We start from the raw sequence: 57,671 nt of genomic DNA on the forward strand, positions 1-57,671 counted from the left end.
ACGGCGCTTGCTCAGCCCAGCGTGAATACTTCCGCGACGGTTGAACAACACCGGACGCTTAACCATCGTGACGTCGGCGGTATTGTGATCGGGCAGACCATGACGCTGGCAGGCCGAACGTTTTATGACAGTTTCGCAAACACCTGGCGTGAGAAAGATGAAGCGGAAACATTCACCGTCACTATTACCGAGCGGCCCACGGCGCGTTTAGGCAGCCAGGTATTCGTGGATTACGGCAATCGCCGGTTATTTCAAATGTTCCTGCCACCCAATCGAACGCTTATTCCGGCCATTGCCGCCGACGCGGCCGGCCAGGTGTATCAGGGCATCCTTGATTATCAATTGGCACAATTCTTTGGCGACCCGGACATGGGACGAGACGAGCTATGAAAGCACTCACTATTAACCGCAGTTTGGTGGTTGTTGCCAGCCTCGCCTTGATGGCCGGCATGGGGTCAGGCGTCCAGGCCAGCGAACTGGCGTATGTCCCGAACAACCCGTCATTTGGCGGCAATCCGTTGAACGGCCCGGTGCTGCTCAATCAGGCGCAGGCGCAAAACCATTACGTCGAAAAGTCTTCATCGTCCGGCGCCTACGCCGGGCAGACCGCGCTGACCCAGTTCAACAGCATGTTGCAGAGCGCCATCCTCAGCCGGGTGTCGTCGGCGGTCACGTCCAGCATCGTCGGTACCAACGGCCAACTGGTGCCGGGCACCGTCGAAACCACTGACTTCCGCATCGCAATCACCAACCTGCAAGGCGGCCTGCTGCAGATCGTCACCACCGACAAGAACACCGGCCAGACCACCCAGTTTCAAGTGAATCAACCGTAACACCCGTCGCACCCGCTACCCCGCAACACCCCACTACCCAACTGAATAAGGAAGATCACCATGCAAGCACGCAAATCCTTACTGTCTCTGGCCATCCTGTTTGCTGTCTCCGGTGCGGCCATGGCCGACTCCAGCACCGTCAACACCACCCAGGCAGGTTCTGACAACGGACTGAACGTCGAGCAACGCGGCGCCACCCAGTCCACTGTCACCGTTAATCAGAACGGCGGCCGTAACACCGCAGGCGCTATCAACCAGACGGCCACTTACAGCAACCTGACGATCAATCAGACCGGCTACTACAACCTCAGCAGCGCCAAACAGGCCGGGAACAACAATACCGGCTCCATCACTCAGAACGGCGGCGGCCCTCAGCCGCAGATCGCCAGCCTGGATCAGTCCGGCGGCTACAGCAAAGCCAGCATTGATCAACAGAGCAACCACAGCACCAGCGCCTCCATCACCCAGGGCGGCGGTAACAACAACACCGCCAGCACTTCGCAGATCGGCAATAGCACGCGCGTCGGCACGACTGTCTCCCAAGCCGGCAGCTACAACCTGGCGACTGTTTCGCAAGAGAGAAATAACAACACCGTCACCAGCAGCGTCACCCAGGCGGGCAACAGCAATACCGGGATTGTTTCGCAACAGCATAACGCCCAGCAGGTGTCCGCCACTCTGCAACAGAACGGCAACTACAACGTCGGCTCGATCCAGCAGAACGACACCCTCGTCACCACAGCCAAGGCTCAACAGCGCGGCGATTTCAACACGCTTTCCGTTTCGCAGAACGGCTCTCTGCTGAACGCCGACGTCCAGCAGAACGGCAACAACAACTACGCGTCCAGCACCCAGACCGGCCTTAACAACGAAGATACGCTGCTGCAGACCGGCAACAACAACCGCGCGGCTGTGAGCCAGACCGGCACCGGCACTTACCTCTCCACCAACGCCGTTCGCCTGACTCAGTCCGGCAACAACATGGTCGCCAACGTCAGCCAGACCGGCGGCAGCGGCAACGTGGCAACGATCTACCAACACTAAGATGGTGTACCCCGCCAGGTTCTGGCGGGGTTTTCTTGCGGGAAGAAAAAGAATGCGCGTCCGCCCCCTCATGTTGATCGTCACCGCCGTCATGCTGATTGCCGGCTGCACCACGTCCCGCCCTGCCGCGACCATTTCCCCGGCCACGCTGTCGCCTGCGACCCAGAGCCTGCGTGACCTGACTCACCTGCCGCCGCCCGCTGGCCCCATCAGCGTTGCGGTGTACGGCCTGCGCGACCAGACCGGGCAATACAAACCGTCCCCCGACAGCTCGTTTTCCACCTCGGTGACCCAGGGCGCCGCGTCGCTGCTGATCAGCGCCCTGCGGGACTCACGCTGGTTCAAGCCGGTGGAACGCGAAAACCTTCAGGACCTGCTGACCGAGCGCAAAATCATCCGCGCCCTGGAGCAGCCCCAGGACCAGGCCCAGGTGCAACTGCCTGCGCTGCGACCGGCGAACATGATCATCGAAGGCGCCATCGTCGCCTACGAAAGCAATGTGCGCACCGGCGGCATCGGCGTTCGCTATCTGGGTGTCGGGCCCTCGGAGCTTTACCGTCAGGATCAGGTGACCGTCAACCTGAGGGCGGTGGACATCCGCACCGGTGACATCATCCAGAGCATCACCACCACCAAGACCATATTCTCGATCCAGGTCGATTTCGGCATCTTCCGTTTTGTCTCCCTCAAGCACCTGCTGGAGGTGGAGACCGGCGTGTCACGCAACGAGCCCGTGCAGCAATGCGTTCGCGAAGCCATCGAGACGGCGTTGATCCACATGATTGCCCAAGGTGCGCGGGACGGTAGCTGGAACCTGAAAAATCCCACTGACCTGAACAAACCGCTGCTGCAGAGTTACCTGCAGAGCTACGACGAACAGATGACCACCTTGCCGCTGGCTGACGCGGACAAGGACATCGTTGCCACAGGAGAGAAAAATGGAACGCAACGCTAAAGGATTCGGCTGGGTCGCAGCGGCACTGCTGCTCACCGGCACGCTCGCCCAGGCGCAGGATCTGGTGCGCGAAGCACGCTACGCGGACATCACCGTCGGCAACAGCGTCGCCACCATCTTGCAGATCGGCGCCTATAACACTGCGCGCGTCGATCAAAGCGGGGCCCGACAGAATCAGGCCGTGAGCCAGACCGGCAGTCGCAACCAGGCGGTGGTCAACCAGAGCGGCGTCAACAACGCGCTCACCGCCCAGCAGTACGGCACAGCGAACACCGCGCAGGTCAGCCAGTCGGGCAACAACAACCAGACCGGCGTGATGCAGAACGGCACCGACAACGCCGCAAGCGTGGTGCAGACCGGCGCCTACAATCAGGCCTTCGTCGGGCAGTACGGTCAGGCCAACCAGGCCAGCGTTACCCAGGCCGGATCGGGCGGCGCCGTCTCCATCAAGCAGTTCGGCGACAACATGAACGCAAGCGCGACCCAACGGTGACCTTGATGATGGATTTCACGCAGCTGGTGGTGACGGTTGACGCCCAGCGCAGCGGCTCGACGGTGGTGATCCGCCCGCACCTCGAGAATCCTGCCCCGCTGACGCTGCAATACCGAATGACCGTCAGGCAGAACAGCGCCCAAGGCACCTCGGCCATCAACCAGCAGGGCGACCTGCAGAACGGCGTCGCGGCAAACAGCGTGAGCCTGACGCTGCCGGCTGACGCCACGTGTCAGGTGCATCTGGAGGTCTTCGACCGCACCACGCTGATCAAATCGGTGGACAGCGACTGCGGCGACACGCCCGCCCGCTGATTCAGACGGTGCGGGTTCAGAAGCACAAGCCGCATCAGCGCCCTCTCCCTCGCTCGGCCCCCGACCGTCAGCGGATAAGATGCCGGGCGCCGGGAACATCCCGGGCGGTCCGGGCTCCAACCAGTCTGGATCGAGTATCCGCCCTCCTCGGGAACCGACAGACCATGACCCCGCGCTGCCCTTTTAAAAAGCTCGCACCGCCCGGATCATGGCTGACGCGCAGGCGCGACGTTTGCGCAAACGCAGGCGTCTAAACCGGCGTGTCTGTCGCGGTTTACGCCCTTGAGTGACCGGCGGCGCTCGGGTAATGTCAGCACAACCACAGGACAGAGCACGCTCATGACTTCCAAGCTGGAACAACTCAAGCAATTCACCACCGTCGTTGCCGACACCGGCGACTTCGCTGCCATCGAAAAACTCAAACCCGTCGACGCCACCACCAACCCTTCCCTCTTGCTCAAGGCCGCTTCCAGCGACAGCAACAGCGATCGGTTGAAAGAGGCGTTCACCGGCAGCAACAACGACATCAACGTCGCCAGCGACCGTTTCGCCGTCGCCATTGGCCGCGAGATTCTGAAAGTGGTCCCGGGCCGCGTCTCCACCGAAGTGGACGCACGCCTGTCGTTCGACACCCAGGCCTGCATCGAACGCGCCGACCGCATCGTCGGTCTGTACGAAGATTTCGGCATCGGTCGCGACCGCATCCTGATCAAGCTGGCGTCAACCTGGGAAGGCATCAAGGCCGCTGAAGTGCTGGAAAAGAAAGGCATCCAGTGCAACCTGACCCTGCTGTTCTCCTTCGCCCAGGCCCAGGCCTGTGCCGATGCCGGCGTGTTCCTGATCTCGCCATTCGTAGGTCGCATCTACGACTGGTACAAGAAAGCCGAAGGCAAAGACTACGTCGGTGCAGAAGACCCGGGCGTGCAGTCGGTGACCCGCATCTACAACTACTACAAGGCCAATGATTACAAGACCGTGGTCATGGGCGCCAGCTTCCGCAACCTCAGCCAGATCGAAGAACTGGCCGGCTGCGACCGTCTGACCATCAGCCCTGACCTGCTGCAGAAACTGGCAGAAGACAACGGCACGCTGGCGCAGAAACTCAAGCCGGGCAACGGTGGCGAGGCGCGCGTGACCCTCAACGAAAGCCAGTTCCGCTGGGCTTCCAACGAAGACGCCATGGCCACCGAGAAACTGGCCGAAGGCATCCGTCAGTTCGCCCGTGACCAAGTGGCACTGGAAAAAATGCTGTCGGCCAAAGCGTAAAGCGTCAGGCATGTAAAAAGGGCGGCACCCTCACAGGTGCCGCCCTTTTTTAATGCCTCGGTTCAGGACCGAGGCGTGTTACTGGTGTTCGAGTGCGTTGACCAGATCGCGGAAGGCTTCGCGGTTCGAATCGTTCAAGCCCATGAGGATCTTGTGGGCCTCCAGCACCTTCGCCTTGACCACGTCTTCGCACTGATCCTGGCTCGGCAGATCGCTCAGCGCTTCAGGACGCGGAATCGGCCGACCGACAATGTTGAACACCTGATCGAAGCCCATCGACTGCAACAGGCGCGTGATGTCTTCGTGGGTGGTGACGACCGTCGGCAACAACCCGGCCTTCTGGCGCGAGAGGATCGATAACTTGGCCAGCAGACCGAGGGTCGTGCTGTCGATGCTGCGGGTTTCGGTCAGATCGATGACCACCGTCGAGAAGTTCATCGAGGTGAAGATCCGTTCAATTGTCGCATCCAACGCCGAGCACAGTGTCAGACGCACTTCACCCACAAACTTGAGGACGAATGTGCCGTCTTGCTCGGCGAACTGGATTCTACCGGTACTCATTAAAGGTTCCTGCTCAACACTAACAAGGCGATATCATCCGGCATCTCCCCTAGCGTGGCCAATCCAAACGTTTGGCGCAGACCATCCAGGCTGCCCCCCGCCGCCTTGACCAGTTCGGGCAAGCTGGCTTCTTTCTCTTTGAGTGTATCACCTGGCAGAAGGTCCAGAATGCCGTCGGACAGCAGCGTCAGACTAAAGGACTCCGGCAGATCGATGACGTGATCGGTGTAAGTCGCTTCGTTGAACAGCCCGACGGGCAGACCCCGGCCTTCCAGGTAATGGGTGTCGCCCGGGGTGTAGAACACCGGCAGCGGCAAATGGCCGCCGACGCTGTAGGTCAACTGCCCGGTGTCTTCGTCGATCACGCCGCCCACCATCGTCACGTGCTTGCCCAGCTTGCAGCTGATCAGTCCGCGATTGATATGGCCCAGCACGTCTGACGGCTTGAACTCCGGCAGACTGCCGCCGCGCTTTGATTCGAACAGCAGACGCGTGGTCATGAATTTCAACAGCACGGTGATGAACGCAGACGACGCGCCATGGCCGGACACGTCCGCCAGGTAGAACGCAACACGGCGCTCATCGACCCGGAAATAGTCAACGAAATCCCCCGACAGGTACAGCGACGGGATGATCTCATGTTCGAATTCGAACGCATCAATGGCCCAAGGGCTGGTAGGCAGCATGTTCATCTGCACCTGACGCCCCGCGTCCTGGTCTTCCTGCAGCAAATGCAGGCTGGCCTCGAGCTCGCGGTTGGCGGTCTCCAGCTTCTGGCGGTATTCCTGGTTTTCGTGGAGCAGGCGTGCGCGATCCAGCGCGCGTCGGACCGAGTGCTCAAGCACTGCGAGGTCTTCGAGGGGTTTGATCAGGTAGTCGGCCGCGCCAAGGCGCAGGGCTTCGACGGCATCACTCATCACGCCTGCGCCGGACACCACGATGACCGGGGTTTCCGGCGCAAGGCTGGTGACCTGACGAATCAGCTCGAGACCGCCCACCTGCGGCATGCGCAGATCGCAGATCAGCAGATCGGGCTTTTCCTGCTCGAAGGTCTGGAGACCCTGCAGGCCATTACCGGCTTGCAGAACGCTGAAACCGCTGTCTTCCAAATAGGCCGCGAGACTCGCGCGCACTACTTCGTCGTCATCGATGATCAGCAGCGTGGCACTGGTTTTTTGCATGTGGGCAAACGGCGCCAGATTAGGTTGGCGTAGGCGGCTGGTTGCAGTCAGCCCGCGTACTGGATTCGCTTCTAGCCTCTCTGGCTCAGGTAGCGGACTTTTGGTCAAACGCTTCACATGACAGAGCTGCCCTTCAAGGCGCAGACGGTACTCCCATCCGCCTGGCGTTTCAAGCGTGGCCCGGCTGCCGAGCGGCGTCTTTACATCGCAAATCACCCGGAGTTATAAGAACCGTTAAATCAGCAATCAAAACAAAGGATGTGCCATGGGTCAGCTCGATCGCGATTACGAAGAAAAACGGGATTACATTCGCATGCGGGTCGATGCGGACATCAGTCTGATCTACGCCGGCCAGATTATCCCGGCGGTGTGCGTGGATTTATCCAGCTCCGGCATGCAGATACAGGCGCCGCGCTCGTTTCAGGTGGGTGACAAGATCAGCGTGAGCATCGATTCCGAGCATGCTGCGCTCAAGGGCCTGGAGGCCGACACCGAGGTGGTGTGGATTGCCGACATCGACGGCGGCGATCAGAGACTGGGCCTGACGATCTTGAAGATCAAGTGACGGCAGCCCGGAACTCCGTCACATTTTCGAAAAATAGCGAAAATAAAAAGGCGACCCTCAGGTCGCCTTTTTTTGCATCGTTTTGCGGACCGGCTGAATCAGAAGTCGTCGACGACCTTGCCGTCTTTGACCTTGAACTCACGGTTCTGCAGGTAAGCGTTGCGGATGAAGATGTACTTGTCGCCATTGATCAGCTTTTCAGCCGACAGCAGGCTGGCGCGGGTATCGACCAGACTCACGCCCAGCGCGGTGTTGCGCGTCGGCACGTGATCAATGTACCGCCAAGGCTGGGTGTAGGTGTCAGGGTATTTGGCGAATGCGTCACGCACGGTGCTGGGACCGAACAGCGGCAGCATCACGAACGGACCGCTGGCAACACCCCAGTGACCGAGGGTCTGACCGAAGTCTTCGTCGTTGCGCTGCAGGCCCATCTTGGTGCCGACGTCGAAGAAGCCGAGCAGACCGAACGTGGTGTTGAAGATCAGGCGCGCGGTGTCGACGCCAGCGGCCTCAGGCTTGGCCTGGAGCACGTCGTTGGCAAAGTTGGTCACTTCGCCGACGTTCTTGAACATGTTGTGAATGCCGTCTTCGAGGAACTGCGGCGTGATGAACTCATAGCCTTGGGCGATGGGTTTCAGCGCATAGGTGTCGACGGTGTCGTTGAAACGGAAAATCGCACGGTTGACGCCTTCCCACGGATCTTCGTCTGCCGCGTTTGCAGCCATCGGCGCCACGGCCAGGCTGGCCCAGACGCACGTTCGAACCAGACGATTAATAAAGCCAGCACCGTTCTCGGGCATAGCTGAGACTCCCAGTCAAAGTAATGAAGCGGGCGCTACGCCCCAAACCAAAGGCGAGAGTATAAAGCCTTCTGTGACTATTTACGTCGCTGAAATGGTCAGGGTTTTGTAGGGCAATAAACATCCCGAGTCACTGTCATCGCCCAGTCATCGATTTGTCATGGCAATCCCTTAGCGTCTACGGCTTTGAGAGGGAATGCCATGCTCGCCCCGGTTGCCGTCGCTGTTCCGCCGTTCACCGCTGTGTTGTTCGGACTCAGCGGATGCCTCGTCGACTTCGGCGCCCAGACACGCACGCTGCTTGCCGCCGATGGCAAGTCCCTCGCCTCCCATGACGTCCAATCCTTTGCAGCACCGGCGCCCGGGGCGATCAACGCACTGAAGTACCTCAAGCAGCACGGCATTCCCTGCGCCTGGATCGATGAGTACCCCTCCCCGGTTACCGATCAACTGGCTGCGCCACTGAGCAACCTGATTTTGCCCACGCCCCCGCCAACCCACCGCTGGCCAGCACCTGATGCGTGCTGGCATGCGCTGATGATCCTTGGCGTCATGCAACTGGACGGCTGCGTGATGGTGAGCGGTGATCCGCGTCTGCTCATGGCCGGAATCAACGCAGGGCTGTGGACGGTCGGGCTCGCGTCCTGCGGGCCGCTGTGCGGTTTGTCACCCGAGCAATGGGAAGCGCTGAGCGACCTGGATCGCGAGCGCCGTCGCGGCCGCGCCACCCTTGAGCTGTATGCCGCCGGCGCGCATTCGGTCATCGATCACTTGGGGGAATTGGAGTCCTGCCTGGCGGATATCACGCTGCGCCGGCAGAAGTCGGAAAAGCCTTGAGCTGACAGCGGTCATGCACGGCGGCCGGGAGTGGATTAGTCTAGAGCGGTAAGGACCTTTGCCTGCGCATTGCGGTCCATCGTGAGACCCATCACATTAAGGAAGACCCCATGTCCGTCAGTGACTTGCAACTACAACTCAACACGTTGCGCGAGCAGCTTGAGCAAAATCCGCAGCTGACGCTGGAAGAGCGCGGGAACCTGACTGAGGTCATGGAGCAGATCCAGGCGCAGATCGAACTCGAAACCGTCTCCCAGGACCCGAGCATTGCCGATGGCGTCAACCTGGCGGTCGAGCGGTTTGAAGTCGATCACCCGACCATCGCTGGCACGCTGCGCAATGTGTTGGTAACCCTGGGCAGCATGGGGATCTGAATCATCCCGTCCCCTTCAGTGGGAGTGAAGGGGATGGCGTTCCACCCCGGTCACTCCCACAGTGCGTTAACGTGCAGAAAGTGGTCGAGAGGTTACTGCCGCGCGAGACGCCCGTTCTCCAGCGTCAGTGTTTCCGTGCTGCGGTACGGATTGATGTCCAGCCCGCCGCGGCGCACGTAACGCGCATACACCGTCAGCTTCTCTGGCTTCAGCAAGCGCTTCAGGTCCATGAAGATGCGTTCCACACACTGCTCGTGGAAATCCGAATGCTGGCGGAAGCTGACGATGTACGCCAGAAAACTTGCGTGATCCAGCGCCGCGCCACGGTACTCCACCGCGACGCTGCCCCAGTCTGGCTGGCTCGTCACCGGGCAGTTGGATTTGAGCAGATGACTGTGCAGCGCGTCGTCCACCACTTGCGACTCATCGCAGCGCAGCAGCTCGGGTTGAGGGCGGTCGTAGCTTGAAATGCTCACGTCCAGGTCATCGACACACACACCCGGCACCGCGACGATACCCTCGGCCTCGATGTCCTTCAGACTGCGAACGCGGACGCCAACCGGCTTGCCTGCGGCCGCCGAGAGGTCTTTCTGCAACGTGGCGATCAGCTCGGCTTCAGACGCGAACGCAGTCTGGTTGAGCGAGTTCAGGTACAGCTTGAACGACTTGGATTCGATGATATTGGCCGAGTCCGCCGGAATGCTGAACTCACCGATGGCCACCACCGGCTTGCCCGACGGAAGCAGCCAGGACAGCTCATAACAATTCCAGAAATCGACACCCTGATAAGGCAGCGTCTCGGCGGTCAGGCCCAGCTCTGCCCACTTGGCAGCGCGCGGGATCGGGAACAGCAGAGACGGGGTGTACGTGGCGATGTATTCGCTGGACTTGCCCAGCGGCGAGTGTTCGGCTGCGGGATGCATGGCGGGACCTGAACCTGAATAAAGCGGCTGTAAAAACCAAGGCCGCGAAGTTTATCGGGTTCGGCCCGGGTTTTCAGCGTTTACTGACTGATCGCCAACTTACCGACCGTGCCCCCTGGCCATGCCCGGGAATATTGCACGCGGACGCCAGACCCGTGGCGTCATTGCTCCCCGCCGCGGGTCAGCCCCTGATCCCTCTCCTACTCGTAGCGCAGGGCGTGGGCCGGCTGAATCTGCGCGGCGCGATAGGCCGGGTAGATCGTCGCCAGAAAGCTGAGGATGAAGCCGGCACTGCAGATCAGCGCCACATCGCTGCCTTCGAGCTTCGACGGAAGGTTGCTGATGAAGTACACGTCCGAGGTGAAGATGTGCTGGCCTGTCACCCGCTCGACCCAGCCGACGATCTGACTGACGTTGATCGCCGCGATCACGCCCAGCACACCGCCGATGACGGTGCCGACGATGCCGATGACGGTGCCCTGCACCATGAAGATGGCCATGATCTGCCCGGGGGTGGCGCCAATGGTGCGCAGAATCGCGATGTCGGCGCCCTTGTCGTTCACGACCATGATCAGCGTGGCGATGATGTTGAAGGCCGCCACGGCAACGATCATCAGCAGCAACAGGCCGATCATGGTCTTTTCCATCTTCATGGCGCTGAACAGGCTGCCCTGACTGTGGGTCCAGTCATCCGCTTTGTAGTCCGCTCCGAGTCCGGCGGCAATGGCCGTGGACACCTGGGGCGCGGCGTACAGATCCGTCAGCGCCAGGCGCACGCCCTGCACCTGATTGGGCTGCCAGCGCTGGATCACCGCAGCATCCGCGACGTTCACCAGGGCCATGGAACCGTCCAGTTCAGCGCCGACCTTGAACACGCCCACCACCGTCAAACGCTGCAAACGCGGGGTGATGCCACCTGGGGCGCTGCTGATTTCCGGAACGATCAGCGTCAGTTTGTCGCCGACGTTCAGGCGAAAGCGCCGGGCGGTGATTTCGCCGATCACCACACCAAACTCGCCCGCCTTCAAGTCCTGCAACCGGCCCTGCACGATGTGCTGGGTCACGATGGAGACCTTGGATTCCAGCGCCGGATCGACGCCGTTGATTTGAATCGGCTGCATCGACCCCTTGTACGACAGCATGCCGTCCATTTCAGTGAACGGCACGGCGGCGGTGACTTGCGGATCCTTGAGCGATGCCTTGGCAGCCGGCTGCCAATCGTCCAGCGGCTTCACCCCGGAGATCACCGCGTGGGGAACCATGCCGAGGATCCGCGAGCTCATTTCCTGCTGGAAACCGTTCATCACGGACAGCACCACGATCATCGCCAGCACGCCCAGCGCCAGCCCGATCATCGAGGTCATGGAAATGAACGAGATGAAGTGGTTGCGACGCTTGGCCCGCGTGTAGCGCGTACCGATAAAGATGGATAACGGTCTGAACATTCGTGGAGCACCGTAACTAAGCAGCTGAAAGTAAAAAGCCGATGCCCGAAAGGCACCGGTTGTGCGGGTCAGGCTTCGACCAGACGGCCTTCTTCAAGACGCCACACGCGGTCCATCTGCCGGGCCAGCGCCATGTCGTGGGTCACCACCAGAAACGCGGTGCGCGACGACGTGCTGAGTTCCAGCATCAGGTCCTGAATCCCTTGGGCGGTATGCGAATCGAGGTTGCCGGTGGGCTCGTCGAGCATGACCAGACCCGGCTGGTTGACCAGCGCGCGGGCAATCGCCACCCGTTGGCGTTCGCCACCCGACAACTCCGATGGCTTGTGCGCCAGTCGATGTTTGAGCCCTACCCGCTCCAGCAGGGCGGTTGCGCGCTGACGCGCTTCCGGAATCGGCGTCTTGCCGATCAGCAGCGGCATGCAGACGTTTTCCAGCGCAGTGAACTCGGCCAGCAAGTGGTGGAACTGATAGACGAAGCCAAGGGCGCGATTGCGCAGCAGGCCGCGGGCTTTCTCGTTCAGCGCCGACAGCTCTTCGCCCGCCAGCCAGACACTGCCTTCGGTCGGCGTGTCGAGGCCGCCGAGCAAGTTGAGCAAGGTACTTTTGCCCGACCCCGAACTGCCGACGATCGCCACGCGTTCGCCCGGGTGCAACTCCAGTTGCAGTCCCGACAGGACGACCACGGATTCCGGACCTTCCTCGTAGGACTTGCCCAGGTTGCGGCAGCTCAGTACAGCTTTATCACTCATGCCCGACTCACTCATAACGTAGCGCCTCCGCCGGCTGGGTGCGCGCAGCACGCCAGGCTGGATACAGGGTGGCGAGGAAACTCAGGACCAGCGCCGCGCCGCATACCAGCAGCACGTCCTGGGCCATCAATTGCGAAGGCAGATAGTCGATGAAGTAGACATCCGCATTGAGAAACTTGTGACCGATCAGGCCTTCCAGCGCCGAGATCGCCGAACTGACGTTGAGCGCCGCAAGAATGCCGACACCGGCGCCGATCAATGTTCCGACCACGCCGATAACCGTGCCCTGGACCATGAAGATCGCCATGATCTGGCCCGGGGTCGCGCCCAGGGTGCGCAAAATGGCGATGTCGCCGCGCTTGTCGTTGACCACCATGACCAGCGTGGAAATGATGTTGAACGCCGCCACCGCCACGATCAGCAACAGCAGCAGGCCGATGATGGATTTCTCCATGCCGATCGCCTGATACAGGTTGCCGTGGGTGCGGGTCCAGTCACGGGAGTAATACTGATGCTCGCCGAGATTCTGGGCGATGTCGTACGCCGTGCGCGGCGCCTTGAACAGATCGGTGAACTTCAGGCGCAAGCCCTGCACCTGATCCGGCTTCCAGCGGTGCAGCCGCGCCAGATCCTGCAGGTTGGTAACGCCCAGGTAGCCGTCCAGCTCGCCGGCGCCGACATGAAAGATGCCGACCACGGTGAAGCGCTTCATGCGCGGGAACATGCCCGCCGGGGTCACGGTGACTTCGGGTGACACGAAGGTGACTTTGTCGCCCATGCCGACCCCGAGCTTGGTCGCGGCCTTGTCGCCGATCACCACGCCGAAGCCGCCCGCGACCAGATCGTCGAGGCTGCCCTGCTTCATGAAGCCGTCGATGATCGACACCTTGCGCTCCTGCGCCGGGTCGATGGCGTTGAGCAGGATCTTCTGCACGTTGCCGTTGTTGGTCAGCAGGCCTTGCATCTGGGTAAACGGCGCAACGGCTTCGACCTGTTTATTCTGTTTGACGCGGGCGGCCAGGGCCTGCCAGTCATTGATCGGCTCGCCGGACTCGATGGTCGCGTGGGGCACCATGCCCAGCACGCGGGTGCGCATCTCGTGGTCGAAGCCGTTCATGACCGAGAGCACGACGATCATCACCACCACGCCCAGGGCGAGGCCGATCATCGACGTCAGGGAAATGAAAGAGACAAAATGATTACGACGTTTGGCACGGGTGTAGCGCGTACCGATAAATACAAAAAGAGGTCTGAACATTTAGGGGCTTGTTCGAAGGAATGGGAACGTCCTTGTGGCGGGCCTGGGCCAGCGGCTTTACACTCGAATCACCGCCGAATCATGCTCGAAAAGCCGAGCCATGATTTTGAGCAATCACTCTGACAATCGCCGCTACCATGGGTTCGCCATGCCGACACTAGATGAAGAAGAACGCCGCGAATACTACCGTATCGAGGACAGCGTCGCACTGGAAATTAACCGCATCGCCGGCCCAGAGACGGGAGATGAACCTGGCCATCACGACACTTCCACGCTGTTCGATCTGCTGAGCGAATTGCACGTCGCCGAGTTCGAATCCCAGCACCTGCTGCGTCAGCTGGATGATCGCGACCGCACCACCAACAGCTTCCTTCGGGCCATGAGCAAACGCATCGACCTGCTCGGTCAAGTGGTTGCGCACACCGCATTGGGCAAGCTGGGCGCCCCCCAGCGCGTGATCATGTCCGAGGGCGGTCTGCAATTCGTGACCCCTCAACCCTTCCCGCCCGGCACCTTGCTGTCGGTGAAAATGGTGCTGATGCCCCAGGCTTCGGGGATGATGCTGCGCGCCCGGGTGACACATTGCGATGCGTTGGCCATCGGCGATTTTGACGTCGGCAGCGAGTGGATCGACCTCACCGATGCCCAGCGCCAATTGCTTGCCCGACACATCCTGCAACGACAAGCCGCGCAGCGACGCCTGGCCCGTGAGCAAAGTGACCCAGACGTCAAGCCCAACTGATTCCAGCTCGACTTATTCCAGCGCTATGCGTACCAAGGAGTGATTGTGACCATTATTTACGGCCACCGCGGCGCCAAGGGCGAAGCACCGGAAAACACCCTCACCAGCTTTCAGGAATGCCTCAAACACGGCGTCAAACGCTGCGAACTGGACCTGCATCTGTCCCGCGACGGCGAGCTGATGGTGATCCATGACCCGACGCTCAAGCGCACCACCGACCGGCGCGGCAAGGTCGTCGAACACGATGCCGCCGATCTGGTCACCTACGACGCGCGCAAGGGCGGACCGGGCTGGGTGCAGCCCTGCCCCATTCCTCGTCTGGAAGAACTGTTCGAACAGTGTCCCTTCGACCACTGGCAGCTTGAAGTCAAAAGCGCGTCACGCACCCGCGCGGCGACGACCGTGCTGGCCATCCGCGAAATGGCTCAGCGCCACGGGTTGCTGGACAAAGTAACCATCACGTCGAGTTCTCGGGAAGTGCTGCGCGCGGCTCTGGAGCTGACGCCGGACATCTCACGCGGGCTGGTGGCGGAATACGCCTGGCTTGATCCACTCAAAGTGGCTCAGGGCTATGGCTGCGAAATACTGGCGCTGAACTGGACGCTGTGCACGCCGGAGCGCCTGAAGAAAGCACAGAATCAGGGCCTGCACGTGTCTGTCTGGACAGTCAATGAGCCCGCGCTCATGCGCAGGCTCGCTGACTTCGGCGTTGACAGCCTGATTACAGACTTTCCCGGTTTGGCCAGCGCCACCCTTGGGAAGTACTGAAATCGGTCTCCCCGGCCGGCTCAGGCCACCGGCCGGAGCCGCTCAAAAAAGCCGGTTAAGGCCGTCGTACGCCGCTACCCGATAAGCCTCGGCCATGGTCGGGTAGTTGAACGTGGTGTTGACGAAGTACTTGAGGGTGTTCGCCTCGCCCGGCTGATTCATGATCGCCTGACCGATGTGCACAATCTCCGATGCCTGGTCGCCAAAGCAGTGCACGCCCAGGATCTGAAGGGTTTCCCGGTGGAACAGGATTTTCAACATGCCGACCGGCTCGTGGGAAATCTGCGCGCGGGCCATGCTCTTGAAAAACGCCTTGCCCACTTCGTACGGCACTTTTGCGATGGTGAGGTCGTGTTCGTTCTGACCGATGGAGCTGATCTCGGGAATGGTGTAGATCCCGGTCGGCACATCGTTGACGAAGCGCCACGCGCCGTTGTCGACCGCGCTGCCCGACGCCGAACGACCCTGGTCATAAGCTGCGCTGGCCAGACTCGGCCAGCCAATCACATCGCCGGCGCCATAAATGTTCGGCTGGCTGGTGCGGTAGGCTTCGTCGACATCGATCTGTCCACGACCGTTGGCCTTGATGCCGACGTTCTCCAGACCCAGCTTGTCGGTGTTGCCGGTACGGCCGTTACACCACAGCAAAGCGTCGGCCTTGACCTTCTTGCCGGACTTGAGGTGCAGAATCACGCCGTTGTCCAGCCCTTCTACGCGCTCGTATTCTTCGTTGTGGCGAACCATCACGTTGTTGTTGCTGAAGTGATAGCTCAGGCCCCGCGAGATTTCCGAGTCGAGGAAGCTCAGCAACTGGTCACGGTTGTCGATCAGTTCGATCTCGACGCCGAGACCGCTGAAAATCGACGCGTATTCGCAGCCGATGACGCCTGCGCCGTAGATGATCAGTTTGCGTGGTGTGTGACCGAGGCTGAGGATGGTGTCGCTGTCGTAGATGCGCTTGTGGGAAAAATCGATATCTGCCGGGCGATAAGGCCGCGAGCCTGTGGCGATGATGATCTGATTGGCGACCAGCTTTTCCACGATTCCGGTGTTGCAGACCACGTCGATGCTGCGCTCGTCGGCAAAGCTGCCGGTGCCGAAGAACACGTCGACACGGTTGCGGGCGTAGTAACCGGTGCGCGACGCCACTTGCTTGCTGATGACCCTCTCGGCGTTCTTGAGAACGTCCGGGAAGGAAAACCAGCGTGGCTCACCGATGGCGCGGAACATCGGGTTGGTGTTGAACTGGATGATCTGTTTGACCGAGTGACGCAGGGCCTTCGACGGGATCGTGCCCAGGTGGGTGCAGTTGCCGCCGACCTGCCGGCGGCTGTCGACCATTGCGACCTTGCGCCCGGCCTTGGCAGCGTTCATCGCCGCGCCTTCACCCGCCGGGCCCGAACCCAGCACTACCACGTCGTAGTTGTAGACAGCCATGCGTACTCCTCAGAACTGGCCGAGACACCACTCTGGTGCCTCTGGCTGAATCATGCCGCCGCGGGCGGCATGAAGGATCGAAACTCGCGGCGCAGTCTAGTCTCAACGAGGACAAACGACCATTAACCCTTGGTCGCGTCCCCCGGCAGACTTCTCTGCGCAGTCGCGGGTCGAGTGCTGGAAACCTCACTCGACCGCCGAATTGCTGCGGATGATAAATCCCTTGCGTGACGAATCCTAAAAAAATCGCACGCCCAGGCATCTGCCTTTGCCCTGGCCTGAGGAATTACTCAGCCAGATGCAGAAACAACCGCTGCGCCAGTTCCTTGCCGATGGCGCTGCGATAAATGCTCACCACTTCCTTGTTGTCCTTGGCGGCCTTGAGCATCGCGCTGTAACCCATAAGCCGCTGTTCCGGGAGTTTAAGGTGCGCGGCAGTGAAGGCATCCGCCGCCGCGTGCTCAGTGGCGTAGTGAAAATGCGCCCACCACAGGAGGTGGTCGTCCTTGTCGCGGATCGCATACTCCTGCACAAAATCGTTGCGACGGGCCCCCGACATGTTTTTCCTCCCCTCCACCCTGGCGATGTGCACCTCGTGCTGGCGATCCAGATAACTGATGCGACTGGCCGTCGGCGGCTGGCGCTTGATCATCTCGATACGCAGCTGGCGCCCCTGCTCGCGAAACCGCGACTGGCCCGCCTGCAAATCGTCGAGCACCGCCTGCAGCGACCGAGCGCCGTCCTCTCCCGCATCGGGGTCGTCCAGATGGACCTGCAGTTTTTCCACCAGCTCGCCAAGCTTGTCGGCCTTCTGGACCAGGATGTCTTCCATGTCCTCGGGCTCGTTGGCACGGCGGGACTGACGCACCGCGCTGGCAATCTCGGGCTCCACCCGTTCCAGCAGGGCGCGGCTTCGACGCATGAGCTCCGCCAGTGGAACGATACTGTCGCGATTGACCGGCTTGCGTGGCTGCTCCTCAATTTCGACCCATTCACCCTCCGCGTGCTGGTGGTACGCCCCGACCACGCGATCACCGGTGGCCGCCTTGACCTCAACGACTTCACCCAGTGAGGGCTCTTCGCCTTCACGCAGTCGGCCGATCAATGTGCGCTGCCCTCGGGTCTTGATGACTCGCTTGCGAGTCTGCCTGACCCTCGGGACATATTCAGCAGGCGTATCGGCGGGTTCCTCGCTCTCGCGTATCAGGGCCGACAGCCGGTGCTCGGCCCGATCGGAAATCGCCGACAGGTCTTCGAAAAACCGGTGAAAGTGCGTGGGATTGACCACCTCGGGCTCACTCTCGAAGGTGGCCAGGGCGACGATCGAGGCCCGGTCATACTCCCTGAGCGAGCTCTCCAGCACGCTGATCTGTTCAGCGATCGTGTAATCGTGAGGCCTTTCCAGCTCCGCCTGAGAGGTGAGTGCGGCGTGCAGCGAGTCGTCGTCGAGCAGACGCTTGAACCTGACAGCTCTTTGGGTATCGAGGACGCTCTCGGCACTGAAACACAACTCCAGGGACGACCACATGCGACTGGCGCGCCAATCAATCAGGGAGAACATGCGGTTGTTGTAGAACTCCAGCGCCTCCGTGCGCCAGTAGGCCTCGCCCACCTTTGGCACCTCGCGCAGCCTTTGCCACAGTCCCTCTCTGACCATCGCCCAGTGCACGCCGCTCTCTTGCAGCACCAGGGACTTTTCGAACAACCCCAGATAAAGCCCCACATTCTCCGGCGAAACGGTTCTGGACACCGCGCGCATCCGGGCCAGGTCTTCTTGGGCCACGATGAGCATGTCGCTGAGCAGCACGCCCTCCAGCAAACAAATCCGCCGGGCGATGCCTTGCAGGTCCGTGGCATAGGTTTTGTCCGGGGTGCGGTCGGCAGGACGCAGCGACAGATCGAGCTCGTTTTTGCGGTCAATGATCTCCATCACGGCGCGGACGTCTGTCTCGATCAGCGCAATGACCTCGTGGTGCTGTTCGAGGGGCGTGGCATCAATGCGGTTGTCGTTCGCCACAATGCGAATGTACAGATCGTTCTGACGCTTAAGCAGCTCGGACTTCTCGGCGTTGACGCGCTTGAACCGGGCGGCATTTTCCAGGGACAACTGCCGGGCGCTGCGCTTGGGGCCTCCACCACGCAGTCGCAGCCCGAGGTCCAGACGCCACACATCACCCTCGCGCATCAGCCATGGCCCGGTGCGTTCGGGGTTGTGGGGATGAACAATCTGCACGTCACCATCATCGACCTGAACCCTGAAGACGGCGTTGTCGACGTGGGCATACCAGGCGCCGTCCTGCTCATACAGACCGTGCGTACCAGGAGCGTCCGACGGCTGCGGCAGCTCGGGCGTCGGCAGAATTTCGAACGACCGCAGCGCGAGCTTCTGCACCGTGGTCAGGCTCTGATCGGGTCGAGACCAGGTGAAGTCGAGCCGGTTTTCAAGGTTGGCCGGCATGGCAACAGGATCAGGCGCGGGGGCCGGGATGATCGGGGTCGACGGGTTTGAAGCGCTTGAACCGCTTGAAGGCGTCGACGCCGCTGTGAGCAGATCCGCCAGCGTCGGTCGCAGAACCCGGGCAGCGCGCTGGCGACCGGACGTGACGGCCTCGCCCAGCGAGCTGTGCAACAGCAGCATCGCCACCGTCAGCAGCACGTTGCCCATGGATTCCCTGTGTTCGCTGGGAGTGGCATTGCCGTCTTCAGCCAGGGCCCCCTGGGTTTCGCTCATCAGTTGAACCAGCCACAGCGCGTGGCCGACCGGCCCCGACATGAAAGGCATGAGCGATTCCAGCGCCAGCCAGCCGCCACGCTTGAGCAGCGCCCAGCGGCTTTCGGCGTTGGAGGTGGACTGCCTGTCCGCCAGCTGGATCAGTGCGGACGCGTTGGCCTTGAACAGCGCAACCAGCGGATCACCGACGACTTCGTCGACCGCCAGCTGTGCAGGCGCCGGCGTCTCCAGGGGCGCGAACTCCGACCCTTGGCCGAAGCGCACGACATGGGGCTGATCAAAGCCGCTATTGGCGTAGATCTGCCGTGCGTGATCGTCCATCCACGTCAGTACGTCGCTCTGAAGTTCGCCCGGCTCGACAATCGCGGTGCGCAGCGCAGCCCAGGACGTGAACTCAGTCAGCGACTGGCGGGAAAACGGCCGGTACAGCAACACCGGTCCTCGGGTCGTATCGCGATCACCGATCACGAACATGTTGGCGACCTCATCCGCCTGGGACCCCGCCGTTGCGTGGAAGGCCAGCGGACGCAGAGTCGTGTTGCGCATCGCTGGAGGGCGCTGCTGCGGCGGCTGCATGAGGGCGATAACGTGCTGATAGGCGCTGTCGTAGAAATGCCCTTCTCCACGCATTTTCAGCTCCAGCGCCTGCAGAGGCAGTTGAGCGCGAAGCTGGGCAATATACGCCCCCTGTCGCTTGGCGGACTCAACGGGGTCAGTCACCAACACCCGTTTCAGCAGCGCCGGATAGTGGCGCCCGATGTCCACCTGACACACCAGCAACCGCAGATAATCGCCACTGAACCAGTCCGGCGCCGGCGTGCCGTCCCTGTGCACGACGTGCAGCGCACCGGCCGGCTCGCCGGAAAGGTTTTCCAGCGCAAACTCGGCAAGGCTCATGCGTACGGGCTCGACCAGGCCTGAGGCGACCACTTGACCACCGCTGGGAATGGCAGCGGCGATCACTTTGCGGATAACCACGTCCAGATCGGCGATCAGCAGATCCGCGGCCTCCGGGTGATCGGCGAGCATTTCACGCTGCAGTTGCTGGCTGGCGTAATCCAGCAATGGCGGAAGGTCTTGGTTAAACGTGCCGGGTGCCCCCGACGGAGCGCTCGCCACGGCAATCATTCGACGGCTGAAATCCATTCGGTCGGCAATACTGGCGTTGCGCAACCAGTCCGGAAGCGTCTCGGGGCTTTGCATCCCGGGGACGGCCGCGAGCAAAAAAGGCGTGATGTCGGTGGCAGCGGCCATACGGCGATCGAGATCAGCAAAATCTTCCGCGTCGGCGGCGTCCAGCCGGGCGATCTGCTGCAGTTGATGGGCCAGTATCGACTGAGCCAGCGCGCAGAACAGATCACCCTCAACCTCGCGCAGCACCCAGGTCCGGGGATGGGCGACGGACTGAGGAGTATCGATGCTGGCTATCAGCTCGGTCAGCGAGCCATGACTGACCAGGAGGCCCGGCGACTGCCAGGTGAAGAACATCTCCGTGCCGCCCCAGACACCGGTCGCCGCCAGCACGGGCAGCACTGACGCCGGTGACGAGGCGTCCACTGCCTGGGGGATGCAGGCGCGAATGACATCGTCCGGATGGGCCTGGTCCAGACTCACCATGAAATTGCGCTGGGTCTGATCGGAAAAAGAAGCGAGGGGACGCAGGAAATCCCCCTCGTTTTCGGGCAACCCCGGGGTGTCGTCCAGCGCCTTCAGATAACCCTTCTTCAACGCATCGGCGAGGCGTGCCCAGAGGGTTTGCCCGTCTGCCGCCGACGCGCCCCAGAATTCCACCGTCGCTCGCTGAAACTGGTCGTTCAGGTCCAGAGCAACTGTATCGACCAGGATATTCAGTTCGTCAAAATCGATTGGCGTCGCAGTCACGTCCCGGACAGCGGGATCAATGACAAATGTGTTGGCGCCGGCGCGCCAGCGTGGGGTTTTCCCTGTCAGAAATGCCTGCTGAAGATTTTTGAGCAGGGTTTCCGCGCGCTGAATGCCGTCGGGGCCCGTACGGGTGATGACGGAAATCTCGGGATCGATTTCAAGGTTCGGGAATTGTTGTTGCACTGCGCAATGCAGCTGCTTGATCGCGACGTCATTCAGGGTCGGTCGCCGGGAAGCCGCAGCGATCAGGTCAAATTTCGGGCTCATTTGCCGGTTAACTCGTGCAAGGGATTGAGGATCTCTCAGGGGCCTGTCAGGCACTGAGAGAATTTGCGGGGAGTTAAACCGGGAATGAGCCCATCGATGGGATACATAAATATTGTTTTCGCGTGGGCGCAGCGGGAGGTCCGTGGTCGATGGGCGGGGCGTTCTGATTGCCAACCGCCAGCTTTACACATATCGTTACAAATCTGGGGCGCCCGAGGCCAAGCGCGGGCGCCGCAGCAGAGGACGCATAAATACAACGGATCCCCCCAGCTAGACAGCTTAAGTGAGTAATTCCAGATGGCCTCGAACACGGGCAAAGGCAAGGCGATATTTCGCGTTGTGAGCGGCAACTTCCTTGAAATGTTTGACTTCATGGTCTATGGCTTTTACGCCACGGCCATCGCCAAAACCTTCTTCCCCGCCGACAGTGAATTCGCATCGTTGATGCTGTCGCTGGCGACCTTTGGCGCCGGCTTTCTCATGCGCCCGCTGGGTGCCATTTTCCTCGGCGCCTACATCGACCATCACGGCCGGAAAAAAGGCCTGGTGATTACGCTGGCGATGATGGCCATGGGTACGGTGCTGATTGCCTGCGTGCCGGGTTACGCGACCCTGGGCGTCGCCGCACCGATCCTGGTGTTGATTGGCCGCCTGCTGCAAGGCTTCTCGGCCGGGGTTGAACTGGGCGGCGTCTCGGTTTATCTGGCGGAGATTTCCACGCCGGGCCGCAAGGGCTTCTTCGTCAGCTGGCAGTCGGCTAGCCAACAGGCCGCGGTGGTTTTCGCCGGTCTGCTGGGCGTCGGCCTGAACCACTGGCTGAGCCCGGAAGACATGGGCCAATGGGGCTGGCGCGTGCCGTTCCTGATTGGCTGCCTGATCGTTCCGGCGATCTTCGTGATCCGCCGTTCCCTCGAAGAAACCCCTGAGTTCGAAGCCCGCGCGCAACACCACCGCCCAAGCCTGGGCGAAGTGGTCAAGTCGATCGGTCAGAACTTCGGTCTGGTCATCGCCGGCATGGCGCTGGTGGTCATGACCACCGTGTCGTTTTACCTGATCACCGCCTATACCCCGACGTTCGGCAAAAACGAGCTGCACCTGTCTGATCTGGACAGCTTGCTGGTGACCGTCTGCGTCGGTATCTCGAACTTCATCTGGCTGCCGGTGATGGGTGCGCTGTCGGACCGGATCGGCCGCAAGCCCCTGCTGCTGGCGGCGACCATTCTGGCGATCATCACGGCGTACCCTGCCCTGTCCTGGCTGACCGCCAACCCGAGCTTCGGCAACCTGCTGATGGTCGAGCTGTGGCTGTCCTTCCTGTACGGCTCGTACAACGGCGCGATGGTGGTTTCCCTGACCGAAATCATGCCGGTCGAAGTACGCACCACCGGCTTCTCCCTGGCCTACAGCCTGGCGACTGCGACGTTCGGCGGCTTCACGCCGGCGGCCTGTACTTACCTGATTCACGTGCTGGACAACAAAGCCGCACCGGGCATCTGGCTGAGCGGCGCGGCGGTGCTGGGCCTGATCGCCACGCTGGTGCTGTTCCGCAAGGGTCAGACGCGGATTCAGGGCGTGACAGCGGTCGGTTGATCGCCGAGAGCTATAAGCGACAAGCGGCAAGCTTCAAGCAGCAAGTAAAAACAAAAACGCCCCGAACCAGTCGGGGCGTTTTTTTTCTTCGCAGTTCAGCTTGCAGCTTGCGGCTTAGCGCTTGCCGCTGCTTTCAACCTACTTCGGGAAGGCTGGCGGGTTGACCCCGGTCATTTCTTCCATCGCGCGGACCACCTGGCAGCTGTAGCCGAATTCGTTGTCGTACCAGACGTACAGCACAACGCGGTTATCCATGGCGATGGTCGCTTCGGCATCCACCACACCGGCGTAACGCGAGCCGACGAAGTCGGTGGAGACCACTTCCAGGGAGTTCACGAAGTCGATCTGTTTGTGCAGATCCGAATACAGCGCAGTGTGGCGCAGGTACTCGTTCATCTCTTCGCGGGTGGTCGCAGTGCCCAGATTCAGGTTGAGGATGGCCATGGACACGTTTGGCGTTGGAACGCGGATCGCGTTGCCGGTCAGCTTGCCGGCCAGCTCGGGCAGGGCCTTGGCTGCAGCGGTGGCCGCACCGGTTTCGGTGATGACCATGTTCAGCGCAGCGCTGCGGCCACGGCGATCGCCCTTGTGGAAGTTGTCGATCAGGTTCTGGTCGTTGGTGTACGAGTGAACCGTTTCGACGTGACCGTTGACGATGCCGAACTTGTCGTTGACCGCCTTGAGCACCGGCACGATGGCGTTGGTGGTGCAGGACGCCGCCGAGATAATCTTGTCATCAGCGGTGATCTGCTGATGGTTGATGCCGTGCACGATGTTCTTCAGTTTGCCCTTGCCCGGCGCGGTCAGAACCACGCGGTCGATGCCCGGGCATTGCAGGTGCTGGCCCAGGCCCTCGGCATCGCGCCACACACCGGTGTTGTCGACCAGCAGCGCGTCCTTGATACCGTACTGGGTGTAATCCACCTCGGCCGGGTTCTTGGCGTAGATCACCTGAATCAGGTTGCCGTTGGCGCAAATGGTGTTGTTGGCCTCATCAATGGTGATGGTGCCGTCGAAAGGACCGTGGACCGAGTCGCGGCGCAGCAGGCTCGCGCGCTTGACCAGATCGTTTTCAGCGCCCTTGCGGACCACGATGGCGCGCAGACGCAGGCCGTCGCCGCCACCGGTTTTTTCGATCAGGATGCGTGCCAGCAGACGACCAATGCGACCGAAGCCGTATAGTACGACGTCAGTGCCCTTGCGCTCACCGGAATTCTGCTGACCGATGACCTCGGCCATTTCTTCGCGGATGAACTCTTCAGGGGTGCGGCCATTGGCCTCGGCCTTGTACTTCACCGCCAGCTTGCCCAGGTCCACGGAAGCGGCGCCCAGCTTGAGCTCGCTCATGGCTTTGACGAGGGGGAACGTCTCGTGTACGGACAACTCGCTGGCGTCAGCCTGGCGGTGACGCGCAAAGCGGTGTGCTTTGAGAATCGCGATGACTGAACGGTTGATCAGGCTGCGGCCATAGATCGAACTCACCACATTATTATTGCGGTAGAGCTGACCGATAAGCGGGATCATCGCCTCGGCGAGGGCTTCACGATCGATCCATTCACCAAGACACTGGTCGGGCTTCTGAGTCACGGGAACCTTCCACATGTAGGGGCTGAAAAAAGGTACTACATTATGCACAGGCCTTTGTTTATGAGCAATCCAGACTTTTCACGACCTGGAGCACTACATAATTCCCGGCGCACAAAACTGACAGCGTCTCTGCGGATTAGTTACACTCCTCGGCTTTGCCGCAACGCCTGGAGCTTTAACTTCCGTGCCCGTTCTGCGCCTTCCGATTCTGCCTGCTGCAGCAGGCAAACAACATTGGGGTAACCTCCCCGGTGCCGCCCTGAGTCTCGCCATCGCCGAGGCTGCCAGCGCCGCGAAACGCTTCACCCTGCTGCTTACCGCAGACAGCCAGAGCGCCGAGCGACTGGAACAGGAACTGAAGTTTTTTGCCCCTGATCTCCCGGTCTTGCATTTCCCCGATTGGGAAACCCTGCCCTACGACCTGTTCTCGCCCCATCAGGACATCATCTCCCAGCGCATCGCCAGCCTGTACCGGCTGCCGGAGCTGGTGCACGGCGTGCTGGTGGTGCCGATCACCACCGCCCTGCACCGTCTGGCGCCGACCAGTTTCCTGCTCGGCAGCAGCCTGGTGCTCGACGTCGGCCAGAAGCTCGACGTCGACGCCATGCGCACCCGCCTTGAAGCCAGCGGCTATCGCTACGTCGACACGGTGTATGAGCACGGCGAGTTCACCGTCCGTGGCGCGCTGATCGACCTGTTCCCGATGGGCAGCAAACTGCCTTACCGCATCGACCTGTTCGATGACGAAATCGAAACACTGCGCACCTTCGAGCCGGAAACCCAGCGCTCCATCGACAAGGTCGATTCGGTGCGTCTGTTGCCGGCGAAGGAATTCCCGCTGCAGAAGGAAGCGGTGACGCGCTTCAAGGCGCGCTTCCGCGAACGCTTCGACGTCGACTTCCGCCGCAGCCCGATCTTCCAGGACTTGAACAGCGGCATCACCCCCGCCGGTATCGAGTACTACATCCCGCTGTTCTTCGAAGAGACCTCCACCCTGTTCGACTACCTGCCCCAGGACACCCAGGTGTTCTCGATGCCAGGGATCGAAGCGGCGGCGGAGACGTTCTGGAAGGACGTGCGCAATCGCTACGAAGAGCGCCGTGTCGACCCGGAGCGCCCGCTGCTGCCACCGGCCGAGCTGTTCCTGCCGGTGGACGACTGTTTTGCCCGCCTGAAAAACTGGCCCCGCGTGGTCGCCAGTCAGGACGACGTCGAAAGCGGCGTTGGCCGCGAGCGTTTTCCGGCGCAGGTGCTGCCTGATCTGGCCATCGAAGCCAAAGCAAATCAACCGCTGGCGGCGCTGTCGAAATTCCTCGGCGAGTTCCCGGGACGCGTGCTGTTTACGGCCGAATCCGCCGGTCGCCGTGAAGTGTTGCTGGAGCTGCTCGAACGCCTGAAGCTGCGCCCGAAAACCCTGGACAGCTGGCAGGAGTTCGTCGACAGCAAGGAGCGTCTGGCGATCACCATCGGGCCTTTGGACGAAGGCCTGGTGCTGGAGGAGCCGGCGCTGGCGCTGGTGGCAGAAAGCCCGTTGTTCGGTCAGCGGGTCATGCAGCGTCGTCGTCGCGACAAGCGCGCCGACAGCCACGCCAGCGACGCGGTGATCAAAAACCTCGCCGAGCTGCGTGAAGGCGCGCCGGTGGTGCACATCGATCACGGGGTCGGCCGTTATCTGGGGCTGGCCACGCTGGAGGTCGAGAATCAGGTCGCCGAGTTCCTGATGCTGGCCTACGCCGAAGAGGCCAAGCTGTACGTGCCGGTGGCCAACCTGCACCTGATCGCCCGCTACACCGGCAGCGATGACGAGCTCGCGCCTTTGCACCGTCTGGGTTCGGAAGCCTGGCAGAAAGCCAAGCGCAAGGCCGCCGAACAGGTCCGCGACGTGGCCGCCGAGCTGCTCGACATCTATGCCCGCCGCGCCGCCCGCGAAGGGTATGCCTTCGCCGATCCGAAGCTGGACTACGACACCTTCAGCGCCGGCTTCCCGTTCGAAGAAACCCCGGATCAGCAGACCACCATCGAGGCCGTGCGCGCCGACATGCTCGCGCCCAAGCCCATGGACCGTCTGGTCTGCGGTGACGTCGGCTTCGGCAAGACCGAAGTGGCCATGCGCGCGGCGTTCATCGCCGTACACGGCGGCCGCCAGGTGGCGATTCTGGTGCCCACCACCCTCCTCGCCCAGCAGCACTACAACAGTTTCCGCGACCGTTTCGCTGACTGGCCGGTGACGGTTGAAGTGATGAGCCGCTTCAAGTCGGCGAAAGAGATCAACGCCGCCGTGGCCGATCTGGCCGAGGGCAAGATCGACATCGTCATCGGCACCCACAAGTTGCTCCAGGACGACGTCAAGATCAAAAACCTCGGACTGGTGATCATCGACGAAGAGCACCGCTTCGGTGTGCGTCAGAAGGAACAGCTCAAGGCCCTGCGCAGTGAGGTCGACATTCTGACCCTCACCGCCACGCCGATCCCGCGGACCCTGAACATGGCCGTGGCCGGCATGCGCGACCTGTCGATCATCGCCACGCCGCCGGCCCGTCGTCTGTCGGTGCGCACCTTCGTGATGGAGCAGAACAAGCCGACCGTGAAAGAGGCGTTGCTGCGTGAGTTGCTGCGCGGCGGTCAGGTGTACTACCTGCACAACGATGTGAAGACCATCGAGAAATGCGCCGCAGACCTGGCCGAACTGGTGCCGGAAGCGCGCATCGGCATCGGCCACGGCCAGATGCACGAACGTGATCTCGAACAGGTGATGAGCGACTTCTACCACAAGCGCTTCAACGTGCTGATCGCCTCGACCATCATCGAGACCGGCATCGACGTGCCGAGCGCCAACACCATCATCATCGAACGTGCCGACAAATTCGGTCTGGCCCAGCTGCATCAGTTGCGCGGCCGGGTCGGGCGCAGTCACCACCAGGCCTACGCCTACCTGCTGACGCCGCCGCGCAAGCAGATCACCCCGGATGCCGAGAAGCGTCTGGAGGCGATCGCCAACACCCAAGACCTCGGCGCAGGCTTCGTGCTCGCCACCAACGACCTGGAAATCCGTGGCGCCGGCGAACTGCTCGGCGACGGCCAGAGCGGGCAGATTCAAGCGGTGGGTTTCACCCTGTACATGGAAATGCTCGAACGCGCGGTGAAGTCGATCCGCAAGGGCGAGCAGCCGAACCTCGACCAGCCGCTGGGTGGCGGTCCCGAGGTCAATCTGCGGGTGCCGGGGCTGATTCCGGAAGCCTATTTGCCGGACGTCCATACGCGCCTGATTCTGTACAAGCGCATCGCCAACGCCGCCGATGAAGAGGGCCTCAAGGACCTGCAGGTCGAGATGATCGACCGCTTCGGTCTGTTGCCGGAACCCACCAAAAACCTGGTGCGGCTGACGTCCCTCAAGCTGAAGGCAGAGCAACTGGGCATCAAGAAGGTCGACGCCGGGCCCCAGGGTGGACGCATCGAGTTCGCGGCCGAGACCCCGGTCGACCCGCTGACGCTGATCAAGCTGATCCAGAGCCAGCCCAAACGCTACAAGTTCGAAGGCGCCACGCTGTTCAAATTCATGGTACCGATGGAGCGCCCCGAAGAACGCTTTGCCACGCTGGAGGCGCTGTTCGAACGCCTGACCCCACCGCCTTCCAAAAAATCGGCTTAAGGATTCACCATGGGTTTGATCCGCTCCTTCACCCTGCTGCTGGTGCTGTTTGCCCCGGCGGCCTTCGCCGATGGCGCCTATCAGGTGGAACTGATCCTGTTCCGCCAGAACGGCGAGCCGGCGGCGACCAATCAACCCGCGCCGGAAAACTGGGCCGAAGGGGCACAGCGGCTGGGCACGGACAGCCAGACGCCGACAGCGCTGGACACCCTGGTGAACAAGCTGGAATCAAGCGACGGCTATAAAGTGCTGCTGCACACCGCCTGGCAACAGGACCTCAGCGCCACGCCGAGCAAGGTGGCGATCAGTGACGGTCAGGAGCAGTTCGGGCACTTCCCCATCGAGGGGACGGTGAGCCTGGGTCTGGCGCGCTTCACTGACATCGACGCGAATTTCTGGGTCAACCAGGTGGACAGTCATGGCGTGTTGGTGACCAGCGAACGCATGCGTCAGGCCACCCGGGTCAGAAACGGAGAACTTACTTACATGGACAACGGAAGCCTCGCCATGCTGATCAAGGTTTCTCCTGTCCAGCCACCCCGCTGACGCAGGCCTAGACGTGGCGTCCAACCTGGAAAAAGCCCTCGCCCTGCCGTGGGAACCCCTGTTCAAAACCCAGTCAGTCGAGCGGGGTCTGGAGTACGCGCGGCAGAAGCGCGTCATGCTCGACCACCTGAGCGGCGATGTCGTGCGCACAGTGTGCCGGGGTTCAAGCCTGGAGAACTACACCCAGACGCTGTTGTTCAAGGACCCGGAGCGCACGCGCAATTTCATCGTCGGCAAATGCACCTGCCCGGTCAGAAACAACTGCAAGCACTGTGCGGCGGCGCTGTTCTTTTTGCAGGCCCCGGAAAACAGCCCCGGGATTCTGGCAGCGGTCGATGGCGAAGCGGTTGCGCGCAGGCCGAACGTCGTCGAGCAAAAACCCAAGTTGCCCGAGCGCCTGGAAAAGAACATCAAGCCCGAGCCGCGGTTGATTCTCGCCAGCTTCGAGTACAGCGCCTACGAGCCGCGCAACGGCAAGATGCAGCGGCACATCCAGCACCGCGCCGCCCTGGCGTTTCGCTATCGCGAATCCTATGTGTCCGGCGTGCCTGCCCCGGGCCGTGGCGGCGACATCCTCTGGCATTTGCCGGACGAGACGCTGCGCATGCGCCGGCATCCGGAGCGTGAAGGCGTGTACCGCAAACAGCTCCAGGAGCTGGGCTTCCGCATCGCCACCCGCCAGAGCAAGGCGCTACCGGACAGTGCTGGCGAAATGTTCGAGCTGCCGAACGACAAAGCCTGGCTGAGCTTCATTCTCGACGAGTTGCCCCGGTTGCGCGCCGAAGGCTGGCAGGTCGAGATGAGCGAGGACTTCGGCTTCGACGTGACCCCGGTGGACGACTGGTATGCCGTGGTCGATGACGAGCCGGAGCGCGACTGGTTCGATCTGGAGCTGGGGATCATCGTCAACGGCGAGCGGCTGAGCCTGCTGCCGATCCTGATCAACCTGCTGCGCACCCACCCGGAATTGATGACCGCCAGCGGTATCGCCAAGCGTCGGGACGACGAGCAGTTGTTGGTTCAGCTCAACCATTTCACTCAGCGTGGGGGCGTGCCGATTCAGGTGGCGCTGCCTTATGGCCGATTGAAACCGGTGCTGGCGACCCTCGGCGATTTCTACTGGCGCGAGGATGGCAACAACGCCATTCGCCTGAATACTGCGGACGCCGCGCGGCTCCGTCAGCTCGATGACCTGCCGCTGGTGTGGCAGGGCGGCGACCGGCTGCGGCAGTTCTCCGAACGACTGGTGAACATCAAGGATGTGCGCGGCGAGGTGCCGGAAGGCCTGAATGCGACGTTGCGGCCTTATCAGCTGGAGGGCCTGAGCTGGATGCAGGCCCTGCGCGAGCTGGAAGTCGGCGGCGTGCTCGCTGATGACATGGGCCTGGGCAAGACGCTGCAAACCCTGGCGCACCTGCTGCTGGAGAAACAGGCCGGGCGTCTCGATCGCCCGGCGCTGGTGGTGATGCCCACCAGCCTGATCCCCAACTGGATGGACGAGGCGAAACACTTCACGCCGCAGCTGAAAGTACTGGCGCTGTTCGGCACCCAGCGCCATCAGGATTTCAAGCGCCTGCAGGATGTCGACCTGATCCTGACCACCTATGCCCTGCTTCCGCGCGACGTCGAAGTGCTCAGCCAGCAACTGTTTCATGTGTTGGTGCTTGATGAAGCGCAGTACATCAAGAATCCCAATAGCAAAGCGGCGCAGGCGGCGCGTGAGTTGAATGCGCGGCAGCGTCTGTGCCTGAGCGGTACGCCGCTGGAAAACCACTTGGGCGAGTTGTGGTCGCTTTTCCATTTCCTGATGCCCGGCTGGCTGGGGGATGCCAAGCAGTTCAACAGCAATTACCGCACGCCGATCGAAAAGCTCGGCAACGAGGAGCGCCTGGAGCACCTCAATGCGCGGATCAAGCCATTCCTGCTGCGCCGGACCAAGGAGCAGGTGGCAACCGAACTGCCGCCGAAGACCGAGATCGTGCATTGGGTCGAGCTCAATGACACCCAGCGCGATGTGTACGAAACCATGCGTCTGGCGATGGACAAGAAGGTCCGCGACGAGATCACCCGGAAAGGCGTGGGGCGCAGCCAGATCATTATCCTTGAAGCGTTGCTCAAGCTGCGTCAGGTCTGCTGTGACCTGCGGCTGGTCAACAGTGCGCCGGTCAATCCGCGGCAGTCGAGTTCGGGCAAGCTGGATAGCCTGATGGAGATGCTGGAGGAGTTATTTGCGGAAAACCGCAAGATTCTGTTGTTTTCTCAGTTCACGTCGATGCTGGAGTTGATCGAGGCGGAGTTGAAGCAGCGCGGGATCGCGTATTCGCTGCTGACCGGGAAGACCAAGGACCGGCGGGTGCCGGTGCAGGATTTCCAGAGCGGCAAGCATTCGATTTTTCTGATCAGTCTGAAGGCGGGGGGCACGGGGCTGAATCTGACGGCGGCCGATACGGTGATTCACTATGATCCGTGGTGGAACCCTGCGGCGGAGAATCAGGCGACGGATCGGGCGTATCGGATTGGTCAGGATAAGCCGGTGTTCGTGTACAAGATGATTGCGCGGGGGACGGTGGAGGAGAAGATTCAGCATTTGCAGCAGGAGAAGGCGGCGCTGGCGGCGGGTGTGCTGGATGGGCGCAAGGCTGGGGACTGGAAGTTGCAGGATGAGGATATTGCGGCGTTGTTTGCGCCGTTGCCGGTGGTGGCGAAGAAGCTCAAGCGCTAGGCAGGTGTTTTCAGGATCAAGATCTAAAGCGTCTGCCTAAGGGCAGACATTTCGCCTTCGGCGAGTTACTTGGAAAAGCACCCCAAGTAACCAAGGGTGCTTGCTCCTGGTTGGGCCCTTCCTTCGTCAGGGTACCCTCACTCCGACGACGCTCCGTGGGCCCGCGCCGAACGGACATCCATGTCCTGACGGCGCTCTCGCCGCATCCATGCGGCTCGACCCACTCCGCGTCGTCTGCGTTCGGCCTGCACCCAAGTCGCGATTGGCGGTGTCTGAACTTTTTGCGTATGAAGATCAAAAACGGTTAGTAGGACCGGCATTAGCCGGGAAGCCTTTTGTTTAAAGGGGACTTGTTTAAAGGGGACTGATTTATTTACAGCGCTTCACCGTAAATTAATCTGTCCCCGCGTCAGCCAATCCCAGCTCACCCCACCGCCCGCACTTCTTCTTCCGCCCATTTCACATAGCACACCACCACCGGCATGTCGTGTTCGGCGCAGAAGTCGATCCAGCGCAGTTGGTTGTCTTGCAGGCGGTCGCCGGGGCCTTTGACTTCGATCATTCGGTAGCGGCGTTGTTCGGGGTAGAACTGGATGAGGTCGGGCATGCCGGTGCGGTTGGCTTTGATGTCTTGCAGCAGGCGGCGGAACCAGCGTTTGAGGTGTTGCGCCGGCAGGCAATGCAGCGCTTGATCCAGCAGTTCGGGGGTCAGCGCGCCCCAGAACACGAAGGGCGATTGCAGGCCGAATTTGCTGATGTAGGTGTCGCGGATCACTGCTTCGTAGCGCTGGTCGTCGAGCTGCGCCAGGCATTCGTCGAACAGGGCTGCGCGGCGTTGGTAGAAGTCCGGGCTGTAGAGGTCGCTCGGTGCGCTGTGGAACGGGTGGAAAAAAGCCCCCGGCAGTGGCGCGAAGATCGCCCGCCAACAGAGCAGGCCGAACAGCGAATTGACCAGCGCGTTCTCGACGTAGTGCACCTCGCTGCCCTCCTCCGCCAGGTGCTGCTGGATCAGCCGTTCGACGCTGTGATCGGGCAGCGGCAGCACGCTCAAATCAAGCCGAGTGACCGTTCGTTTCAACCGCTTCTGCACGCTGCCCTCGCCCAGCTTGCGTTTCAGACGCGGCTGTATGCGCAGCAGGTGTTGGGTTTCTTCGTCGTTCTCCGGCGCCAACTGGGCTTCCAGCAGCAACGTCATCGCGTCGAGAAATTGCTCGCTGCGTTCGAGCACGCGAATCCTGCGCACGCGGGCGCCAGGGTAGCTGGACTGCGCGTAGACGCTGAGCGCCAGCGGCCAGTCCTGCTCGCGTTCGGCCTGCTGGCCGATCTTGAACAACAGCTTGGCGCGACGCATGGCCAGCCAGGGGTTGTCGGTCGTGACCGCCAGCGCTTGCGGCGCCAGGTCGGTCAATGCCATGCCGTCGTCCAGCGCCTGTCGGCAGCTGTGCAGGTGCACGCAGGTGTCGATGTCGGCGCGTTGGTTGATGCCACGGGATTCGACGGAAAACTCGACTTTTTCGTACCGATAGATGCCCAGGTCCGCCAGCACGAACTCCGACCACTCCTGATACAGGTTGCCGAAGTACAGCAAGCGAAGCCGGTCGCACAGGGGCATGACCTGGAGGGCGAAGATCACTTCTTCAAACCCGGCAAACCAGTGCTCCAGGCGCTGGGGCGATTCGTAGATCGGCAGCAGGCGCTGCAGCAGGTCGGATTTTTTCTCGGCGCTTTTGACGCCGTGGGCTTTGAAACACTGGCCCAGCTCATCTTTGCGCAGCAGCGCGAACAGAGCGTGAATGTCCAGATGAGGCTGACCGTCGACCCAGCCGGATTCCAGCAGTGGCGCGGCGGCCAACCGGACATCGCCGATCTCGGCGTAATCCAGCTTGCTGGCGCGGAACAGCGTGCCTTTGCGCATGACCATGCGCACCAGCAAGGCCTGTGCTGGCTGCGGCAGCTGGGCAAAATCGTCGATGAAGCGACGCTCGTCTTCATCGAGCAGGTCGTCGTAGCGCTGGGCGATCCAGTTCAGGACCTGGCGGAAGTTCTCCAGGTAATAAAACGGATTGTCGAGGGGGGAAAGGCTCACGGCGAGGTCACGTAAAGGCTGACGGAAGAGCGTCAGGATACTGGTTATCCGTACAGATTCCAGCCCTGACTGCTGTAGGATGGCGCCCGCCCGATCAACGGCGCGGACCAAAGAGCGCTGCCCACCCGCTACACTCCCTTCACGCATTTTTCAGGAGATCGTCATGGCTTCCGCTGACAAACCCCTCGTTTATCTCGCAGGCTTCGACGTGTTTCGCGCCGACGCCATCGAGCACGGCCGCGCGTTGAAAGCCCTCTGCGCTCGGCACGGTCTTGAGGGTTTGTACCCTTTTGATAACGAAGTGCCTCAGGGGCTGTCGCCTGAAGAGGCCGCCGCGGTCATTTGCAACGCCAATATCGCGGTGATCAGAGGCTGCGACGCGGTGCTAGCCAACCTCGACCCGTTTCGCGGCGCCGAGCCGGATTCAGGCACGGCTTTCGAAGTGGGGATGGCCGTTGCGCTGGGCAAACCGGTCTGGGCGTATTTCGCAGCGAATGGCTCGTTGCGCGAGCAGATTGCCCATGACGCGGCAGGCTTCGACGCGCAGGGGTTTCAGGTGGAGGATTTCGGTTTGCCGCGTAATTTGATGCTGGCGTGTACCTGGGCCGGCAGTAGCGAGACGGCGGAGCAGGCGGTTGAGGCATTGGCTGCGCATCTGGCTGGCTGAACCCAACACTGTAGGAGTGAGCTTGCTCGCGAAGTGGTGGGTACATCCGCTGAATATCTGGCGGATGTACTGCCGTCTTCGCGAGCAAGCTCGCTCCCACAGATCCTCAGATGGCAGATCCATCTGCGGTGTCTTCATGAATTTGATACGAGCACCAACGCCCTCGTCTATTCCAGGTTCGACGAACTGATGTCCAGCTTGTCAGCGTCGGCGAACTCGTCCAGATCCAGTTCGCTCAAATCCAGTTCGCCCTCCGGGTCGCGGTCTTCGTCGGAATCGGCGTCGTTGAGGGGCGACTGATCGCCGCCGAAATGCTCGCCATCGTGGGCCAGATAGGCGATGGCGTGGGCGCCCGGCTGGCGGGTCTGTGGCTGGATCTGTACCTGCATCGTTGACGCTCCGGAAGTTGAATGTCTGTGTGCAGGCTAACCCACCCGGCGGGTTAAAAGCACCGGTCAGGACAAACTGAGGAAGGATCCGCCGTCGTCGCGCAGCATCCGCACCATGGCGTGGGCGGCAGGCGACAGATAGCCTTCGCGGCGCAGCATGACGCACAGGGTACGTTCCATGGTGGTCTGCTCCAGCTGCACCTCGCGCAGGTCCTGCATGTTCTTGCCGAACTCCAGCGTCTCCCGGGCAATGAAACTCAGCAGACTGGTCTGGGCGATCAGTCGGGGCAGCAGGGAAATCGAGTTGGATTCGATTTGCACGTCCGGCAGTGGCAGGTTGTGGCGGGCGAAGGCGTCATCGACCCAGATGCGCGACGACACCCCGGACGGCGGCAACACCCAGCGATAGCGACACAGGTCGCGCATCTCGAACGGCGCCTTAAAGATCGGGTGATTGCGACTGGCGATCACCACCGCTTCGTCGGTCAGGATCGGGTAGAAGGTGAACTCCTCTTCGGCGCCGCGCTGGGCGCAGATGATCATGTCGAGGTGCCCGGAGCGCAGCTGTTCGCGCAGCATATCGTCCTGACCGATCACCAGTTTCAGGGTCACTTGAGGCGAGCGTTTGAGCAACGCATTGGTCAGCTCGGGCAGCAGGTACTCGGCCATGGTCGCCGCACAGCCCAGACGGATATCCCCTACCGCGCCACTGGCGAAATCGCGTACCTCGCGCTGGGTCTGGGCGATGCTTTGCTGCAGCACCTTGCCCCGCGCCTGCAGCAGTTCCCCCACCGGCGTGAGCTTGATTCGGCGGCCGTCGCGCTGGAACAGCTTGGTGCCGAAGGACTCCTCCAGCCGCTGGATGCTTTTGGTCAACGCCGGCTGGCTGCGATTGAGTTTTTCCGCCGCCCGGCCCAGGTGACCGAGCTCGGCGATGGTTTCAAAATAAGTCAGGTCACGCAGGTCCATATATCAACCAAAGTTATCAATTCATGATTATTAGAAAATAGACTTGATCGATTGCGCTGTCGATACTGGGCGTCATTGGAAAACACCTACCAGGAATCACCAATGCTCTGGAGATCCGCGTTGCAACGCCCCGCCTCGTTCGCCCTCGCCCACCAGCACCCGCTGACCCAATGGTTGCTGCTCATCCTCATGGCCGGTAGCGCCGGCCAACTGTTCAAATACTTCCACGTCCCCGCCGCGCTGTTTCTTGGGCCCATGCTGGTGGCGATCGGCTTCGGCGTTGCCGGGGCCAGTGTTCGCCTCAACAAGCACGTGTTCCGCCTGGGTCAGGGCACCGTCGGCGTGCTGGTCGCCCACTCCATGACCGTTGGCGTTTTGCTGGCGGCGATGCAGTCGTGGCATGTGATGGTCTTCGCCACCTTGCTCACCGTCGCGTTGAGCGCGGTGGTCGGCATCGCCATGGCGCGCTGGGGCGGCATTCAGAGCAGCACCGCGGCGTGGGGGACTTCACCGGGGGCGGCGTCGGCGATGGTCGCGATGTCCGAGGATTACGGCGCCGACTCCCGGGTGGTCGCCACCATGCAATACGTGCGGGTGGTCTGCGTGGTCATGGTCGGCGCGCTGGTGAGCCGGCTGATCGGCGCCGATGCCGGCGGTTCGGACACCCATAGCACCGACGCGCTGCTGCACGGGATGAACCTGCTCAATCTGGGGCTGAGCCTGCTGGTGATCGGGGTCGGCGTGATGCTCGGCAGTCGGTTGCCGGCCGGGGCGTTACTGGTGCCCTTGCTGCTCGGCGGCGCGTTGCAATTGAGCGGCATGCTGCAGATCACCCTGCCCACCTGGGTGCTGGCGATTGCCTACGGCGCGATCGGCAGTTACATCGGCCTGCGCTTCGACCGCGTGACCATCAGCTATGTCTGGCGGCGGCTGCCCGCGATGATCGCCGGCGCGCTGGTGCTGATCCTGCTCTGCGCCCTGTCAGCCTGGGGCATCGCTGAAATCATGGGCAAGGACTTTCTCTCGGTGTACCTGGCGACCAGCCCCGGCGGCCTTGACGCCATGGCGATCATTGCCATCGACACCCATTCGGACGTCGGCTTCGTGCTGGCGATGCAGACGCTGCGGCTGTTCGCTGTGATTGTGACCGGCGCGTACATCGCCCGGCAGGTGATTCGCGTGTCGCACCGCTTTGCGTGAATCCGCTCGGCCGGGTTCGCGCCCATAGTCTCGCGCACACAGTCTCGCGCGCGCAGTCTGACGGAATCTTCATCGCTCCTGCGACCTCCAACCCTTCACACTCACTGGAGGCGGACGCCATGGCCACGCTGAAAATCGCCACGTTCAACATCAACGGCATCCGCGCGCGTTTGCCCATTCTGTTGCAATGGCTGGAAAAGGAAGCGCCCGACATCGTCTGTCTGCAGGAACTGAAGGCCGCCGACGCAGCCTTTCCCGCCGACGACATCCGCAATGCCGGCTACGGCGTGATCTGGCAGGGCGAGCCGTCGTGGAACGGCGTGGCGATTCTGTCCCGCGACAGTGAGCCGCTGGAGATTCGCCGGGGTTTGCCGGGCAATGAGAAGGACAAGCACAGCCGCTATCTGGAGGCGGCTGTTCAGGGCGTGATCGTCGGCTGCCTTTACCTGCCCAATGGCAACCCGCAGCCGGGGCCGAAGTTCGAGTACAAACTGGACTGGTTCGAGCATTTCATCACACACGCCGACTCGCTGTTCAACAGCGAGCATCCGGTGGTGCTGGCCGGGGACTACAACGTCATCCCCACCGACAACGACATCTACAACACCCGCTCATGGCTGAAGGATGCCTTGCTGCAACCGGAAAGCCGCGCCTGCTTCGAGCGCCTGTTGGACCAGGGCTGGACCGACGCCCTGCGCGCGAAATTTCCGGACGAGCGGATTTACACGTTCTGGGATTATTTCCGCAACCACTGGAAGACCAACTCCGGCCTGCGCATCGACCACCTGCTGTTGAGCAAGGATCTGGCGCCCAAACTTAAAAATGCGGGCGTGGATCGCTGGGTCAGGGACCTGCCCCACGCCAGTGACCATGCACCGACGTGGATTGAGTTGAAGGTTTGAGCGAGATGCACCGTTCCTCAAACAACACATCACCTGTAGGAGTGTTGGCCTTGAGACTGCGCAGGATCCAGCGGACTAGGCCCGGCTCGCCAAGGCCGTCGCCAGGCTTTGCTCCAGCGGCAACACCGGTAGCAGCGTCGCCTGATAGGCGTGGTACAGGTCCGGTTTGCCGGCCCAGATGTCGGCGCTGGGCTGGTTTTGCGGGTTGAGCTCGTGGCGCCAGCTGCCGTTTTCGTAATCGATGAACAGCGTCTCGCTGAATTCCCAGAACGTCCGGTACCAGTCTTCGTATGGCTGCTCGTGGGTCCGTTGCAGCAGTGCGGCTGCGGCGGCGGCCGCTTCGGCGTGGGTCCAGTGCAGGCGATGGCGGACCACCGGGCGGTTTTCCCAGTCGAGGGTGTAGACGATCCCCGGCGCGCCATCGACGTCCCAGCCATAACGGCAGGCGTTTTCGAATAATCCCCGCGCGTCTTCCAGCAGCCAGGCCGGCGCTTCCAGCCCGGCTTTGCGCCGCGCCGCTTCCAGGTGCAGCACCAGCCGGGCCCACTCGAAGGCATGGCCGGGCGTCGTGCCGTAAGGGCGAAAACCGTCGTCGGGCTTGTCGACGTTGTAGTCGAGCATCGGCTGCCACTGCAGGGTGAAATGCTCGATCACTTGATAATTGTTGCCGGCGGCGTGCTGATGGATGACCCGCTCGACGATGCTCAGCGCCCGTTCCAGCCAGCGCGCATCGCCAGTGACGTCGGCCAGAGCGAGAAACGCCTCGGTGCTGTGCATGTTGCTGTTGGCGCCGCGATAGGCTTCTTCGTTGCTCCAGTCGCGGTCGAAGGATTCACGCATCGCGCCTTCCTCCTCGCTCCAGAAGTGCCCGGTGATCACCTGAATCGCTTGCTCCAGGAGCGCCTGCGCGCCGGGGCGACGGGCAACCACTGCAGAGCTGGCGGCCAGGGCAACGAAGGCGTGCAGGTAAGCGTTCTTGCCGGTGTCGTCGCTGTGCTCCAGTGGCTTGGCGAACCAGCCACCGTGCTCAGCGTCGCGCAACGGCCCGGCCAGTGCGGCGATGCCGTGATCGACCAGCGCGGCGCAACCGGGAATACCGTTGATGTGGGCCATGGCGAAACTGTGGGTCATGCGGGCGGTGTTCATGGTTTCGGCCACGGCATCGGCGGTGAGCCGGCCGAAATCGTCCAGATTGCCGAAGCCTTGGGGCAGCTTCGAGGCCTTGGCAAACGCCAGCAGCCGATTGCCCTCCTGCATCAGCCAGGCCGTGTGACCCGGGGAGCGCAGCCAACTGCTGAAATCGCGATTCACGTCATCCATTGCCCTTCACCTATCTTGTCGGCAGGTTCGGCCCGCCAGGAATTATTAGTCGGGGCGAATCATGCAAGCCGAGGGCAGCGACAGGCAAGTGAATGAGGTGAAAGGCGCGGACTGTGGGACGTCTGTAGGACCGGCTTTAGCCGGGAAGCCTTTGAGGGCTTTGAACTCCGCAATCAAACCCGAAAGCGCGTCACCACCTGATTCAACTCCGCCGCCAGCCGGGACAGTTCATTGCTCGACGCGCTGATCTGGTTGGCACCGGACGACGATTGCATGGACAGGTCGCGGATGTTGACGATATTGCGGTCCACTTCCCGGGCGACCTGGGCCTGCTCTTCGGCAGCGCTGGCGATGACCAGGTTGCGCTCGGAAATTTCGTTGATCGAGGTGGTGATCCGGTTCAGCGACTCGCCGGCGCCCTGGGCCAGCCCCAGTGTTTCTGTGGCGCGGGTGCGGCTCACCGACATCGATTCCAGCGCTTCGGTGGAACCGCTGCGCATGGTGGTGACCATCTTGTCGATTTCCAGGGTCGACTGCTGGGTGCGGTGAGCCAGTGCGCGCACCTCATCGGCGACCACGGCAAACCCGCGTCCGGACTCGCCCGCCCGTGCGGCTTCGATGGCAGCGTTCAGCGCCAGCAGATTGGTCTGCTCGGCGATGGAACGGATCACGTCCAGCACCTTGCCGATGTCCTTGGACTGCTCGGCCAGCGTCTGCACCAGGTCCGAGGTGTGCTGGACGTTGCCGGACAGGGTCTGGATCGAATTGACCGTGTCAATGACCCGGCTCTGGCCGTCTCGGGCCGCAGTGTTCGATTCGCTCGAGGCCTGGGACGTCGACACCGCGTTGCGCGCGACTTCCTCGACCGCCGAGGTCATCTCGTTCACCGCCGTGGCGGCCTGTTCGATTTCGGCGTTCTGCTGGTGCAGGCCGCGATGGCTGTCTTCGGTCACCGAATTCAGCTCCGTGGCGGCCGACGCCAACTGGCTCGCCGAGTTGCCGATCAGGCTCAGGGTCGAGCGCAGGTTGGTCTGCATCTGCTGCAACGCGCTCTGCAATCGGGTGACTTCGTCATTGCCTTCGACGCGAATGTCGTGGGTCAGATCGCCCTTCGCCACGTATTCGGCGGCATCAACCGCTTGCTGCAACGGCCGCACGATGCTGCGGGTCAGCCACACCGCGAGCACCACGGTGGCCAGCGCCGCGATCAGCACGAACACCAGCACCACGTTGCGCGACTTGCCGTATTGCGCTTCGGCGGCCGCGCCTTCGAGCTCAACCTGATGGGAGTAGAAATCACCCAGATCGCCCAATTGCGCGCCGGAGTTGTCGACGGCAGTCTTCATGTCCACCAGCAGCAGCTTGTTCAGTGCCTTTAGCTCACCGCTTTCGGCAAGGGCGAATGACTGGGTCAAACCGCGCTGATACTCAACCAGGGTCGCGCGGAATTTGCCGTACAGCGCCTTCTCCTCCGGCGTGTCGATAAAGGCGTCGAGGCTGGTGAGTTTTTCATCAAGGATTTTCGAACGTGCGTCCATCTGGCCTTTATAAACGCTGACGTTTTTTGGATCGGCGTCGAGGGCGACCCGCAGCGAGATGGTGCGAATGCGCAGCATCGCTTCGCGGATATCGTTGACCAGACGCATGCTCGGCATCCAGTTGCTCTCGACCGCCACCTCGCTCTGTCGAATCGTCGACATCTGGCTCAGGGCGAACCAGCCGAGCAACGCGACCAACAGGGAAATCAGGGTAAACCCAAGGCCGGCGCGGCGGGCGATGGTCAGGTTGCGTAGGCTCATAGCGGGGGCTCGTTGTTGTAGGGGCGGGACGCAAAGTCGTCGTATGACCATGGCTTATCGACATTGCCGTAGGGTTCTTTAGCCGTCGTCCCACTAAGAATCCGAACGCCTGTTCGAGAAAACATCGAACCCTGCCAGCATGCGGGGTCTAGACCCTTGAGCCCCATACCCCATTTGAACCGAGGTGAATCATGCATCTGGAAGGTTCCTGCCACTGCGGCGCTGTCGCATTCAGCCTGACAAGCGCCCATCCCTATCCTTATCAGCGCTGCTACTGCTCGATCTGCCGCAAGACCCAAGGTGGCGGCGGTTACGCGATCAACCTGGGCGGCGACGCGAAAACCCTCACCGTCGAAGGCAAGGACAACATCGCCATCTACCACGCCAAAATGCGCGATGACGACGGTCACGAAACCCACATCAGCAGCGCCGAACGGCATTTCTGCAAGCGGTGCGGCAGCGGTCTGTGGTTGTTCAGCCCCGATTGGCCGGCGCTGATTCATCCCTTCGCATCGGCCATCGACACGACGTTGCCGACCCCGCCGGAGCACACCCACCTGCTGCTGAACTCCAAAGCGGCGTGGGTGGAAGTGGCCGCAGGGCCCCATGACCAGCAGTTCGAGGCCTACCCTGAAGAGTCGATTGCCGACTGGCATGAGCGGCTGAAGCTGACTCAATAATCTGCCGCGCTGGAATGAGCACAGGCGTCGGGCGTTCCTCTGGCAGTGGCTGCCGACGGAGCGCCCGCCCGACCGACCACTGGATAATTCCCTGAACCTCTCCCCCGCCGGCCCACTCCCAACTAAACGCTGATAAGCCCAATAATAAGCCCACGAGGAAGCGCACATGCCTTTGCATCGAGTCGCCACCCTGACCGAGCTTCATCGAGACCGCGGTCTCCAGGTCGAGTTTGGCGAAACCAAGGCGCTACTGGTTCTGCACGGCGAAGAAGTCCGCGCGTTTCAAGCCTTCTGCCCCCACGCCGGCGCCCCCCTGGCGGACGGCGCCATCTGCAACGGTCACCTGATCTGCCCCTGGCACAAAGCCGAATTTTCCATCGACGACGGCCACCTGTGCGAACCGCCCGCCCTGGACGCCCTTATCCGTTACCCCGTTCAACTCATCGAAGGCCAGGTGCACGTCGATGACCAGCCCATGGCCGTTCACACGCCGACACTGGCCGAGGACAGCCGCCGCTTCGTCATCATTGGCGCCGGGGCCGCGGGCACAGCGGCGGCCTGCGCGTTGAGGGAAAAAGGCTTCAATGGTCAATTACGGCTCATCGACAGAGAAGCCGCGCCCGGCTACGACCGCACGGCGCTCAGCAAATTTGTGCTGTCCGCCGAAATGAAAACCGATGAAATCCCTGCCCTGCGCGAGGAGGCGTTTTACCTGGATAACCGCATCGAGCGGGTGCACGGCGAGGTGATAAAGCTGGACGTCATCAACAAGCGCGTGACCTTGGCGGACGGGCGCCGCTTTGACTATGACGCGGCGCTGGTCACCACGGGCGCCGAGCCCTGCGCGCTGCCTGTGGAGGGCGCCGATCTGCCGCAGGTGCTGACGCTGCGCAGCCGCGATGACGCCAGCCGAATTCTCGCGGCGGTCCACTCCGGCAGCCACGCGTTGGTCGTGGGCGACAGTTTTATCGGGCTGGAAGCGGCGTCGGCGTTGCGCACACAGGGTGTGAACGTCACGATTCTGGCCCATCACGAAGTGCCGTTTGTCCGCCTCCTGGGCGAGCGCATCGGCAAGGCGCTGCGCGCGCTGCATGAGCAAAACGGCGTGTTGTTCCGCACCCACGTCGATGTCAGTCGCTTCGAAGGCGTTGAACGGGACGGCCAGCAGGTGCTGCAGACCGCCGTGCTCAGCAATGGTGAACGACTGCAGGTGGATCTGGCGTTGGTTGGCGTCGGTGTAAGTCCGGTCACGCATTTCATCGACGGTCTTCAGCTGGAGGAAGACGGCTCACTCCCCGTCGACGACGGCATGCGCGCAGGCAAGGATGTGTGGGCAGCAGGCGATATCGCCACCTTTCCACTCAACCTCCAGCCGCAGCGCATCGAGCACTGGCGGCTTGCCCAACAGCAGGCACGTATCGCGACGGGCAATATGCTCGGCGAAGACCGGCATTACACCGACGTGCCGTATTTCTGGACCTACCATTTTGAAAAGCGCCTGGATTATCTCGGCCACGCAGAGGACTGGGACGACATCGTCTACCTGGGCGAAGCGGAGCGGTTCGACTTCCTGGCGCTTTTCTGCAAGCAGAATGTGGTGGCGGCCGTGGTCAGCTGTGGGCGCGAACGGCCCATGGCGATGCTCGCCGAACGCATGAAACAACCGCTGTTCAAAGATGAAGCGCAGATGCTGATCAACCAGATCGGTGATTGAGCACGCACTTCAGCGTCATTCATTTATCCGCATACCGGAGGGCGCCATGCCTGATAAAGAGTCCAACCGCGAAGACCTCGACCACAAGCCTGAAAACGCAGGCAAGGTCGGCGAGGAACACAAACAAGCCAATCAAAGTGGTGAACAACAGCGACCACCGGAAACGGAGCATCCGGCAGACGCGACCGACGCCAAACCCTGAACCAGCGGCATCAGCCGCGGCTGGTGGCCTGCTGACGATCACTTTGCTGCTTTGCGCAGCGGCTGGTTGCAGGCTGCTCAGCGGTCTCCACCTTCAGCCACCACGCCTCGCCCCGACTTGGGTACTGCACGTAAAAAGGCTGGCCCATTTCCGGGGTGGTGATGGAGATGCTGCGGTCCCACGCCAGCGCGAGAATCCGGTCGAACGGCTCGTGCCAGGCGTGCATCGCCAGGTCGAAGGTGCCGTTGTGAATCGGCAAAAGCCACTTGCCGAGCAGGTCGATGTGCGCCTGCAGCGTTTCTTCGGGCTGCATGTGCACGTCTGGCCAGTCTTCGTTGTAGGCGCCGGTTTCCATCAGCGTCAGGTCGAACGGGCCGTACTGCTCGCCAATCAACTTGAAGCCGTCGTGATAACCGGTGTCGCCGCTGAAGAAGATCCGCTGCTCGCCGTCGAGCATCACCCACGACGCCCAGAGCGTCTGATTGCCGTCCCGCAACGTACGCCCTGAAAAGTGCTGCGCCGGCGTTGCCACAAAGCGAATGCCATGAATATCGGTCGACTGCCACCAGTTCAACTGCTGAACCTTGGCCGCCGGCACACCCCACTCGATCAGCGTGTCCCCTACCCCCAGCGGCGTGATGAAATGCTCGGCCTTGTCCTTGAGCACCTGGATGGTCATGTGATCGAGGTGGTCGTAATGGTTGTGGGACAGGATCACTGCTTTCAGGGGTGGCAGGTCTGCAAGGCTGATCGGCGGCTGATGGAAGCGCCGCGGACCGGCCCACTGCACCGGCGAGGCACGGTCAGCGAAGACGGGGTCGGTGAGGAAGTATTCACCGCGCAGTTTCAGCAGCACGGTGGAATGGCCGAGCCGATAGACCGTGTTGTCGGGCGCCGCCAACAGTTGCTGGCGCGACAGCGGCTGAACCGGTATCTCGCCGGCCGGGCGGGTGTGGTGGGGCTTGTTGAACAGGGCGTTCCAGAAGATGCGCAGGGTCTTGACGAAGCCTGAGCGCGCCATCGGCTTGTGATTGAAATAGCGGCCTTCACGCCGAGTCAGGACGGGCAGCGCAGGATGTGAATCAAGGTGTTTGTCGATCGAGGCCATGAGGGTGCTGACTCCATGAAACGGGTGAAGGTGGTGCTGTGCGAGCTGCAAGCTGCAAGCTGCAAGCTGCAAGAGCATGACGTACGCCTTGCGCTTTGGCTTCGGCCGTGGCTTTAGCTTGAAGCTTAAAACTTGAAGCTTCCGGCCGCTTCTACACTACACAGTGTAGTTTCAAGCTTGCACGATGGGCAAAGAGAAGTAAACTGCCCGGTGTAATTTTCTTGCCGGGTGACTTCGTTGCCCGGCTCACCTCACAGAAGCGAATCCATGACTGCCCCACTGCGACTGACCGACCGTAAACGCGAAGCCATTGTTCAAGCGGCGATAGCCGAATTTCGCGACAACGGTTTCGAGGTCACCAGCATGGACCGCATCGCCGCCCGGGCGGAGGTCTCCAAGCGCACGGTCTACAACCACTTCCCCAGCAAGGAAGAGCTGTTTTCCGAAATGCTCCATCGTCTGTGGTCCTCCGCCGCGACGCAGACCGATGCGGTGTACAAACCCGGCGTGCCCCTGCGCGATCAACTGCGCGAATTGCTCGACGCGAAAATGAAAACCCTCGGCGACAGCAATTTCATCGACCTGGCCCGCGTGGCCATCGGCGCGACCATCCACTCCCCCGATCGCGCGCAGGTCTGGGTCAGCCGACTCAATCAGCGCGAAGAAACCTTCACCGTCTGGGTGCGCGGCGCCCAGCAGGACGGCCGCCTCAAGGCCGTCGAGCCGGTGTTCGCCGCGTCGCAGATCCATGCGTTGCTCAAGGCCTTCGCCTTCTGGCCGCAAGTCACCCTCAACGAACCCCTGCTCGCGCCGGACAAGCAACGCGAAGTGGTGGAGTCGGCCCTCGACCTGTTCCTGTGCTGGTATGAAATCCCGCTCGACAAATCTCGGTCCACTACTGCCCGTTAGTCCATGGCCGCCGTGACGCGCTCGACGATCTGCCGACGGGCCAGCAAACCCTGCATGGCGCGATCAATGGCGACGCCGACGATATTCGCCGGGGCCGTGTCCGGTCGCCCCGAATCGTAAGGCGGCGCCGGTGCGTACTCCAGTTGCAGCTGAATGGTCCGGGCGGTATCCGGATCGAACACCTCGCTGATCAGCGTCAACGCAAAATCGATCCCCGCCGTCACGCCGCCGCCGGTCATCAGGTTGCCGTCGCGCACCACGCGCTCGTGTACCGGAATCGCGCCGAATTGCTCCAGCAGTGAATGGGACGCCCAGTGGGTGGTGGCGCGGCGGCCTTTCAACAGCCCGGCCGCGCCGAGCACTAACGCGCCGGTGCAGATCGAGGTCACGTACTGAGCCGTCGCGGCCTGATGCCGGATGAACGCCAGGGTTTGCGCATCTTCCATCAATGCATCGACGCCTACCCCGCCCGGCACACAGATCACGTCGAGGTCGATGCAGTCGGCGAAGGTCGCGGTCGGGACAAGGGTGAGGCCGGTGCTGGACTGCAGCGGCTCGAGATCTTTCCAGACCAGGTGCACGACCACGCCGGGCATGGTGGCGAAAACATCGTAGGGACCGGTCAGGTCCAGTTGCTGGACTTTGGGGAATACCAGCAGGCCGATATGCAGGGTCATGGCGTGTTCCTTATCGTTTAAACGTGGGTCATCTGAATGCGTGAGCCGAGCAGCCGGTTGCACCTGAAGGCCAGCGGCTGGACGAAAGCACTGTAGAGGGCTAGCCTCTGGCGGATACGCCATAAAGCCAACAATTCACGCCAATCTTCACAGTGAGCGCGCCATGCCCCATCAGCCCAGGCCGGTTCATGTTCTGGCCTTTCCCAACGTTCAGTTACTCGACGTCACCGGACCGCTGCAGGTGTTCGCCTCGGCCAACGTCATGGCGCAGGAAGCCGGCCTGAAAAAAATCCCTTACCGGCCCGAGGTTATCGCTCGCGACCCCGGCAGCGTGATCTCCTCCGCCGGGCTCGGACTGCTCACTCACCCGCTGCCGTCCACGCCTTCGGACACGCTGATCATCGCCGGTGGCGGCGCGGTGCACACGGCGCTGCTGGACCCGGTTCTGGTGGACTGGGTGCGAACGCAATCCGCCAGTGCCCGGCGCGTGGCGTCAGTGTGTACCGGCGCATTTTTGCTCGCCGCGGCCGGCGTGCTGGACGGTCATCGGGTGGTCACTCACTGGGACAGTTGCGACGAACTGGCGCGGTGCTTCCCGCATCTGCGCGTCGACCCGGACCCGATCTTCATCAACGAGGACAAACTGTGGACGTCGGCCGGGGTGACGGCAGGCATCGATCTGGCGCTGGCGATGGTCGAGGCGGACCTGGGCCGCGACATCGCACTGGCCGTCGCGCGGGATCTGGTGGTGTTTCTCAAGCGCCCGGGCGGGCAATCGCAATTCAGCACGGCGCTGTCGATGCAGCACCAGACCCGCGATCAGGGCAGCCGGTTTGGCGACCTGCACGCCTGGATTCTCGACAACCTGGCCAGCGACCTGTCCGTCGGCACGCTGGCGGCTCAGGTCGGCATGAGCGAGCGCAGCTTCGTCCGCCACTACCGCGCCCACACCGGCAACACGCCAGCGCGGGCCATCGAGCAGTTGCGCGTCGAAGCGGCCCGGCGTCTGTTGGGGGACAGCGCGCTGCCAATCAAGCGCATCGCCGACCGCTGCGGTTTCGGCACGGAAGAGACATTGCGCCGCAGCTTCATGCGCGCGGTATCGGTGACGCCCCAGGCGTATCGAGAGCGTTTCAGCGCGGCATGGCTTGGCCGCTACAAGCTGCCACTAATGGGTTGCAGCGACCGGGAAATCCGGGGCGCGCCTTGAGACCTGTGGGAGTGAGCTTGCGTGACTGAGATGCGTTACAAGGCAAGGCTCAAGGAGAAATTAATTTTCACGAATTGATATTTTTATACTGTTTCGTGTAATTTAATTTTCATCACGAAATCAGAGATAACAATAATGACTGCCTGTGATCGTCCCGCCCCTGCTCTTCTTTCGCCGCTGATGGCGCTTGCAACACCCACTGCCGAGATCGTTTTCACCGCCTGGCTGCGCACCGGTTAACGCCACTGCGCGGGGGAGTCCTGCCCTGTTTCAGCTCGACAGTCTCAGCCCCGCCGCCGCCCAAGCCCTGACCTCCTCATCCTCAGCAAGGAATCCGTTGCATGCCTCCGTCAACCGGCCTGTCTCTGTTGGTCTACGCCGCCGTCGCGATCATTGCCTTGATCGTGCTTATCGCGCGGTTTCGTCTCAATCCGTTTATCGTCATCACCCTGGTGTCCGTCGGCCTCGCCCTGGTCGCCGGGATGCCGGCCAATGCCGTCGTTGCGTCCTATGAGGGCGGCGTAGGCAAGACGCTGGGGCACATCGCGCTGGTTGTGGCGCTGGGCACCATGCTCGGCAAGATGATGGCCGAATCCGGCGGCGCCGAGCAGGTGGCGCGCACCTTGATCGACCGCTTTGGCGAGCGCAACGCGCACTGGGCGATGGTCTGCATCGCCTTTCTCGTGGGGCTGCCGCTGTTTTTCGAAGTCGGTTTCGTGCTGTTGGTGCCCATCGCTTTCACCGTCGCACGTCGGGTCGGCGTGTCGATTCTGATGGTCGGGCTGCCCATGGTCGCCGGCCTCTCGGTGGTCCACGCCCTGGTACCGCCGCACCCGGCCGCGATGCTGGCGGTGCAGGCCTATCAGGCGTCGGTCGGCCAGACCCTGTTCTACGCCATCCTCATCGGCATCCCCACCGCGATCATTGCCGGCCCGATCTACGCGCGCTTCATCGTGCCGCACATTCACTTGCCCGATGAAAACCCGCTGGCCAAACAATTTCTCGACCGCGAACCCCGCGCCCAACTGCCAAGCTTTGGCATCACCATGGCGACCATTCTGCTGCCGGTCGTACTGATGCTGCTGGGTGGCTGGGCCAACCTGATTGCCACGCCGGGCAGCGGCTTCAACAGCTTCCTGCTGTTCATCGGCAACTCGGTGATCGCGCTGCTGCTGGCCACGTTACTAAGCTTCTGGACCTTGGGGATTGCCCAGGGCTTCTCCCGGGATTCGATCCTGAAATTCACCCAGGAGTGCCTGGCACCAACGGCCAGCATTACGTTGCTGGTGGGCGCCGGCGGCGGTCTGAACCGGATTCTGGTCGACAGTGGCGTGACCAACGAGATTGTCGGTCTGGCGCAGGACTGGCATCTGTCGCCGCTGTTGATGGGCTGGCTGTTCGCCGCACTGATGCGCGTCGCCACCGGCTCGGCCACCGTGGCGATGACCACCGCGTCCGGCATCGTCGCCCCCGTCGCGCTGGGTCTGGGCTATCCCCATCCGGAGTTGCTGGTGCTGGCAACCGGCGCGGGCTCGGTGATTTTTTCCCACGTCAACGACGGCGGGTTCTGGCTGATCAAGGAGTATTTCAACATGACCGTGGCACAGACTTTCAAAACCTGGACGGTGCTGGAAACGCTGATATCGGTGATTGCTTTCGTCCTGACCCTCGGGCTGGCGCAGGTGATCTGAGTGGACATTCTTTACCAGATCCGCGCCCGTCAGGACTCTTTCAGCGCCGGGGAAGGCCGCATCGCCAGGCTGGTGCTCAGCGACGTGGCCTTTGCCGCCAGCGCCAGCCTCGACGACCTCGCCGCCCGTGCCGAGGTCAGCAGCGCCACGCTGTCACGCTTCGCCCGTACGGTGGGCTGCAAGGACCTGCGCGACCTGCGCCTGCAACTGGCCCAGGCCAGCGCCGTGGGCAACCGCTTCCTCACCCCGGAGCAGGCGCCGGAACAGTCGGCGTTTTTCACCCAGATCGTCGGCGACATCGAGTCCACCCTGCGCCAGCATCTGGCCGGTTTCGATGAGTCGCGCTTCCAGGCGGCGGTGGCTCTGCTGACGCCAGCGCGGATGATTCACAGCTTCGGCATGGGCGGCGCGTCCAGCCTGTGCAGCGAAGAACTGCAGACCCGTCTGGTGCGCCTCGGCTACCCGATTGCCGCCAGCCGCGACCCGGTGATGATGCGCCTGATCGCCGCAACCCTTGGCCCCGAGCACTGCGTCATTGTCTGCTCACTGAGCGGGCGCCCCCCTGAACTGCTCGACGCAGTGGATCTGGCCCGTAGTTACGGCGCGAAGATTCTCGCCATCACCCTGCCCGGCTCCCCGCTGGCGGAACGGGCGGATGTCTTGCTGCCGCTGCAGATCGCCGAAACCCATTTCATCTACAAACCCACCGCCGCGCGCTACGGCATGCTGCTGACCATCGACGTGCTGGCCACCGAACTGGCGCTGACGGCGCCCGACGCCAACCGCGAACGGCTGCGACGGATCAAACTCGCGCTGGATGACTACCGCGGCGGCGACGACGGCCTGCCCCTTGGAGACTGACCCCATGCTTTACGACCTGATCATTCGCGACGCGCTGGTGATCGACGGCAGCGATACCCCCGGTTACCGAGCCGATGTGGCCATCCGCGACGGCCGCATCCAGCGCATCGGTGACCTCCGCGACGTCTCCGCCCGCGAAGAAATAAACGCCGCCGGCCGCGTGCTGGCGCCGGGTTTCATCGACGTGCACACCCACGACGACACCGTGGTGATTCGCCAGCCGGCGATGCTGCCGAAGATCACCCAGGGCGTGACCACGGTAATCGTCGGCAACTGCGGCATCAGCGCCTCGCCGGTAACGCTCGCGGGCGATCCGCCGGACCCGATGAACCTGCTGGGGCCCGCCGCCGCGTTCGTTTATCCGCGCTTCATCGACTACCGCAACGCGGTGGACGCGGCGCGGCCGGCGGTCAATGTGGCGGCGCTGATCGGCCATACCGCCCTGCGCAGCAATCACATGGACGATCTTTTTCGAACGGCGCGCGCTGATGAAATCAGCGCCATGCGCTGGCAATTGCGCGACAGCCTGGCGGACGGTGCGCTGGGCCTGTCCACCGGTCTGGCCTACGCCTCGGCTTACTCGGCCGAGACCGACGAAGTCAAGCAGCTGGCCGAGGAGCTCACGGCGTTCGGCGCGGTGTACACGACTCATCTGCGCAGTGAGTTCGAGCCGGTGCTGGAGGCCATGGACGAGGCGTTCGCGATCGGCCGTCACGCCCGATCACCGGTGGTTATTTCCCATATGAAATGCGCGGGCGCCGGCAACTGGGGCCGCAGCCCGCAGCTGCTGGCGTCCCTGGAAAACGCCGCGCTGAGCCACCCGGTGGGCTGCGATTGCTATCCCTATGCGGCCAGCTCTTCAACGCTGGATTTAAAGCAGGTCACGGATGCGTTCCCGATCACCATCACCTGGTCGACGCCGCACCCGGACCAGGGCGGCCGCGAGCTGAAGGACATCGCCGCCGACTGGGGCCTGTCGCTGGTGGAGGCCGCACGAAAACTGCAACCCGCTGGCGCCGTGTATTACGGCATGGACGAGAACGACGTGCAGCGGATCATGAAGCACCCGCTGTCGATGATCGGTTCGGACGGTCTGCCGGAAGACCCCTTCCCACACCCGCGCCTGTGGGGTGCGTTTCCCCGGGTGCTTGGACATTTCAGTCGGGATCTGGGGCTGTTCCCGCTGCACACCGCCGTGCACAAGATGACCGGACTGACCGCCACACGCTTCGGGCTGCATGATCGCGGGTTCGTGCGCGAAGGGTATTGCGCGGATCTGGTGCTGTTCAACGCCGAAACCGTGCGCGATGTGGCAGATTTCAAAGAACCCAAGCGCGCTGCCGAGGGGATTGATGCGGTGTGGGTGAACGGGCATTTGAGCTACGCCGAAGGCAAACCGCAGGGGGAACGGCAAGGGAGGTTCTTGCCGCGCAGTGGGTCGTTGGTGGGTGGCTTTGGTTGATTCTGTAGGACTGGCTTTAGCCGGGAAGACGTCGGGCGCCACACCGCAAATCTGAGCTGCACACACTGGCCTCTTCCCGGCTGAAGCCGGTCCTACTAACATCCCATGCGCTCAGAGAAATGGGCGGTGACCTCGACCGTAGGACTGGCTTTAGCCGGGAAGACGCCCATGGAGACGCCATCAATTACGGGGTGTCACGTATGACGCTTTCCCGGCTGAAGCCGGTCCCACTAAAAGTGCGTGGCCCTACTCAGAGCATGCGCTGTGCCAGTGGACTGGCTTTAGCCCACCACCACCCCACGGCATTCGCCAAACCCGATACTCACTTCACCGTCCTTGCGGCAGCGCGCTTTGAGGATCACCTCATCGCCCGCTTGCAGGAAGGTCCGCGTCTCGCCGTTGGACAATTCGACGGCGCGTTTTCCGCCTTCGGTCATTTCCAGCAAGCTGCCGAGCTGACCGGGTTGCGGGCCTGACAAGGTGCCGGTGCCGAAAAGATCGCCCGCTTGCAGCTTGCAGCCGTTGACGCTGTGGTGGGCCACCATCTGCGCGACGGTCCAGTACATGTTCAGCGTGTTGCTCAGGGCCAACCGTTGCGGCGCGACGCCCTGCTCTTTCATCCGCGCGGTAAGCAGCAGCACTTCCAGCTCGATGTCCAGCGCGCCCCCGGCCTGATCCTGCTCGTCGAACAGATAAGCCATCGGCTGCGGGTCACCCTCGGGACGCGTCGGTTGGGCCGCACGAAACGGCGCCAGCGCCTCGGCCGTGACCACCCACGGCGAAATGCTCGTGGCAAAACTCTTCGACAGAAACGGCCCCAGCGGCTGGTATTCCCAGGCCTGCAGGTCCCGGGCCGACCAGTCGTTCAGCAAGCAGAAACCGGCGATGTGCTCACCCGCCTTGCCGATGGGGACAGGCTCGCCGGCCTCGTTGCCCTGCCCGATCCACACGCCCACTTCCAGTTCGTAATCCAGGCGCTTGCTCGGCCCGAAGTCCGGTGTCTCGGCGCCCGGTTTCAAGGTCTGCCCGCTGGGGCGCCTGATCGGCATCCCGGACACACCCAGCGTCGACGCCCGGCCGTGATAAGCGATCGGCACGTATTTGTAGTTCGGCAACAGCGGATTGTCCGGGCGGAACAGCTTGCCGACGTTCATCGCGTGATGAATGCCGACGTAAAAATCGGTGTAGTCGCCGACCTGCGCAGGCATGTGCATCTGGCAGTCCGCCATTGGCACCAGCAGGCGATCCCCCATGGCCTGCAAGCGTTCACGCTGCAGTGTTTTTTCGTCGAGCAAGTGCAGCAATTCGTTGCGCAGGGCCTGGCGCGACGAACCACCCAAGGCGAAAAAGTCGTTCAACTGCCCGCGACAGGCGGCTTCGACGGCCACCCGCGCGGCGCCATTGAACAGGCTGGCCTCAAGGGCCGTCTGCAGGTCCAGAACGAAATCGCCGATGGCCACGCCGCCGCGCTTGCCGAAACCGGGGCGGCTGAACACGCCCAAGGGCAGGTTTTGCAGGGGGAAATCAGGATGGTCGTTGGCGCTGGTCACCCAGCTGCGCGGATGCTGTGGAGTGCTCATCGTTGGCTGTCCGTGTCAAAAGGCTTGAACGTTCTGGCGATGCCATCCCAGCAGGCATCGTAGTCGCTTTGCAGCTGTGGGCATTCCAGCGCGTGATAGCTGGGGCGCAGAACTTTGCCGGTCTCGAACATGAAGGCCATGGTCTGCTCGATCTTGTGCGGCGTCAGCTCGGCGGCGATGGCCTTCTCGGCGCTGGCATTGTCCGGGCCGTGGGCGCTCATGCAGTTGTGCAGCGACGCGCCGCCGGGCATGAAACCTGCGGCCTTGGCGTCGTAGGCACCGTCGATCAGGCCCATGAATTCGTTCATCAGGTTGCGGTGGAACCACGGTGGCCGGAAGGTGTTTTCCGCCACCATCCAGCGCGGCGGGAAAATCACAAAATCGACGTTGGCCTGACCGTCGACAACGCCCGGCGAGGTCAGCACGGTGAAGATCGACGGGTCGGGATGGTCGTAACTCACGGTGCCCAAGGTGTTGAACAGGCGCAGATCGTATTTATACGGGACGTTGTTGCCATGCCACGCGACGACATCGAAGGGGGAATGACCCAGCGTGGTGGCCCACAGTTCGCCGAGAAATTTCTGCACCAGCACGGTGGGCTGTGCGCTGTCTTCAAAATGCGCGTGGGGGATCTGGAAATCCCGGGGATTGGCCAGGCCGTTGCTGCCGATCGGCCCGAGGTCCGGCAGGCGCAGGGGGCAGCCGTGGTTCTCGCAGAGATAGCCCCGCGCTGTGCCGTCGAGCAACTCGACGCTGAATTTCAAACCACGGGGCAGCACGACGATTTCCTGGGGTTCAATGTCGAGCAGGCCCAACTCGGTGGTGATGCGCAATCGGCCCTGTTGGGGGACGATCAGCCACTCGCCGTCGGCGCTGAAGAACGCGCGCTGCATGGAGCGGTTGGCGGTGTAGACGTAGACGCTTACGCCCTCGGCCTGTTCGGTAGACGAGGTGCTGGCCAGGGCATGCAGGCCGTCGATGAAATCGGTGGGTTCGGCGGGGACGTCGAACGCATTCCAGCGCAGGCGATTGGGTGTGACCGGGCCTTGCTGCTGACCGGGGATCTGCCGCTCAAGGCGCTGAAAACGAGGGTGCGCGGCGGAGGGTTGAATGCGATAGAGCCAGGAGCGTCGGGCTTCGGCGCGGGGGACGGTGAACGCGGTCCCGGAGAATTGCTCGGCGTAGAGGCCCAGCGGATGACGCTGCGGCGAGTTCTGCCCGTGGGGCAAACCGCCCGGCATCGCCTCGCTGCTGAATTGATTGCCGAATCCGCACTGGTAGCGCAGGGACTCGGACCGGGGTGCTGTCGACATGACGACCTCTTATTGTTTTTATCGTAAGCGTGTTACGCATAACGTAATTTGAGTTTGCAGAAGGGTCAAGCTATAAAGCAGCCTTTCCAGACCGGGGGCCTCCCTTCCATGACCGACGATTCCACCCCCGCCACCGCGCCGCGCCAGCAGAAAGTCCAGTCGGCTGAGGTCGGCGTCGGCATCCTCAAGGCGCTGGCCGAACTGGTGCCTGCCACGTCACTGTCGAAACTCGCCGAATACGTCGGCATGCCGGCCAGCAAGGTGCATCGCTACCTGCAAGCGCTGGTGGACAGCGGTTTTGCCGAACAGGACCCGGCCAGCAACCATTACCGGCTGGGGCGCTCCGCCTTGCAGGTCGGGCTGGCGGCACTGAGCCAACTGGATGTGCTGAAAACCTCTGCCCCGGCCCTGATCGCCCTGCGCGACGAACTCAACGAAACCTGCTTTCTGGCCGTGTGGGGCAACAAAGGCCCGACGGTGGTGTACGTCGAGCAGTCGCTGGGGGCGGTCACCCTGGTCACGCAGATCGGTTCGGTGCTGCCGCTGCTCGGTTCGTCCACCGGGCTGGTGTTCGACACCTTTCTGTCGCCGACCGAAACCGCCGCGTTGAGAGAGGCGGAATCAGTCTCGTTGAATGCAGCGCAGTTGAAGGAGATCGATCGGCACGTCCACGAAATCCGCAGCACCGGGGTGCATCAGATTCACGGGATGTTGATGGCCGGCGTCAACGCGGTGTCGTCGCCGGTGTTTGCCATGGGCAACAAGCTGGTGGGTGTGGTGACGGTGGTGGGTTCGGCGTCGGTGTTTACCGATCAGCGCCAGGCGACGGCCGCGCAGAAACTGCTGCAAACGGCACAGGCCATCAGCGCGCGGATGGGTGGGGAAATGCCGCGGCTGGAGTGATTGGTCAGGATCACAAAGGGCAGGAGCGCGTTCCCACTGAGGGACCGCGTTCCTCGTGTAGGACCGGCTTTAGCCGGGAAGACGTCGGCGGTTACGCCACAAAATTGATGGTGTTCAAACCGGCCTCTTCCCGGCTGCAGCCGGTCCTACAGACATATCGCGTGCACCAAATCGGGCTGCGTACTTCAATCCACCGCCAACACTCTCCTGCGCACTTGATCCCGTTCGATCGACTCAAACAGCGCCTTGAAATTGCCCTCGCCGAAGCCATCGTCGCCCTTGCGCTGGATGAATTCGAAGAACACCGGCCCCATCAGGGTTTCCGAGAAGATTTGCAGCAGCAGACGCTGACTGCCGCCTTCGGAGTTGCCGTCCAGCAGAATCCCCCGCGCTTTCAGCTCATGCTCGGGCTCGCCGTGGTTGGGCAGACGGCCTTCGAGCATTTCGTAGTAGGTGTCCGGCGGCGGGGTCATGAAGCGCATGCCCAGCGCCTTGAGCCGGTCCCAGGTGTCGATCAGGTTTTCGGTGAAGAACGCGACGTGCTGAATCCCTTCGCCGTTGAACTTCATCAAAAACTCTTCGATCTGCCCGGCGCCCTTTGAGGATTCCTCGTTCAGCGGGATGCGGATCATGCCGTCCGGCGCGGTCATCGCTTTCGAGGTCAGGCCGGTGTACTCGCCCTTGATGTCGAAATAGCGCAGCTCGCGGAAGTTGAACAGCTTCTCGTAGAAGTTCGCCCAATAGGCCATCCGCCCGCGATAGACGTTGTGGGTCAGGTGATCGATGAATTGCAGACCGGCGCCCTTGGGGTGACGGTCGACGCCCTCGAGGTACACGAAGTCGATGTCGTAGATCGAGGTGCCTTCACCGAAACGGTCGATCAGGTACAACGGCGCGCCGCCAATGCCCTTGATTGCCGGCAGGCGAAGCTCCATCGGCCCGGTGCCGATTTCCACAGGCTGGGCGCCGAGTTCCAGCGCGCGCTTGTAGGCCAGTTGCGAATCCTTGACCCGGAAGGCCATGCCGCACACGGAAGGACCGTGCTCCGCAGCGAAGTAGGACGCTTCGCTGTTCGGCTCGTTGTTAAGGATGATGTTGATCGCGCCCTGACGGTAGAGCGACACGTTCTTGGAGCGGTGATGGGCGACTTTGGTGAAGCCCATGATCTGGAACACCGGCTCCAGCACGTTCGGGGTGGGCGAGGCGAATTCGATGAATTCAAAGCCCATCAGGCCCATCGGGTTTTCGTAGAGATCAGTCACGGTCTTGCTCCTGCTAAATAGTGAGAGGCACAGCGGCTCGAATCACGATTCAGCGGGTGGCGCGCAGGAAATCCCCCGCACGCTGCGGGCGAGAAAGTCGCCGAAGATGAGTTGCAGACCGAAGCTTTTCATGGGGGAAAGATTACTCCGGCGTGTCCGATTGCGCATCGGGATGGGCGGTCTGAAACGCGGGATGCTGCAAGGCCAGCGCTTCGACCCGGCAAATTCGCGGGAACGGGATCATGTCCACGTTGAAGCGCCTTGCCGCATACACCTGGGGCAACAGGTACACATCGGCCAGGCCAACCGCGCCAAAGCAAAACTCAGTGTCGCCAATCAGTGCCTCCACCGCAGCGAAACCTTCGCCGATCCAGTGGCCGATCCACGCCGTCACGTCGCCTTCGTCGTGGCCCATGCCGCGCAGGCGATTGAGCACCGCCACATTGTGCAACGGGTGGATGTCGCAGCCGATCAGGGCGGCGACCTGCCGATGGCGCGCGCGGTCGAGCAGCGCGTCGGGGAGCAATGCAGGTTCAGGGGATAATTCTTCGAGGTATTCGATGATCGCCATGGACTGGATGATCACCTCGCCGTCGTCCAGCCTCAAAGAGGGAACGCGGCCTTGGGGGTTGATAGCCAGGTAATCGGGCATGTGGTGTTCGCCGCCGTCGCGGATCAGGTTGACCGGCAGTGGGTTGAACGCGAGACCTTTCAGCGCCAGGGCAATGCGCACCCGGTAGCTCGAGGTCGATCGGTAGTAGGTGAAAAGATCCACGGGAATGGCCTGTTATTGTTGTTTTGGTTTTCACTACGGCGTAAGCGACTTACGCAATGCGTAAGCTGCGGCAATACGGGATGGGTGTCAAGCCAAGGTCCACACCCGTAAACCTCCCGCGTGGCTCAGGCCCAGCCCTCCAGTCGCAGGGTGGCGCGCACCAGCCGTTGCTCCTCGCTTTCGATCTCCCGCAGGTTGTCGCAGATGTTCTGGATATGCGCCACGGCCGCTTTGCGCGCCTGCTCAGGCAACCGCCCGGTCACGGCGTTATAAAGCCGAGCGTGATGGCGATCGATCTGCCGCTTCTGGGCGTCACGGTGATAGAGGTTGTTGACCGAGGCGAACACCGTGTTCAGCAGCAGATCCGTCAACGAACGCAGGGTCTGCACCAGCACCGGGTTGTGGGACGCTTCGCAGATGGCCAGGTGAAACGCATGATCGAGCCGCGCGTGTTCGGACGCGGGCAAG

The 57,671-nt window shown here is 62.1% G+C and carries 50 protein-coding genes and 1 pseudogene (2 of these 51 running past the window's edge); 28 read left to right on the forward strand and 23 right to left on the reverse strand.

Annotation, left to right across the window (positions count from 1 at the left end; translation table 11 throughout):
* From IFT99_RS18725 to tal, 7 genes are all read left to right on the forward strand, one after another.
* A protein-coding gene (locus tag IFT99_RS18725) for a CsgE family curli-type amyloid fiber assembly protein (protein WP_192134234.1) crosses the window boundary here: on the forward strand, positions 1-390 show its 3' portion. The gene continues 54 nt to the left of window position 1, outside the view; the window shows 390 of its 444 coding nt (coding positions 55-444); its start codon lies off the left edge, out of view; it ends in the stop codon at positions 388-390.
* Complete coding sequence (locus IFT99_RS18730) at positions 387-833, forward strand: curli assembly protein CsgF (RefSeq protein ID WP_197986036.1); 447 nt, start codon at positions 387-389, stop codon at positions 831-833. The genes IFT99_RS18725 and IFT99_RS18730 overlap by 4 nt, the downstream gene beginning before the upstream one ends.
* A gap of 60 nt (positions 834-893) precedes the next feature.
* Positions 894-1,877, forward strand: a complete 984-nt coding sequence (locus IFT99_RS18735; protein WP_065989631.1) for a hypothetical protein — start codon at positions 894-896, stop codon at positions 1,875-1,877.
* Between the two features lie 52 nt (positions 1,878-1,929).
* Positions 1,930-2,832, forward strand: a complete 903-nt coding sequence (locus tag IFT99_RS18740) for a CsgG/HfaB family protein (RefSeq protein WP_065989627.1) — start codon at positions 1,930-1,932, stop codon at positions 2,830-2,832.
* Positions 2,816-3,325 (forward strand): curlin-associated protein, encoded by a 510-nt coding sequence (locus tag IFT99_RS18745; protein ID WP_065989623.1) that lies wholly within the window; start codon positions 2,816-2,818, stop codon positions 3,323-3,325. Before IFT99_RS18740 ends, IFT99_RS18745 begins: the two co-directional genes overlap by 17 nt.
* A 5-nt stretch (positions 3,326-3,330) precedes the next feature.
* Positions 3,331-3,639 (forward strand): curli-like amyloid fiber formation chaperone CsgH, encoded by a 309-nt coding sequence (csgH, locus tag IFT99_RS18750; protein WP_065989708.1) that lies wholly within the window; start codon positions 3,331-3,333, stop codon positions 3,637-3,639.
* Positions 3,640-3,978: 339 nt separating this feature from the next.
* Positions 3,979-4,905 (forward strand): transaldolase, encoded by a 927-nt coding sequence (tal, locus tag IFT99_RS18755; RefSeq protein WP_192134236.1) that lies wholly within the window; start codon positions 3,979-3,981, stop codon positions 4,903-4,905.
* Between the two features lie 78 nt (positions 4,906-4,983).
* Here tal and rssC read toward each other — a convergent pair whose 3' ends face one another.
* Together rssC and rssB are read right to left on the reverse strand one after the other, a co-directional pair.
* Positions 4,984-5,466, reverse strand: coding sequence for an anti-sigma factor antagonist RssC (rssC, locus tag IFT99_RS18760; RefSeq protein WP_037009276.1), 483 nt, complete (start codon positions 5,464-5,466; stop codon positions 4,984-4,986).
* Entirely contained in the window at positions 5,466-6,647 is a 1,182-nt protein-coding gene (gene rssB, locus IFT99_RS18765) for a two-component system response regulator RssB (protein ID WP_192134238.1), read from the reverse strand. Before rssB ends, rssC begins: the two co-directional genes overlap by 1 nt.
* Before the next feature lie 265 nt (positions 6,648-6,912).
* On the opposite strand from rssB, the gene IFT99_RS18770 reads away from it, so the two are divergent.
* Positions 6,913-7,212, forward strand: coding sequence for a PilZ domain-containing protein (locus tag IFT99_RS18770; RefSeq protein WP_065989616.1), 300 nt, complete (start codon positions 6,913-6,915; stop codon positions 7,210-7,212).
* A gap of 98 nt (positions 7,213-7,310) precedes the next feature.
* On the opposite strand, the gene IFT99_RS18775 is transcribed toward IFT99_RS18770, so the two are convergent.
* A complete protein-coding gene (locus tag IFT99_RS18775; protein WP_192134241.1) occupies positions 7,311-8,012 on the reverse strand; it encodes an MlaA family lipoprotein in 702 nt (233 codons plus the stop codon).
* Positions 8,013-8,213: 201 nt separating this feature from the next.
* On the opposite strand from IFT99_RS18775, the gene IFT99_RS18780 reads away from it, so the two are divergent.
* The gene (locus IFT99_RS18780) at positions 8,214-8,849 is read left to right on the forward strand and encodes an HAD family phosphatase (protein WP_192134243.1); all 636 of its coding nucleotides are present in this window, start codon (positions 8,214-8,216) and stop codon (positions 8,847-8,849) included.
* Positions 8,850-8,959: 110 nt separating this feature from the next.
* Positions 8,960-9,223, forward strand: coding sequence for a DUF4404 family protein (locus IFT99_RS18785; RefSeq protein WP_065989610.1), 264 nt, complete (start codon positions 8,960-8,962; stop codon positions 9,221-9,223).
* 92 nt (positions 9,224-9,315) lie between these two features.
* Here IFT99_RS18785 and queF read toward each other — a convergent pair whose 3' ends face one another.
* From queF to IFT99_RS18805, 4 genes are all read right to left on the reverse strand, one after another.
* Positions 9,316-10,146 (reverse strand): NADPH-dependent 7-cyano-7-deazaguanine reductase QueF, encoded by an 831-nt coding sequence (gene queF, locus IFT99_RS18790; RefSeq protein WP_192134244.1) that lies wholly within the window; start codon positions 10,144-10,146, stop codon positions 9,316-9,318.
* A gap of 200 nt (positions 10,147-10,346) precedes the next feature.
* Positions 10,347-11,591 (reverse strand): lipoprotein-releasing ABC transporter permease subunit, encoded by a 1,245-nt coding sequence (locus tag IFT99_RS18795; protein ID WP_065989608.1) that lies wholly within the window; start codon positions 11,589-11,591, stop codon positions 10,347-10,349.
* Between the two features lie 68 nt (positions 11,592-11,659).
* Complete coding sequence (lolD, locus tag IFT99_RS18800) at positions 11,660-12,343, reverse strand: lipoprotein-releasing ABC transporter ATP-binding protein LolD (RefSeq protein WP_166650625.1); 684 nt, start codon at positions 12,341-12,343, stop codon at positions 11,660-11,662.
* Positions 12,344-12,350: 7 nt separating this feature from the next.
* Positions 12,351-13,601 carry a lipoprotein-releasing ABC transporter permease subunit gene (locus tag IFT99_RS18805; protein ID WP_065989603.1) on the reverse strand — a complete coding sequence of 417 codons (1,251 nt, stop codon included), beginning with the start codon at positions 13,599-13,601 and terminating at the stop codon, positions 12,351-12,353.
* A 148-nt stretch (positions 13,602-13,749) separates the two neighbouring features.
* On the opposite strand from IFT99_RS18805, the gene IFT99_RS18810 reads away from it, so the two are divergent.
* Both IFT99_RS18810 and IFT99_RS18815 read left to right on the forward strand, forming a co-directional pair.
* A complete protein-coding gene (locus IFT99_RS18810; protein ID WP_065989706.1) occupies positions 13,750-14,343 on the forward strand; it encodes a PilZ domain-containing protein in 594 nt (197 codons plus the stop codon).
* 45 nt (positions 14,344-14,388) lie between these two features.
* Positions 14,389-15,111, forward strand: coding sequence for a glycerophosphodiester phosphodiesterase (locus IFT99_RS18815; RefSeq protein WP_065989601.1), 723 nt, complete (start codon positions 14,389-14,391; stop codon positions 15,109-15,111).
* Positions 15,112-15,153: 42 nt separating this feature from the next.
* Here the strand turns inward: IFT99_RS18815 and sthA are convergent, their stop codons facing one another.
* Positions 15,154-16,548: a Si-specific NAD(P)(+) transhydrogenase gene (gene sthA, locus IFT99_RS18820; RefSeq protein ID WP_065989599.1), complete on the reverse strand. Its 1,395-nt coding sequence runs from the start codon at positions 16,546-16,548 to the stop codon at positions 15,154-15,156.
* A 286-nt stretch (positions 16,549-16,834) separates the two neighbouring features.
* Complete coding sequence (locus tag IFT99_RS18825; protein WP_192134246.1) at positions 16,835-21,430, reverse strand: dermonecrotic toxin domain-containing protein; 4,596 nt, start codon at positions 21,428-21,430, stop codon at positions 16,835-16,837.
* A gap of 297 nt (positions 21,431-21,727) precedes the next feature.
* On the opposite strand from IFT99_RS18825, the gene tcuC reads away from it, so the two are divergent.
* Positions 21,728-23,020: an MFS transporter gene (gene tcuC / locus IFT99_RS18830; protein ID WP_065989595.1), complete on the forward strand. Its 1,293-nt coding sequence runs from the start codon at positions 21,728-21,730 to the stop codon at positions 23,018-23,020.
* A 138-nt stretch (positions 23,021-23,158) separates the two neighbouring features.
* Here tcuC and IFT99_RS18835 read toward each other — a convergent pair whose 3' ends face one another.
* Entirely contained in the window at positions 23,159-24,622 is a 1,464-nt protein-coding gene (locus IFT99_RS18835; RefSeq protein WP_192134248.1) for a glyceraldehyde-3-phosphate dehydrogenase, read from the reverse strand.
* Between the two features lie 169 nt (positions 24,623-24,791).
* Between IFT99_RS18835 and mfd the strand changes: the two genes are divergently transcribed.
* Genes mfd through IFT99_RS18850 form a run of 3 tightly spaced genes read left to right on the forward strand, consistent with a single transcriptional unit; the run spans position 24,792 to position 31,524 of the window.
* Positions 24,792-28,256, forward strand: a complete 3,465-nt coding sequence (gene mfd, locus IFT99_RS18840) for a transcription-repair coupling factor (protein ID WP_122538021.1) — start codon at positions 24,792-24,794, stop codon at positions 28,254-28,256.
* A gap of 9 nt (positions 28,257-28,265) precedes the next feature.
* Entirely contained in the window at positions 28,266-28,802 is a 537-nt protein-coding gene (locus tag IFT99_RS18845) for a CsiV family protein (protein WP_192134250.1), read from the forward strand.
* A 13-nt stretch (positions 28,803-28,815) separates the two neighbouring features.
* The gene (locus IFT99_RS18850; protein ID WP_192134252.1) at positions 28,816-31,524 is read left to right on the forward strand and encodes a DEAD/DEAH box helicase; all 2,709 of its coding nucleotides are present in this window, start codon (positions 28,816-28,818) and stop codon (positions 31,522-31,524) included.
* Between the two features lie 424 nt (positions 31,525-31,948).
* Here the strand turns inward: IFT99_RS18850 and IFT99_RS18855 are convergent, their stop codons facing one another.
* Entirely contained in the window at positions 31,949-33,610 is a 1,662-nt protein-coding gene (locus IFT99_RS18855; protein ID WP_342214632.1) for a VRR-NUC domain-containing protein, read from the reverse strand.
* A 163-nt stretch (positions 33,611-33,773) separates the two neighbouring features.
* On the opposite strand from IFT99_RS18855, the gene IFT99_RS18860 reads away from it, so the two are divergent.
* Positions 33,774-34,277, forward strand: coding sequence for a nucleoside 2-deoxyribosyltransferase (locus IFT99_RS18860; protein WP_192134256.1), 504 nt, complete (start codon positions 33,774-33,776; stop codon positions 34,275-34,277).
* Between the two features lie 167 nt (positions 34,278-34,444).
* Here the strand turns inward: IFT99_RS18860 and IFT99_RS18865 are convergent, their stop codons facing one another.
* Together IFT99_RS18865 and IFT99_RS18870 are read right to left on the reverse strand one after the other, a co-directional pair.
* Complete coding sequence (locus tag IFT99_RS18865) at positions 34,445-34,666, reverse strand: hypothetical protein (RefSeq protein WP_065989581.1); 222 nt, start codon at positions 34,664-34,666, stop codon at positions 34,445-34,447.
* Positions 34,667-34,732: 66 nt separating this feature from the next.
* Positions 34,733-35,635: a LysR family transcriptional regulator gene (locus IFT99_RS18870; RefSeq protein ID WP_192134258.1), complete on the reverse strand. Its 903-nt coding sequence runs from the start codon at positions 35,633-35,635 to the stop codon at positions 34,733-34,735.
* 102 nt (positions 35,636-35,737) lie between these two features.
* On the opposite strand from IFT99_RS18870, the gene IFT99_RS18875 reads away from it, so the two are divergent.
* Together IFT99_RS18875 and IFT99_RS18880 are read left to right on the forward strand one after the other, a co-directional pair.
* On the forward strand, positions 35,738-36,835 hold the full coding sequence (locus IFT99_RS18875; RefSeq protein WP_192134260.1) for an AbrB family transcriptional regulator: 1,098 nt from the start codon (positions 35,738-35,740) through the stop codon (positions 36,833-36,835).
* A gap of 119 nt (positions 36,836-36,954) precedes the next feature.
* On the forward strand, positions 36,955-37,737 hold the full coding sequence (locus IFT99_RS18880) for an exodeoxyribonuclease III (RefSeq protein ID WP_192134262.1): 783 nt from the start codon (positions 36,955-36,957) through the stop codon (positions 37,735-37,737).
* A 75-nt stretch (positions 37,738-37,812) separates the two neighbouring features.
* Here the strand turns inward: IFT99_RS18880 and IFT99_RS18885 are convergent, their stop codons facing one another.
* The 3 genes and pseudogenes from IFT99_RS18885 to IFT99_RS26920 all read right to left on the reverse strand — a co-directional run.
* The gene (locus tag IFT99_RS18885; RefSeq protein WP_192134264.1) at positions 37,813-39,057 is read right to left on the reverse strand and encodes a D-mannose isomerase; all 1,245 of its coding nucleotides are present in this window, start codon (positions 39,055-39,057) and stop codon (positions 37,813-37,815) included.
* Between the two features lie 173 nt (positions 39,058-39,230).
* A complete protein-coding gene (locus tag IFT99_RS26915) occupies positions 39,231-40,094 on the reverse strand; it encodes a methyl-accepting chemotaxis protein (RefSeq protein WP_410929565.1) in 864 nt (287 codons plus the stop codon).
* A pseudogene (locus IFT99_RS26920) lies at positions 40,089-40,907 on the reverse strand (MCP four helix bundle domain-containing protein); the annotation flags it as partial. The pseudogene IFT99_RS26920 and the gene IFT99_RS26915, both read right to left, overlap by 6 nt.
* A gap of 140 nt (positions 40,908-41,047) precedes the next feature.
* Here IFT99_RS26920 and IFT99_RS18895 point away from each other — a divergent pair.
* The 3 genes from IFT99_RS18895 (at position 41,048) to IFT99_RS18905 (ending at position 43,452) form a co-directional block, all read left to right on the forward strand.
* Positions 41,048-41,536 (forward strand): GFA family protein, encoded by a 489-nt coding sequence (locus tag IFT99_RS18895; RefSeq protein ID WP_192134268.1) that lies wholly within the window; start codon positions 41,048-41,050, stop codon positions 41,534-41,536.
* 166 nt (positions 41,537-41,702) lie between these two features.
* Positions 41,703-43,250 (forward strand): FAD-dependent oxidoreductase, encoded by a 1,548-nt coding sequence (locus IFT99_RS18900; protein WP_192134270.1) that lies wholly within the window; start codon positions 41,703-41,705, stop codon positions 43,248-43,250.
* A gap of 46 nt (positions 43,251-43,296) precedes the next feature.
* The gene (locus IFT99_RS18905; RefSeq protein ID WP_167355798.1) at positions 43,297-43,452 is read left to right on the forward strand and encodes a hypothetical protein; all 156 of its coding nucleotides are present in this window, start codon (positions 43,297-43,299) and stop codon (positions 43,450-43,452) included.
* Between the two features lie 10 nt (positions 43,453-43,462).
* Here the strand turns inward: IFT99_RS18905 and IFT99_RS18910 are convergent, their stop codons facing one another.
* The gene (locus tag IFT99_RS18910) at positions 43,463-44,560 is read right to left on the reverse strand and encodes an MBL fold metallo-hydrolase (protein WP_192134272.1); all 1,098 of its coding nucleotides are present in this window, start codon (positions 44,558-44,560) and stop codon (positions 43,463-43,465) included.
* Between the two features lie 267 nt (positions 44,561-44,827).
* Between IFT99_RS18910 and IFT99_RS18915 the strand changes: the two genes are divergently transcribed.
* Entirely contained in the window at positions 44,828-45,469 is a 642-nt protein-coding gene (locus IFT99_RS18915; RefSeq protein WP_065989556.1) for a TetR/AcrR family transcriptional regulator, read from the forward strand.
* Here IFT99_RS18915 and IFT99_RS18920 read toward each other — a convergent pair.
* Positions 45,466-46,146 carry a DJ-1/PfpI family protein gene (locus tag IFT99_RS18920; RefSeq protein ID WP_192134274.1) on the reverse strand — a complete coding sequence of 227 codons (681 nt, stop codon included), beginning with the start codon at positions 46,144-46,146 and terminating at the stop codon, positions 45,466-45,468. The genes IFT99_RS18915 and IFT99_RS18920 overlap by 4 nt on opposite strands.
* Positions 46,147-46,309: 163 nt before the next feature.
* Here IFT99_RS18920 and IFT99_RS18925 point away from each other — a divergent pair, with 163 nt between their 5' ends.
* The 4 genes from IFT99_RS18925 to IFT99_RS18940 all read left to right on the forward strand — a co-directional run bounded on the left by IFT99_RS18925 (position 46,310) and on the right by IFT99_RS18940 (position 51,370).
* Entirely contained in the window at positions 46,310-47,356 is a 1,047-nt protein-coding gene (locus IFT99_RS18925; RefSeq protein WP_192134277.1) for a GlxA family transcriptional regulator, read from the forward strand.
* A gap of 341 nt (positions 47,357-47,697) precedes the next feature.
* A complete protein-coding gene (locus tag IFT99_RS18930; RefSeq protein ID WP_065989551.1) occupies positions 47,698-49,047 on the forward strand; it encodes a GntT/GntP/DsdX family permease in 1,350 nt (449 codons plus the stop codon).
* Complete coding sequence (locus tag IFT99_RS18935; RefSeq protein ID WP_192134279.1) at positions 49,048-49,908, forward strand: SIS domain-containing protein; 861 nt, start codon at positions 49,048-49,050, stop codon at positions 49,906-49,908.
* 4 nt (positions 49,909-49,912) lie between these two features.
* Positions 49,913-51,370: an N-acyl-D-amino-acid deacylase family protein gene (locus tag IFT99_RS18940; RefSeq protein ID WP_192134281.1), complete on the forward strand. Its 1,458-nt coding sequence runs from the start codon at positions 49,913-49,915 to the stop codon at positions 51,368-51,370.
* 281 nt (positions 51,371-51,651) lie between these two features.
* On the opposite strand, the gene fahA is transcribed toward IFT99_RS18940, so the two are convergent.
* Both fahA and hmgA read right to left on the reverse strand, forming a co-directional pair.
* Positions 51,652-52,950, reverse strand: a complete 1,299-nt coding sequence (gene fahA / locus IFT99_RS18945) for a fumarylacetoacetase (protein WP_192134283.1) — start codon at positions 52,948-52,950, stop codon at positions 51,652-51,654.
* Complete coding sequence (gene hmgA, locus IFT99_RS18950) at positions 52,947-54,263, reverse strand: homogentisate 1,2-dioxygenase (protein ID WP_192134285.1); 1,317 nt, start codon at positions 54,261-54,263, stop codon at positions 52,947-52,949. Before hmgA ends, fahA begins: the two co-directional genes overlap by 4 nt.
* Before the next feature lie 108 nt (positions 54,264-54,371).
* Between hmgA and IFT99_RS18955 the strand changes: the two genes are divergently transcribed.
* Complete coding sequence (locus IFT99_RS18955; RefSeq protein WP_192134287.1) at positions 54,372-55,166, forward strand: IclR family transcriptional regulator; 795 nt, start codon at positions 54,372-54,374, stop codon at positions 55,164-55,166.
* A 185-nt stretch (positions 55,167-55,351) separates the two neighbouring features.
* Here the strand turns inward: IFT99_RS18955 and hppD are convergent, their stop codons facing one another.
* From hppD to glcC, 3 genes are all read right to left on the reverse strand, one after another.
* Complete coding sequence (gene hppD, locus IFT99_RS18960; protein WP_192134289.1) at positions 55,352-56,428, reverse strand: 4-hydroxyphenylpyruvate dioxygenase; 1,077 nt, start codon at positions 56,426-56,428, stop codon at positions 55,352-55,354.
* 142 nt (positions 56,429-56,570) lie between these two features.
* The gene (gene maiA, locus IFT99_RS18965) at positions 56,571-57,203 is read right to left on the reverse strand and encodes a maleylacetoacetate isomerase (protein WP_192134291.1); all 633 of its coding nucleotides are present in this window, start codon (positions 57,201-57,203) and stop codon (positions 56,571-56,573) included.
* A 125-nt stretch (positions 57,204-57,328) separates the two neighbouring features.
* A protein-coding gene (gene glcC / locus IFT99_RS18970) for a transcriptional regulator GlcC (protein ID WP_192134293.1) crosses the window boundary here: on the reverse strand, positions 57,329-57,671 show its 3' end. 431 nt of this gene lie beyond the right edge of the window; 343 of the gene's 774 nt are visible here — the last part of the coding sequence; the start codon falls outside the window, past its right edge; its stop codon occupies positions 57,329-57,331.

Origin of the sequence: Pseudomonas sp. CFBP 8772 (genome assembly GCF_014841665.1) — a bacterium.
GTDB lineage: Bacteria > Pseudomonadota > Gammaproteobacteria > Pseudomonadales > Pseudomonadaceae > Aquipseudomonas > Aquipseudomonas graminis_B.

Coding starts and splice junctions, on each gene's coding strand:
- IFT99_RS18730 (WP_197986036.1), top strand. CDS start 387: ATGAAAGCACTCACTATTAACCGCAGTTTGGTGGTTGTTGCCAGCCTC.
- IFT99_RS18735 (WP_065989631.1), top strand. CDS start 894: ATGCAAGCACGCAAATCCTTACTGTCTCTGGCCATCCTGTTTGCTGTC.
- IFT99_RS18740 (WP_065989627.1), top strand. CDS start 1,930: ATGCGCGTCCGCCCCCTCATGTTGATCGTCACCGCCGTCATGCTGATT.
- IFT99_RS18745 (WP_065989623.1), top strand. CDS start 2,816: ATGGAACGCAACGCTAAAGGATTCGGCTGGGTCGCAGCGGCACTGCTG.
- csgH (WP_065989708.1), top strand. CDS start 3,331: ATGATGGATTTCACGCAGCTGGTGGTGACGGTTGACGCCCAGCGCAGC.
- tal (WP_192134236.1), top strand. CDS start 3,979: ATGACTTCCAAGCTGGAACAACTCAAGCAATTCACCACCGTCGTTGCC.
- rssC (WP_037009276.1), bottom strand. CDS start 5,466: ATGAGTACCGGTAGAATCCAGTTCGCCGAGCAAGACGGCACATTCGTC.
- rssB (WP_192134238.1), bottom strand. CDS start 6,647: ATGCAAAAAACCAGTGCCACGCTGCTGATCATCGATGACGACGAAGTA.
- IFT99_RS18770 (WP_065989616.1), top strand. CDS start 6,913: ATGGGTCAGCTCGATCGCGATTACGAAGAAAAACGGGATTACATTCGC.
- IFT99_RS18775 (WP_192134241.1), bottom strand. CDS start 8,012: ATGCCCGAGAACGGTGCTGGCTTTATTAATCGTCTGGTTCGAACGTGC.
- IFT99_RS18780 (WP_192134243.1), top strand. CDS start 8,214: ATGCTCGCCCCGGTTGCCGTCGCTGTTCCGCCGTTCACCGCTGTGTTG.
- IFT99_RS18785 (WP_065989610.1), top strand. CDS start 8,960: ATGTCCGTCAGTGACTTGCAACTACAACTCAACACGTTGCGCGAGCAG.
- queF (WP_192134244.1), bottom strand. CDS start 10,146: ATGCATCCCGCAGCCGAACACTCGCCGCTGGGCAAGTCCAGCGAATAC.
- IFT99_RS18795 (WP_065989608.1), bottom strand. CDS start 11,591: ATGTTCAGACCGTTATCCATCTTTATCGGTACGCGCTACACGCGGGCC.
- lolD (WP_166650625.1), bottom strand. CDS start 12,343: ATGAGTGATAAAGCTGTACTGAGCTGCCGCAACCTGGGCAAGTCCTAC.
- IFT99_RS18805 (WP_065989603.1), bottom strand. CDS start 13,601: ATGTTCAGACCTCTTTTTGTATTTATCGGTACGCGCTACACCCGTGCC.
- IFT99_RS18810 (WP_065989706.1), top strand. CDS start 13,750: ATGCCGACACTAGATGAAGAAGAACGCCGCGAATACTACCGTATCGAG.
- sthA (WP_065989599.1), bottom strand. CDS start 16,548: ATGGCTGTCTACAACTACGACGTGGTAGTGCTGGGTTCGGGCCCGGCG.
- IFT99_RS18825 (WP_192134246.1), bottom strand. CDS start 21,430: ATGAGCCCGAAATTTGACCTGATCGCTGCGGCTTCCCGGCGACCGACC.
- tcuC (WP_065989595.1), top strand. CDS start 21,728: ATGGCCTCGAACACGGGCAAAGGCAAGGCGATATTTCGCGTTGTGAGC.
- IFT99_RS18835 (WP_192134248.1), bottom strand. CDS start 24,622: ATGTGGAAGGTTCCCGTGACTCAGAAGCCCGACCAGTGTCTTGGTGAA.
- IFT99_RS18845 (WP_192134250.1), top strand. CDS start 28,266: ATGGGTTTGATCCGCTCCTTCACCCTGCTGCTGGTGCTGTTTGCCCCG.
- IFT99_RS18860 (WP_192134256.1), top strand. CDS start 33,774: ATGGCTTCCGCTGACAAACCCCTCGTTTATCTCGCAGGCTTCGACGTG.
- IFT99_RS18865 (WP_065989581.1), bottom strand. CDS start 34,666: ATGCAGGTACAGATCCAGCCACAGACCCGCCAGCCGGGCGCCCACGCC.
- IFT99_RS18870 (WP_192134258.1), bottom strand. CDS start 35,635: ATGGACCTGCGTGACCTGACTTATTTTGAAACCATCGCCGAGCTCGGT.
- IFT99_RS18875 (WP_192134260.1), top strand. CDS start 35,738: ATGCTCTGGAGATCCGCGTTGCAACGCCCCGCCTCGTTCGCCCTCGCC.
- IFT99_RS18880 (WP_192134262.1), top strand. CDS start 36,955: ATGGCCACGCTGAAAATCGCCACGTTCAACATCAACGGCATCCGCGCG.
- IFT99_RS18885 (WP_192134264.1), bottom strand. CDS start 39,057: ATGGATGACGTGAATCGCGATTTCAGCAGTTGGCTGCGCTCCCCGGGT.
- IFT99_RS26915 (WP_410929565.1), bottom strand. CDS start 40,094: ATGCAGACCAACCTGCGCTCGACCCTGAGCCTGATCGGCAACTCGGCG.
- IFT99_RS18895 (WP_192134268.1), top strand. CDS start 41,048: ATGCATCTGGAAGGTTCCTGCCACTGCGGCGCTGTCGCATTCAGCCTG.
- IFT99_RS18900 (WP_192134270.1), top strand. CDS start 41,703: ATGCCTTTGCATCGAGTCGCCACCCTGACCGAGCTTCATCGAGACCGC.
- IFT99_RS18905 (WP_167355798.1), top strand. CDS start 43,297: ATGCCTGATAAAGAGTCCAACCGCGAAGACCTCGACCACAAGCCTGAA.
- IFT99_RS18910 (WP_192134272.1), bottom strand. CDS start 44,560: ATGGCCTCGATCGACAAACACCTTGATTCACATCCTGCGCTGCCCGTC.
- IFT99_RS18915 (WP_065989556.1), top strand. CDS start 44,828: ATGACTGCCCCACTGCGACTGACCGACCGTAAACGCGAAGCCATTGTT.
- IFT99_RS18920 (WP_192134274.1), bottom strand. CDS start 46,146: ATGACCCTGCATATCGGCCTGCTGGTATTCCCCAAAGTCCAGCAACTG.
- IFT99_RS18925 (WP_192134277.1), top strand. CDS start 46,310: ATGCCCCATCAGCCCAGGCCGGTTCATGTTCTGGCCTTTCCCAACGTT.
- IFT99_RS18930 (WP_065989551.1), top strand. CDS start 47,698: ATGCCTCCGTCAACCGGCCTGTCTCTGTTGGTCTACGCCGCCGTCGCG.
- IFT99_RS18940 (WP_192134281.1), top strand. CDS start 49,913: ATGCTTTACGACCTGATCATTCGCGACGCGCTGGTGATCGACGGCAGC.
- fahA (WP_192134283.1), bottom strand. CDS start 52,950: ATGAGCACTCCACAGCATCCGCGCAGCTGGGTGACCAGCGCCAACGAC.
- hmgA (WP_192134285.1), bottom strand. CDS start 54,263: ATGTCGACAGCACCCCGGTCCGAGTCCCTGCGCTACCAGTGCGGATTC.
- IFT99_RS18955 (WP_192134287.1), top strand. CDS start 54,372: ATGACCGACGATTCCACCCCCGCCACCGCGCCGCGCCAGCAGAAAGTC.